This is a genomic window from Planctomycetia bacterium (assembly GCA_015075745.1).
In the GTDB taxonomy this organism is placed as follows: domain Bacteria; phylum Planctomycetota; class Phycisphaerae; order UBA1845; family UTPLA1; genus UTPLA1.
Window position 1 is genome coordinate 980,413 of record JABTTW010000001.1, and the last position, 57,671, is coordinate 1,038,083.

At 60.8% G+C, this 57,671-nt stretch carries 54 protein-coding genes (2 of these 54 only partly in view); 38 read left to right on the top strand and 16 right to left on the bottom strand.

The genetic code is table 11. The features are described from left to right. Positions 1–285, bottom strand: partial view of a flavohemoprotein gene (locus HS101_03900; protein MBE7505410.1) — the 5' portion only. It extends 150 nt beyond the left edge of the window; only the first 285 of its 435 coding nucleotides appear in the window; it begins with the start codon at positions 283–285; the stop codon falls past the left edge of the window. Between the two features lie 400 nt (positions 286–685). On the opposite strand from HS101_03900, the gene HS101_03905 reads away from it, so the two are divergent. After that, positions 686–934 carry a hypothetical protein gene (locus HS101_03905; GenBank protein ID MBE7505411.1) on the top strand — a complete coding sequence of 83 codons (249 nt, stop codon included), beginning with the start codon at positions 686–688 and terminating at the stop codon, positions 932–934. A 41-nt stretch (positions 935–975) separates the two neighbouring features. Here HS101_03905 and HS101_03910 read toward each other — a convergent pair whose 3' ends face one another. The 3 genes from HS101_03910 to HS101_03920 form a co-directional block, all read right to left on the bottom strand. Then, positions 976–1,260, bottom strand: coding sequence for a hypothetical protein (locus tag HS101_03910; protein ID MBE7505412.1), 285 nt, complete (start codon positions 1,258–1,260; stop codon positions 976–978). After that, positions 1,257–2,366, bottom strand: coding sequence for an aromatic ring-hydroxylating dioxygenase subunit alpha (locus HS101_03915; GenBank protein ID MBE7505413.1), 1,110 nt, complete (start codon positions 2,364–2,366; stop codon positions 1,257–1,259). Before HS101_03915 ends, HS101_03910 begins: the two co-directional genes overlap by 4 nt. Before the next feature lie 64 nt (positions 2,367–2,430). Beyond that, positions 2,431–3,249 (bottom strand): hypothetical protein, encoded by an 819-nt coding sequence (locus HS101_03920; protein MBE7505414.1) that lies wholly within the window; start codon positions 3,247–3,249, stop codon positions 2,431–2,433. A gap of 217 nt (positions 3,250–3,466) precedes the next feature. Here HS101_03920 and HS101_03925 point away from each other — a divergent pair, with 217 nt between their 5' ends. From HS101_03925 to HS101_03935, 3 genes are all read left to right on the top strand, one after another. Then, positions 3,467–5,554, top strand: a complete 2,088-nt coding sequence (locus tag HS101_03925) for a cation-translocating P-type ATPase (protein MBE7505415.1) — start codon at positions 3,467–3,469, stop codon at positions 5,552–5,554. 128 nt (positions 5,555–5,682) lie between these two features. Further along, positions 5,683–6,240 (top strand): NADH-quinone oxidoreductase subunit NuoB, encoded by a 558-nt coding sequence (nuoB, locus tag HS101_03930; GenBank protein MBE7505416.1) that lies wholly within the window; start codon positions 5,683–5,685, stop codon positions 6,238–6,240. A gap of 27 nt (positions 6,241–6,267) precedes the next feature. After that, positions 6,268–6,783 carry an NADH-quinone oxidoreductase subunit C gene (locus HS101_03935; protein ID MBE7505417.1) on the top strand — a complete coding sequence of 172 codons (516 nt, stop codon included), beginning with the start codon at positions 6,268–6,270 and terminating at the stop codon, positions 6,781–6,783. A 21-nt stretch (positions 6,784–6,804) separates the two neighbouring features. Here HS101_03935 and HS101_03940 read toward each other — a convergent pair whose 3' ends face one another. Beyond that, a complete protein-coding gene (locus HS101_03940; GenBank protein MBE7505418.1) occupies positions 6,805–7,539 on the bottom strand; it encodes a TerC family protein in 735 nt (244 codons plus the stop codon). 100 nt (positions 7,540–7,639) lie between these two features. Here HS101_03940 and HS101_03945 point away from each other — a divergent pair, with 100 nt between their 5' ends. Both HS101_03945 and HS101_03950 read left to right on the top strand, forming a co-directional pair. After that, on the top strand, positions 7,640–8,569 hold the full coding sequence (locus HS101_03945; GenBank protein MBE7505419.1) for a hypothetical protein: 930 nt from the start codon (positions 7,640–7,642) through the stop codon (positions 8,567–8,569). A gap of 368 nt (positions 8,570–8,937) precedes the next feature. Further along, a complete protein-coding gene (locus HS101_03950; GenBank protein ID MBE7505420.1) occupies positions 8,938–10,476 on the top strand; it encodes a hypothetical protein in 1,539 nt (512 codons plus the stop codon). Positions 10,477–10,738: 262 nt separating this feature from the next. On the opposite strand, the gene HS101_03955 is transcribed toward HS101_03950, so the two are convergent. Beyond that, complete coding sequence (locus HS101_03955) at positions 10,739–12,058, bottom strand: IS1380 family transposase (protein ID MBE7505421.1); 1,320 nt, start codon at positions 12,056–12,058, stop codon at positions 10,739–10,741. A gap of 187 nt (positions 12,059–12,245) precedes the next feature. Here HS101_03955 and HS101_03960 point away from each other — a divergent pair, with 187 nt between their 5' ends. The 7 genes from HS101_03960 (at position 12,246) to mgtE (ending at position 23,011) form a co-directional block, all read left to right on the top strand. Continuing rightward, a complete protein-coding gene (locus tag HS101_03960) occupies positions 12,246–13,286 on the top strand; it encodes a hypothetical protein (GenBank protein MBE7505422.1) in 1,041 nt (346 codons plus the stop codon). 2,167 nt (positions 13,287–15,453) lie between these two features. Beyond that, complete coding sequence (locus HS101_03965; protein MBE7505423.1) at positions 15,454–16,806, top strand: glycosyltransferase; 1,353 nt, start codon at positions 15,454–15,456, stop codon at positions 16,804–16,806. A gap of 2 nt (positions 16,807–16,808) precedes the next feature. Then, positions 16,809–18,017 carry a polysaccharide deacetylase family protein gene (locus HS101_03970; GenBank protein ID MBE7505424.1) on the top strand — a complete coding sequence of 403 codons (1,209 nt, stop codon included), beginning with the start codon at positions 16,809–16,811 and terminating at the stop codon, positions 18,015–18,017. A 29-nt stretch (positions 18,018–18,046) separates the two neighbouring features. Continuing rightward, positions 18,047–18,856, top strand: a complete 810-nt coding sequence (locus HS101_03975; GenBank protein MBE7505425.1) for a methyltransferase domain-containing protein — start codon at positions 18,047–18,049, stop codon at positions 18,854–18,856. 203 nt (positions 18,857–19,059) lie between these two features. Continuing rightward, positions 19,060–21,012, top strand: a complete 1,953-nt coding sequence (locus tag HS101_03980; protein ID MBE7505426.1) for a HEAT repeat domain-containing protein — start codon at positions 19,060–19,062, stop codon at positions 21,010–21,012. Then, positions 21,009–21,482, top strand: coding sequence for a hypothetical protein (locus HS101_03985; protein ID MBE7505427.1), 474 nt, complete (start codon positions 21,009–21,011; stop codon positions 21,480–21,482). Before HS101_03980 ends, HS101_03985 begins: the two co-directional genes overlap by 4 nt. A 137-nt stretch (positions 21,483–21,619) precedes the next feature. Further along, positions 21,620–23,011 carry a magnesium transporter gene (mgtE, locus tag HS101_03990; GenBank protein ID MBE7505428.1) on the top strand — a complete coding sequence of 464 codons (1,392 nt, stop codon included), beginning with the start codon at positions 21,620–21,622 and terminating at the stop codon, positions 23,009–23,011. Positions 23,012–23,099: 88 nt separating this feature from the next. On the opposite strand, the gene HS101_03995 is transcribed toward mgtE, so the two are convergent. Next, positions 23,100–24,311 carry a flippase-like domain-containing protein gene (locus tag HS101_03995; protein MBE7505429.1) on the bottom strand — a complete coding sequence of 404 codons (1,212 nt, stop codon included), beginning with the start codon at positions 24,309–24,311 and terminating at the stop codon, positions 23,100–23,102. A 162-nt stretch (positions 24,312–24,473) separates the two neighbouring features. On the opposite strand from HS101_03995, the gene HS101_04000 reads away from it, so the two are divergent. The 8 genes from HS101_04000 (at position 24,474) to HS101_04035 (ending at position 29,788) form a co-directional block, all read left to right on the top strand. Then, positions 24,474–24,911 carry a nucleoside deaminase gene (locus tag HS101_04000; GenBank protein MBE7505430.1) on the top strand — a complete coding sequence of 146 codons (438 nt, stop codon included), beginning with the start codon at positions 24,474–24,476 and terminating at the stop codon, positions 24,909–24,911. A gap of 281 nt (positions 24,912–25,192) precedes the next feature. Beyond that, entirely contained in the window at positions 25,193–25,645 is a 453-nt protein-coding gene (locus tag HS101_04005) for a prepilin-type N-terminal cleavage/methylation domain-containing protein (GenBank protein ID MBE7505431.1), read from the top strand. Positions 25,646–25,716: 71 nt separating this feature from the next. Beyond that, a complete protein-coding gene (locus tag HS101_04010; protein MBE7505432.1) occupies positions 25,717–26,160 on the top strand; it encodes a prepilin-type N-terminal cleavage/methylation domain-containing protein in 444 nt (147 codons plus the stop codon). Positions 26,161–26,393: 233 nt separating this feature from the next. After that, a complete protein-coding gene (locus tag HS101_04015; GenBank protein ID MBE7505433.1) occupies positions 26,394–26,924 on the top strand; it encodes a prepilin-type N-terminal cleavage/methylation domain-containing protein in 531 nt (176 codons plus the stop codon). A gap of 61 nt (positions 26,925–26,985) precedes the next feature. Then, positions 26,986–27,654 (top strand): hypothetical protein, encoded by a 669-nt coding sequence (locus tag HS101_04020; protein MBE7505434.1) that lies wholly within the window; start codon positions 26,986–26,988, stop codon positions 27,652–27,654. 55 nt (positions 27,655–27,709) lie between these two features. Continuing rightward, positions 27,710–28,900, top strand: a complete 1,191-nt coding sequence (locus HS101_04025) for a hypothetical protein (protein MBE7505435.1) — start codon at positions 27,710–27,712, stop codon at positions 28,898–28,900. A 1-nt stretch (position 28,901) separates the two neighbouring features. Then, on the top strand, positions 28,902–29,210 hold the full coding sequence (locus HS101_04030; protein ID MBE7505436.1) for a hypothetical protein: 309 nt from the start codon (positions 28,902–28,904) through the stop codon (positions 29,208–29,210). A gap of 29 nt (positions 29,211–29,239) precedes the next feature. Further along, positions 29,240–29,788 carry a prepilin-type N-terminal cleavage/methylation domain-containing protein gene (locus HS101_04035; GenBank protein ID MBE7505437.1) on the top strand — a complete coding sequence of 183 codons (549 nt, stop codon included), beginning with the start codon at positions 29,240–29,242 and terminating at the stop codon, positions 29,786–29,788. A gap of 86 nt (positions 29,789–29,874) precedes the next feature. On the opposite strand, the gene trpC is transcribed toward HS101_04035, so the two are convergent. Then, positions 29,875–30,675 carry an indole-3-glycerol phosphate synthase TrpC gene (trpC, locus tag HS101_04040; protein ID MBE7505438.1) on the bottom strand — a complete coding sequence of 267 codons (801 nt, stop codon included), beginning with the start codon at positions 30,673–30,675 and terminating at the stop codon, positions 29,875–29,877. A 54-nt stretch (positions 30,676–30,729) separates the two neighbouring features. On the opposite strand from trpC, the gene HS101_04045 reads away from it, so the two are divergent. The 3 genes from HS101_04045 to HS101_04055 all read left to right on the top strand — a co-directional run bounded on the left by HS101_04045 (position 30,730) and on the right by HS101_04055 (position 34,613). Continuing rightward, complete coding sequence (locus HS101_04045; GenBank protein ID MBE7505439.1) at positions 30,730–31,602, top strand: CPBP family intramembrane metalloprotease; 873 nt, start codon at positions 30,730–30,732, stop codon at positions 31,600–31,602. 588 nt (positions 31,603–32,190) lie between these two features. After that, positions 32,191–33,258, top strand: a complete 1,068-nt coding sequence (gene bamD, locus HS101_04050) for an outer membrane protein assembly factor BamD (GenBank protein MBE7505440.1) — start codon at positions 32,191–32,193, stop codon at positions 33,256–33,258. Between the two features lie 68 nt (positions 33,259–33,326). Then, positions 33,327–34,613, top strand: a complete 1,287-nt coding sequence (locus tag HS101_04055; protein MBE7505441.1) for a thioredoxin domain-containing protein — start codon at positions 33,327–33,329, stop codon at positions 34,611–34,613. Here HS101_04055 and HS101_04060 read toward each other — a convergent pair. After that, positions 34,610–36,271 carry an alkaline phosphatase family protein gene (locus HS101_04060; protein ID MBE7505442.1) on the bottom strand — a complete coding sequence of 554 codons (1,662 nt, stop codon included), beginning with the start codon at positions 36,269–36,271 and terminating at the stop codon, positions 34,610–34,612. The genes HS101_04055 and HS101_04060 overlap by 4 nt on opposite strands. A gap of 157 nt (positions 36,272–36,428) precedes the next feature. After that, the gene (locus tag HS101_04065) at positions 36,429–38,042 is read right to left on the bottom strand and encodes a hypothetical protein (GenBank protein MBE7505443.1); all 1,614 of its coding nucleotides are present in this window, start codon (positions 38,040–38,042) and stop codon (positions 36,429–36,431) included. 56 nt (positions 38,043–38,098) lie between these two features. On the opposite strand from HS101_04065, the gene HS101_04070 reads away from it, so the two are divergent. Beyond that, on the top strand, positions 38,099–39,100 hold the full coding sequence (locus HS101_04070) for a hypothetical protein (protein MBE7505444.1): 1,002 nt from the start codon (positions 38,099–38,101) through the stop codon (positions 39,098–39,100). A gap of 50 nt (positions 39,101–39,150) precedes the next feature. On the opposite strand, the gene HS101_04075 is transcribed toward HS101_04070, so the two are convergent. Then, positions 39,151–40,746 carry a hypothetical protein gene (locus HS101_04075; GenBank protein MBE7505445.1) on the bottom strand — a complete coding sequence of 532 codons (1,596 nt, stop codon included), beginning with the start codon at positions 40,744–40,746 and terminating at the stop codon, positions 39,151–39,153. A 78-nt stretch (positions 40,747–40,824) separates the two neighbouring features. Then, positions 40,825–41,565 carry a glycosyltransferase family 2 protein gene (locus tag HS101_04080; GenBank protein MBE7505446.1) on the bottom strand — a complete coding sequence of 247 codons (741 nt, stop codon included), beginning with the start codon at positions 41,563–41,565 and terminating at the stop codon, positions 40,825–40,827. A 259-nt stretch (positions 41,566–41,824) separates the two neighbouring features. Between HS101_04080 and HS101_04085 the strand changes: the two genes are divergently transcribed. Then, the gene (locus tag HS101_04085) at positions 41,825–42,649 is read left to right on the top strand and encodes a tetratricopeptide repeat protein (protein MBE7505447.1); all 825 of its coding nucleotides are present in this window, start codon (positions 41,825–41,827) and stop codon (positions 42,647–42,649) included. Between the two features lie 69 nt (positions 42,650–42,718). Here the strand turns inward: HS101_04085 and HS101_04090 are convergent, their stop codons facing one another. Further along, positions 42,719–43,042: a hypothetical protein gene (locus HS101_04090; GenBank protein MBE7505448.1), complete on the bottom strand. Its 324-nt coding sequence runs from the start codon at positions 43,040–43,042 to the stop codon at positions 42,719–42,721. Positions 43,043–43,107: 65 nt separating this feature from the next. After that, a complete protein-coding gene (locus HS101_04095; protein MBE7505449.1) occupies positions 43,108–46,188 on the bottom strand; it encodes a DEAD/DEAH box helicase in 3,081 nt (1,026 codons plus the stop codon). A gap of 363 nt (positions 46,189–46,551) precedes the next feature. On the opposite strand from HS101_04095, the gene HS101_04100 reads away from it, so the two are divergent. The 9 genes from HS101_04100 to HS101_04140 all read left to right on the top strand — a co-directional run bounded on the left by HS101_04100 (position 46,552) and on the right by HS101_04140 (position 53,791). After that, complete coding sequence (locus HS101_04100; protein ID MBE7505450.1) at positions 46,552–47,352, top strand: SDR family oxidoreductase; 801 nt, start codon at positions 46,552–46,554, stop codon at positions 47,350–47,352. Positions 47,353–47,368: 16 nt separating this feature from the next. Then, the gene (locus HS101_04105) at positions 47,369–47,665 is read left to right on the top strand and encodes a hypothetical protein (GenBank protein ID MBE7505451.1); all 297 of its coding nucleotides are present in this window, start codon (positions 47,369–47,371) and stop codon (positions 47,663–47,665) included. 34 nt (positions 47,666–47,699) lie between these two features. Next, positions 47,700–49,145 (top strand): aldehyde dehydrogenase, encoded by a 1,446-nt coding sequence (locus tag HS101_04110; protein MBE7505452.1) that lies wholly within the window; start codon positions 47,700–47,702, stop codon positions 49,143–49,145. A 48-nt stretch (positions 49,146–49,193) separates the two neighbouring features. Then, the gene (locus tag HS101_04115) at positions 49,194–50,216 is read left to right on the top strand and encodes a DUF4238 domain-containing protein (GenBank protein ID MBE7505453.1); all 1,023 of its coding nucleotides are present in this window, start codon (positions 49,194–49,196) and stop codon (positions 50,214–50,216) included. Beyond that, a complete protein-coding gene (locus HS101_04120) occupies positions 50,209–50,430 on the top strand; it encodes a hypothetical protein (GenBank protein MBE7505454.1) in 222 nt (73 codons plus the stop codon). Before HS101_04115 ends, HS101_04120 begins: the two co-directional genes overlap by 8 nt. 81 nt (positions 50,431–50,511) lie before the next feature. Beyond that, on the top strand, positions 50,512–51,801 hold the full coding sequence (locus HS101_04125; protein ID MBE7505455.1) for a hypothetical protein: 1,290 nt from the start codon (positions 50,512–50,514) through the stop codon (positions 51,799–51,801). A 44-nt stretch (positions 51,802–51,845) separates the two neighbouring features. Beyond that, positions 51,846–52,454 carry a four helix bundle protein gene (locus HS101_04130; protein ID MBE7505456.1) on the top strand — a complete coding sequence of 203 codons (609 nt, stop codon included), beginning with the start codon at positions 51,846–51,848 and terminating at the stop codon, positions 52,452–52,454. Between the two features lie 46 nt (positions 52,455–52,500). Further along, entirely contained in the window at positions 52,501–52,929 is a 429-nt protein-coding gene (locus HS101_04135; protein ID MBE7505457.1) for a RidA family protein, read from the top strand. 22 nt (positions 52,930–52,951) lie between these two features. Beyond that, a complete protein-coding gene (locus HS101_04140; protein ID MBE7505458.1) occupies positions 52,952–53,791 on the top strand; it encodes a hypothetical protein in 840 nt (279 codons plus the stop codon). 883 nt (positions 53,792–54,674) lie between these two features. Here the strand turns inward: HS101_04140 and HS101_04145 are convergent. Further along, on the bottom strand, positions 54,675–54,959 hold the full coding sequence (locus HS101_04145) for a hypothetical protein (protein MBE7505459.1): 285 nt from the start codon (positions 54,957–54,959) through the stop codon (positions 54,675–54,677). Positions 54,960–54,977: 18 nt separating this feature from the next. Beyond that, entirely contained in the window at positions 54,978–55,601 is a 624-nt protein-coding gene (locus HS101_04150; GenBank protein ID MBE7505460.1) for a cyclase family protein, read from the bottom strand. A gap of 94 nt (positions 55,602–55,695) precedes the next feature. Here HS101_04150 and HS101_04155 point away from each other — a divergent pair, with 94 nt between their 5' ends. The 3 genes in view from HS101_04155 to HS101_04165 are tightly spaced (at most 15 nt apart) and all read left to right on the top strand, a layout consistent with a single transcriptional unit that may run on beyond the window. After that, complete coding sequence (locus HS101_04155; GenBank protein MBE7505461.1) at positions 55,696–56,700, top strand: aspartate-semialdehyde dehydrogenase; 1,005 nt, start codon at positions 55,696–55,698, stop codon at positions 56,698–56,700. Between the two features lie 11 nt (positions 56,701–56,711). Continuing rightward, positions 56,712–57,284 carry a hypothetical protein gene (locus HS101_04160; protein ID MBE7505462.1) on the top strand — a complete coding sequence of 191 codons (573 nt, stop codon included), beginning with the start codon at positions 56,712–56,714 and terminating at the stop codon, positions 57,282–57,284. A 15-nt stretch (positions 57,285–57,299) separates the two neighbouring features. Then, positions 57,300–57,671: the 5' portion of a type II toxin-antitoxin system VapC family toxin gene (locus tag HS101_04165; protein ID MBE7505463.1), read on the top strand. 78 nt of this gene lie beyond the right edge of the window; only the first 372 of its 450 coding nucleotides appear in the window; it begins with the start codon at positions 57,300–57,302; its stop codon lies off the right edge, out of view.

Below are 57,671 nucleotides of genomic sequence, written 5' to 3' on the forward strand. Positions count from 1 at the left end.
GCGAACGATCGGGTAGTGTTCCGGCTGCGTGCCGTAATTGACGTGTCGAGCGCCCATTTCCCGAAGAGGCGCGCTGAGCTTTTCCGGCGCGCGGAGGTTTTGAGCAACCATGACGATCGACGCCAGAAACTTTTTCTTCAATCCACAAAGATCAGAAGGAAACAGACTCCGCATGTCGGGATTCTTCGCGAACAGATGGGCGAAGAAGCGGTCCGCCAGCTCCGGCCCGCGAGCAGCCAGCAGTTTGAAGCTGTTTTCAATCCGCTCGATGCGTGCATGGTCCATGTCTGTTCGCTCCTGTGCTCAAAAAAAACCGGCGACGCGCGCGAAGCGCGTCGCCGGCCCCCGACTGGCTTCTTTCCGCTCAGACGTATCAATCGATCCATAGTTTGTCGGAAATAAGTCGGAAGTTGTCGGTGGGCTACTATTCTCCAGCGGTGGAAGGATGCCGATAAAGTGCGCCCCCCGGAGTTATGCGGTCGGCTATTATTCCACTCACCGGGCGCCACGAAGCGCAGGTTGAAATGACTCGCGTCCGCGCGACCCCACCACGACGCGGACCACTGTGAATGGAGTTGAGAAAATGCCTATCCAGATCGACTGGTATTACCACCGCCCCGGCTGAGAGGGCTGCAAAAAATCGCAGGGGTTCCTTGCGAAAAAGAAAGTTGAGCCGATTGAAACGGTGAGCGCGGGCAAAACAAAGCTCGGCCGCGCCGACGCCCTCAAGCTGGCCAAGTCCGCGAGCAAAGTCATCGCCATGCGCGGGAAAAAGATCATCGAGTTCGACATGAAGAAAAGCCCGCCGAGCGAGGCGGAATTGCTCGCGGTCATCCTCGGCCCAACCGGAAACCTCCGCGCCCCGACCCTGCGAATCGGCAATACGCTGGTCGTCGGCTTCAGCAAGGAGGCGTATCGAGAAGCTATGAAGTAGAAGCGGTAAATGCGAATGACCGAGTCGATTGGCTGGTCAAACTATATGACTCTCAGCCATCGAAGAAAGCTGCCAATGAGCAATAGATAAACCAAGATGCAGGCAGGCACGACCACAACAGGGAGTTGCGATCGAGAGCGCTTCACATAAGTCCGCAGCGATGCGACACAGATCAATAGGAGGACACCCACAAATGCCGCATTGGAGATGACGTCGCCCGAGGAGTTCGCCGGTACGACGGTCACGAAGGAACACATGGCGGCAATGGCGTGAAACATGATGACGGCCAAGAGCAGAATCGACGGGCGCACTTGGATGGGCTTCACGACTCAACGGCCTTTCGCAAGTCTGAATGAAGGAGGCGATGAAACAGATGCTCCCCGCCCTCGCGGCGCGGGCTGAGCCGACCCGCGACGTAGGCCCGCGACCCCAGCCCGCGCTGCACCGCCTCGCAGATGTCGACGTCCTCCTTCTGGACGCGCTCGCCGACGGCGATGCTCGCCCGGTTCCTCGCCTCGGCGGCGCTGGTCGTGTCGTCGAAGTAGAAATCGAAGACGACCTCGCAGCGATCGACCCCCAGCGGCCGGACAAGATTGGTGTCCATCACGCCCTCATACCAATTGAGCATGAAGTTCGGATACACCCACCAGTAATACGCCGCTTCGCCCTTGCGAACCGCCGCCGTCTCGGCATCCTTGCCCACCTTCATCGGGCTCCACTGAAGGACCGTCCGCTCGAAGCAGTCGATCATGTAGTCGTTGTAGTCGATGACGGTGTTGAGGCTCTTGTGCAGATAGGGAATGTGGTAGCCGCCGTCGAGGTAGTTATCGACGTACACCTTCCAGTTGCAGTTCAGAATGTAACTTCGCCGCTCGAAGAACCGCAGCGAGTCAATATTCAGCTTCGCCACGCGCGGCACGATCTCGCCGAGAAAGTCCGCCAACGCCGCCCCGCCGGTCGAAAGATTCACAAAGACGAAGTTCTCCCACGTCTCGCATCGGACGGGCACGAGGCCGTTATTCGCTTTGTCGAAGTCATCGGCCCCGGCGAAGTCGGGCGTGGTCTTCAACGCGCCCGCAAGGTCGTAGGTCCAGCCGTGGTAGGGACATCGCAGGGCGTCGCAAGTGCCCTCCGGCGTGGTCGCCACGGCCGCGGCATGATGTCGGCAGACGTTGTAAAACGCCCGAAGCTGCCCGTCCTGCCCGCGAACCACCACGATCGGCTCGCCCGCGATCACCGTCGTCACGAAGCTGCCGGGCTCGCGGAGTTGATCCAGTCGAGCTGCGACCTGCCACGAGCCGCCGAAGACGGCACGGCTTTCAAGCTCGGCGATGCGTGCGTCGGTGTAATACGGCGCCGGGATCGTCAGCGCCCGATCGAGCGATGCGGCGGGGTCGTAAATGCGAAGGATGTCAGCGAGCGAATCGGCCATGTGATGGTTTCCCGTATGCGATACGGAAAATCATCGCGGATTCGGCATCGCGGGGCAACGTGTGCTAGGCCCGCGGCTGCTGACCGGCCATTACGAAGCGCGGGCCCGAGTCAGTCAGCAGCGGCGCGATGTAGTCGCGGACGAAGTTGGCGTTCACCGCGTCGGTGTGACCGCCGTAGTTACCGTCCTTGGCGAATTCGGGCCGCCAGTCGATGTTGGTGATCTTGCTGTAGAGCCGCCGGGTGTCGTCCCTGGCGTCCGAAGGCACGTGGAAACCCTTGAGCCCGGCAGAACAGGCCCCGCAGAACTGGCGATCGGCCGTCCCGGCAATCGACACGGCCACACCGAGGACCGCGTCCTTCTCGGAGGTGAAGACATAGAGCCGGCCGCGCACTCGGGCCAGTGCCTTGGTCATGTCGTAATGCGAGCTGAGCGATGAACCCAGCAGCACCACATTCTCCACCGGGTGATTCTCCGGCAGCGCCTCCAGCGCAAAGGCGGCAACGGCTGTCCCCGCCGAAAGTCCGACGAGATTCACCGGCTTGTCCGGATGCGAGTCCATGTACTCGCGGATTCGCTGGGCCAATTCCGCAGCCTTCTCGCGCTTGTACTCGACGCTCGCGCTTTGATCCGCCCCAACCCCCAGCCCCGTCTGCCACGGGAAGTTGGCAAAGTCGCCGCCGTAGTTGGCCAGCTTAAGCCCTTCGCGGACGCCGTTGCCCCAATTCGTCAGGACGCCCCCACCACCGGCCCCATCGAGGTAGAAGACGTAGCCGTTCTGGTCGAGGTCGTGGTTGTGCATTTCGGCCTGGCTGCAACCACTCGCGGCCGCGGCAAGGGCGAGCAAGCTAACGACGAAAGGACGCACTGGATGTGTGGTCATGCGTTGGCTCCTCATTTGGGAGCTTGGATGCAGGCAAGTCGTCAGGCGTTACCGTCGGACGGCCTCCAAACTTGGCAGGCCATGCGGGGGGGCCTATCATGCCCTGTCGGGGTACTCGAGTGGCGATTTGAACTGACGAAACGTGCGATCCGTAGACTGTTTTGGGGCCGGCCCCAGGCGCCCCTGACCGAGCGGCACCTACCAGGTATCAATCCACATGGCTCACGAATTCTTTGGCCTCAAGGACGCGGAAGATCGGCACCATGCCCACGCGCATGACCACGATCACGACCACAGTCACTTTCACGATCACGCCCAGGGCAATGCGGCCGAGGAGGCTCGCTGGGCGGGCTTCTGGCTGTTCATCACGCTCGTCGGCGGGTTGCTCGTCGTCACCAGCTACTACGTCCAGTGGTTCAGCCCCAAGGACGCCGCAACGGGTGAATACCTCTACAAGTTTCAGATGGACCTCGTCGCCGCCATTGGCGCGATCCTGCTTGCCACACGAATCCTCTGGCATGCGATCGCCAACTTGATTCGCGGCCACATGCACATGGACGAGTTGGTCGCCCTGGCCATCGTCGCGGCGTTCGGCACCGGCGACTATCGCGCGGCCGGGGTCATCGCCTTTTTCCTGCTGCTGTCGGAGTTAGTTGAGACCCGCACGGCAATCGGAGCCCGGGCAAGCATCGAGGAGCTGATCAAACTGACGCCGAAGACGGCGCGGCTGATTGAGGGCGGGAGCGAGCGAATCGTGGAAGCGGCACATTTGGCCAAGGGCCAGACGATCCGCGTTCGGCCGGGCGATAGCATTCCCGCGGACGGCAAGGTCGTCAGCGGCGACTCCACCGTGAACCAGGCAAACATCACCGGCGAATCCTTGCCCGTCGATAAGCGGGTCGGCGAACCCGTCTTTTCCGGAACGATCAATCTGACCGGGGCGATGGACATCGAGGTGACGAAGGTCGCCGGCGAGACGACGCTGGGGCAGGTTCAGAATCTGATCCTCAAGGCCGAGCGGACGCGCATACCGATCATGCGCTTGATCGATCAGTATGTCATCTGGTACACGCCGGCGGTGCTGATGCTGGCGTCGTTGGTCCTTTTCTTCAACAAGGACGACAACGGGATTCAGCGTGCCATCGCCATGTTGGTGGCGAGTTGCCCCTGCGCCCTGATCATGGCGACGCCGACGGCGATGGTGGCGGGCCTGTCCTGCGCGGCGCGGCTGGGCATCCTGATTAAAGACGTGAAGCATCTGGAGAGCGCCGGTCGCCTGACAGGCGTGGTGTTCGACAAGACCGGCACGCTGACGACGGGCATCCTTTCGGTGACACGGCTGATTCCTCGCGAAGGGGGTGACGGGGCGGAATTGCTGCGCCTGGCGGCTGCCGCAGAGCAGCTCAGCAATCACCCCGCCGCCAAGGCGCTTCAGGATGTCGCCCGCGAGGCCAACATCCAAAGCAACAAGCCGGAGAAATTTGAAGAGGTCCCGGGTAAGGGCGTCGTGGCGACGATCAGGGACGAAAAGACGGGCGACACCATTCAGGTGCTCGTCGGGCGCGAAACATTCATGCGCGAGCGAGGCGTCGACACCAAAGAGTTGGCCGAGGCGGCGGAGGCCACCGAGGGGATGAGCCAGCTTTATGTCGCGGCGAACGGACGTCTGCTGGGCTTGATCGGACTCGAGGATCGCACGAGACCGGCAGCGCGCGAGGCGGTAGAGGAACTGCGCAAGATCGGCATTCGCAGAGTGGCAATGCTCACCGGCGATCGTCAGGCGGTGGCGCGTCGCGTTGCGGCGGAGATGGGATGTACCGAGTATCGTGCCGATTGCCTCCCCCAGGAGAAGCTCGATCTGGTCAATGCCATGCGATCCCAGGGGCACCGGGTCATGGTGATCGGCGACGGCGTGAACGACGCACCGGCGCTGGCCGCCGGAGACCTGGGCGTTGCGATGGGCGCGGCCGGCAGCGACGTGGCGATCAATTCGGCCTCGATCGCCCTGCTTAATAATGACCTGACGCGCATTCCCTTTCTGATTCGACTGAGCCGGGCGACTCGCCGCGTTGTCCTGCAGAACCTGGTGTTCGGTGTCATGTTCGTCGTCACGGTCATGGCCCTGGGGGCATTTGACGTGATTGTGCCGACGGTCGCCGCGGTTCTTCACGCGCTATCCAGCTTCGTCGTCGTCTTCAATTCGGCCCGGTTGGTACGCTTCGGCGAGGATCGTGCCACGCATCAACAGATCATGGCCGCCGAGACAGACCGGAATACCGATATTCCGAGGCCCGCCCTGGCGTAGCCGGAGTTCGCTCGATACTTCGACGCCCATGCGTAATTGGGTGTCGGGCAGACCCCCAGTGGTCGATCTGTTATGATCCGGCTGCTCGGAGAAGCGTGATGGATAAATTTCAGACCGATCCGCACAACATGGGTAACGACGACTTGGTGACCACGCGTCTTGAGACGCTGGTCAACTTCTTCCGCGAGAAGGGCGTCAACTGGGCACGGAAGAACTCGCTGTGGCCGATGCCGTTTGCGACGGCGTGCTGTGGAATCGAGCTGATGGCAACCGGCGCGAGCCGCTATGACGTCGCCCGATTCGGCGCCGAGGTGATGCGCTTCAGCCCGCGTCAGAGCGACCTGCTCATCTGTGCCGGCCGCGTGGCGATCAAGATGATGCCCGTCCTCCAGCGGATTTACCTTCAGATGGCGGAACCCAAATGGGTGATTTCGATGGGAGCTTGCGCCTCGACCGGCGGCGTTTTCGATACCTACGCCGTGGTACAGGGAGTCGATCAATTCCTACCCGTTGATGTGTACGTGCCGGGCTGTCCGCCGCGGCCGGAAACGCTGATCGAGGGCATCATGGCGATTCAGCGACTGGTGGAGAAGGAAGGGATTCGTCCCAGCGCCGAGCGAGAAAAGGGAATGAGGCACGTCGTCCAGCCGACCTATCAGTTGACGATGCCGACGGCCGCTGAATAAGGATGCGTCATGGCCAAGCCAGAAGAGATGCTCGCCGCGCTGCAATCGAAATTCCCCTCGATGTCCCTTGAACTGCGCCCCCTTGTGGTGAGGACGAACAAGCCGGCCGATCAATTCTATGTGCGTGTCGAACCGGGCGCGCTGCTCGAAGTGATGCGTTTCCTGCGGGACGATGAACGCACGAAGTTCGAGCAGCTCATTGACCTGACCTGCGTGGACTATCTGAACTTCCCCGACGCCGCCGATCGGTACGGCGTGGTGTATTCGCTGCTTTCACTGACACACAACCACCGGCTGTGGATCAAGTGCTTCGTGAACGATCCCAAGCCGACGGTGCCGAGCGTTACTTCCATCTGGAAAAGCGCGGATTGGATGGAACGCGAAGTTTTCGACATGTTCGGCGTGGTGTTTGAGGGGCATCCGGATCTTCGACGCATCCTGACCTGGGACGAGTTTGAAGCCTACCCGCTGCGTAAGGACTATCCGCTGCGCGGCAAGGGCGAGCGCGAAGACTACCCGGTCATACACCGCACCGACGCATGATGGACTGACGCCATTTTCGCTTCAGCGATCGATCGGCGCCGTCTGAGCCATCTGCACCTGTCTCACGCGTTGGTTCAAGAGCTCAACGACCAGCGAGAAAGCCATCGCAAAATAGATGTACCCCCTGGGGATGTGCTGCCCGCAGCCATCGGCGACGAGCATCACGCCGATCAGCAGCAGGAAGGAAAGGGCCAGAATCTTCACGGTGGGATGACGCTCAACGAATGCGGAAATCGGCCCAGCCGCGACGAGCATGATTCCCACGGAGATCACGACTGCGGCAATCATGATGGTGATATCGCGGGCCATGCCGACGGCGGTAATGACCGAGTCGAGGGAGAATACGACATCGATCATTATGATCTGGATGATGACCGCCTTGAATGAGTCCGAGACCTTGGCCATCGACTCTTTGCCCGAGGGCCCCTCCATCTTGTGATGGATTTCAAAGGTCGCCTTGCCGATCAGGAACAGCCCGCCAACCAGCATGATGAGGTCTCGGCCGCTGAAGGGATGGCCAATGACGCTGAAGAGTTCGGCGGTCAGCCTTGTTACCCAACTGATGCCGAACAGGAGCAGGATGCGCGTGATCATCGCGAGGAGGAGCCCGGTCCGCCGAGCCCTGGGCTGCAGGGGCGCATCGAGCTTGCCGGCGAGGATGGCGATAAAGATGATGTTGTCGATGCCGAGGACGATTTCGAGCCCGGTCAAAGTCAGTAGAGCAACTCCATTCTCTACTGTCAGTAATTCTGTCATCTTGATACCCTTTTTGCGGGTCTCGGTCGGCATCGGTCTGCCGAACCTGTAACCCGCTCGATCGCCGCCTCATCCAATTCCGCATCTATGAGGCGGACTTATGAATCAAAGATTCCTTAGTAATTACTATCGGATAATCGGCTCGGCCATTCTGCTCTCCGCGGGCGGCTGCGCCAAACCCATGCTCAGCCTGAGCGATGTCGTCGTTGTAAACGGCGGGCAGACGGCCATCGACGCGCTGTCCGAGCATAGCTCGCCGCTTGGTGATGTCGACCAATTGACCGGTGTGAATGTCGAGTTTTTTGCCGGGGATCAAACGCTGGGAACGGCCCGAACTGACCAAGGCGGTTGGGCTCGTTGGCGTTGTCATCTGCCCGACGGGGCGTCATCGGTGCGAGCAAGGGCCGTCGTCGACGGACAGACGGTCGAGGCCGAGGGCGGCGTGTTCGCGTGGGATCCGAAGCGCACCATCATCGTGTGCGACATCGACGAGACGGTGTCAGCGACGAGCTACACAGCCTTATTGGCCAAGGGGGAGGATGATCTTGGCTCGCAGCCGCTGCCGGGCGCGGTGAAGGCCATGACGGATTTGAGTAAACGGTTTAACTTGATCTATATCACGGGCCGACCGAGATTCCTGCTCAACAAGAGCCGACGCTGGCTGAAGACCAACGGCTTTCCCGCGGCCCCGGTGGTTACTGCGCCGACGCTTAAAGAGGCCATCCGGGTGCAGAAGTTCAAAGGCGGTCAGATTGCCGACTTGCAGTGCCTGTCCTCAAATCTGCTCATCGGGATCGGTAACGCCATGACCGACTCAGAGGCCTACGCCGCCAACGGACTGGTTACACTCATCATAGATGAGGGCGATTCCAACCGATTTCGTTCTCACGCGATTGTCGTACGCGACTGGGAGATGATCGGCCGATTTTTCGAGGCTAACCGCGAGGTGCTTGAGGATCCGGCGAGACTGTCATCGCTCATCCAACGTGAAGGAATGCTCTATCGTCCGGTCCGGCGATACATGCCCTGACACCTGCACGCATCGCCAAATTGCTGAGCCGATCCTGTCGCGCACGCCCCGGGGCGGGAGGTGTGCACTTCTCTAAGGCTTGATGACCGGTTCTCATCATTTCCCAGTCGGACGCTCCGCGATAGACTGGGCGCGGAAGTCTTACGGAAAGAAATTCTCAGATTTTCGTGAGAAGCGCCGGGACTGTCATCGAATAATTATTGACCTGAATGTTTGGGTTGCCTTGTCGGTCTTACTGGAGCTCTTATATGGGAATTGGCAGATCGTGTGCCTGCGGTCGTGGACTGATTGGCGTGGTTTTCCGATGCGCCCTTGTTGCCGGAGTTTCGCTGAATCTTGCTTCGATTTCGAGACTGCGGGCGGACTCAGTGAATTCGCCCAACATCACCATGAACGCAGACACCAACCGGGCTTCTGCCACCGGCGCGGGAGCGGGCAACGTCTCGGTGGTCATCAATACGATTACCGTGGCCGAGACCATCGTGACTGAGTATTCATCCGGAGCGGGAAAGGGGATTACCCTCACGGTTCGTCCGGGCTTTCAGTTCGACCCCGCCTCCAATTTGACGGCCCAAAGCAGCACGATTGGAATCAACGGCGGCGGAAACAATGTCGTCGCCACCGTCACGCCGGCCGGCACGGCCAATGAAGTGATCACGTTTAATTTCACGAGTGGGACCAGCGGCGGACAGGACATCATTCGCATCAATGGCATCCGGATCAGGATTCTCAGCGCGGCCGGTGCAGCAGGGCCTGCGCAAACCACGATAAATATCACCACTACCGCTGCAGGCGGCGCCTTTACCAATCAGGGAATCGTTGCAGCGACGATCAACAAGGGCTCACCTGATCATCTGCTCTTTTCAACACAGCCGGGCAACACGCAAGCGGGCGTCGATACCCTTCCGTCAGTCGCCATCGTGGACTTCGGCAACAATATCGTGACGAACGATCCGCGCACGATCACAATGGCGATCCAGAATAATCCTGGAGCCGCCACGCTTTCCGGGGCTACGCAGCGATCGACCGTTAACGGCATCGCGGCATGGGTTGCGGCTGACGATCTTCAGATTACAACCGCCTCAACGGGGTACACAATCAGGGCGACACACAGTGGCGAATCGTTCAACGCCAGCGACATGGTGGACAGCGCCGCATTTGACATCACCGCGGGCAATCCAGGCGGACTCACGATCACACGGCAGCCCGTCACGACCGCGGCGGGTGACGATATCCTGATTGATGTGACGGCGGTGGACGAATTCGGCAATGCACTGACCGGGACGCCGCTCAACGTCACGCTGGATTCCGCGGTAAATCCAGGTGGCTGGCCGCTTCTTTCGACGACGGGCCTGACCAAGCCAACTGTCAACGGTGTGGCATCCTGGAGCGCGGCGGACGATTTGCGAATAAATGTCAAGACGACAGGCTACGTGCTGGCGGCATCGGGCCTGGGGGCCCCGGTATTATCCGATTCATTCGACATAACGCCGAATACCCCTCGTCTGCTCAGGTTTGTCCAGCAACCCACCAACACGACTCAAAACGCTGCGATGAATCCACCCGTAACCGTGGAAATCATCGACCTGTTCGGCAATCGAACAACCAGCAACGCCGGTGTGCTGCTGACATTGCAGACGGCGCCGTGCGGCGGAAATCTGGCCGGTGCGGTCGCCAATGCCACCGACGGCCTGGCAACCTTTGCGGCGCTTACGCTCGACCGGGCATGCGACGGCGATGTATTGAATGCGTCATCCGGCAGCCTGGTCACTGAGGATTCTCAGCCGTTCAATGTGACAGGCGGGACCTGTGGAACCTGCGGCCAGGGCGTGGCGGTCTCTGTCGTTCCTCTGCCGGCTATTTGGATCGTCGCGCGCAATCGCCTCAAGCGATCTCGGCGGCGTTAGAAAAGTCGCCTGTTATTCTAAAGCGGCTCCTGGATGATTGGACGATGCTCCGCGAGCGATGCTTTTCGGCCCGCTTCCTTACGGGCGCGGCTCTGATCGTTCGCTAACGCGGCAACCGCCATAACCCGCATATTTCATCAGTGATCTTCGAATGGTGATGGACGGAGTTTTTCGGCTTTGTGCGTGAGCGGAGGGACGAAGGTGGAGGTTGGAGCGCGCAGGGCCCCCTTACCCCCAAGCGGTGATCAGGTTGTTTTTCGGGTCATGATGGGGCGGGCGGGATCAGGCGGAGTCGTGGAACCAGGGATCGCCACAGGTCCTGCAGGGGGCAGCTGCTCGACAGTCGCAGTACGACGCGGCGCACGGAGACGACCACCCGCGCGGCGACCTTGAAGAGTTTCAGGCGAATGGTGTTCACCTGGGCCTCGGCCAGTTCGGTGCCGGCCAGGGCCGTGCGGCGCAGCGTTTCCACCAGGACGTAGGCCGCCGAGGACAACAGCAGCCGGAACTGATTGGCCAGGAAGGCGTGGCAACTGGTGCGATCGGCGAAGAGCCCGAGCTGCTGCTCCTTGATGCGGTTCTCCATGTCGCCGCGGGCCGTGTACAGACCGTCGTAGATATCGTTCGGCGTGCGGTCGGTCAGGTTGGTCACCACGAATCGAACGTTGGGCCCCTGAACCAGCCGCTCGGCCTTGACGATCACGCGGCGCGGGCGATCCCAGGTCTGCGCCGCGTACTCGATCTCGTGGAAGTTCCGCACCTTCTGCTGCGTGGTGGCGAACTGGGCCTCGGCCGCCTGCATGAAGGACTCGGCCGCTTTCTCCAGGACGGTGTTGCGGGCCAGGCCCAGCACGTACTTGACGCCGTGCCGGTCGCACCATTTCATCATTCGCCGGCGGCAGAAGCCGGAATCCCCGCGGACGATGATCCGCACCCCGGGCCACGCCTGTCGCAAGCGCTGCACCAGCAGCTTCAGGATGGGCCAGGCGTGATGGGCCCCGTCGATGTTGCTGGGCCGCAGGTAGGAGACCAGCAGCCGCGAGCCGCAGAACACATACAGCGGTAGGAAGCAGTGGTGGTCGTAATAGCCGTGGAAGAAGCGGCCTTCCTGGTTGCCGTGGATCGGATCGTCGGTCGCGTCGAAGTCGAGGATCAATTCCTCCGGCGGCGATTCATAGGACGCGATGAACTGCTCCACCAGCACACGCGACATTCGTGCCAGGTCGCCGCGCGTGACGCGGTTCTCCAGCCGGCACAAGGTCGGACTGCTGGCCAGCGGCTCATCCGCGCTCGGCGGCCGCCCGGTCAGGACCGCCAGCACGGGATCGCTCCGCAGGGCTTGATGGTCGTTGAGATCTTCGTAGCCCATCGCAATGGCAAAGATGCGCTGGGCCAGCATGACCCGCTGGTCATGTTGAATTCGGGCCGGATCACGCGGGTCGTTGATGACCCCGGCCAGTTGATCGACCAGGCCCAGACGCCGCTCGACCTCCCGAAGCAGCAGACCCCCGGCGTCTGAGGTGAGCGTTCCGCCTGTGAAATCGGCCACGATTTTCTTGCGGCCGAGACTGGAAAAGAACATCGGTTTGCTGTTACAGTCTGTCACGAAAAAGCCTCCCTGCCTATGGACCGGAATGTTCTTACGAAACCCCAGTCTACAAGGCTTCGAGGCTTTTTCTATTCCTATTCAACGCCGACCTGATGAAATATTCGGGATAAGCGGGTCCGCACTGGCGAAAAGGCAGGTGGGCGGGTACGTTCTGGCCTTCATGGCCATATCACTTAAGGAAGCGTTCAAGGCGTTCGGCTTTACGCTTAGTCTGCCGGAGCGCCTGGTACGGTCCGCGGCTGTGGCGATTGGCGGAACGTCGAAGCTGCTCACCGACACGCTGATCCCCGAGCCTCTGCGAAAGACGACGGCTTACATCGCCATGGTCGGCAACAGCCAGCGATTCTTCATCGAAAAGATCGCCGAGGTGCAGGGCGCCTACGAGGTCTCACCGGATGGTGCGGGTTCTTTGCCGGAAAACTACATTCCACGGGCCATGGCGGGAAACGTCATCAATGCGGCCGGACTCTTCGCCGTTCACCTCTCGCCGTTGTGGGTCTTCGCGTTTGTGAGCGACATCGCCCACGGATCGAAGGCCTACCTCAATAAGCTCGTCGCCGAGTTGAAAGAGAACGGTGTTATCGACAAGGATGCACACATCAAGGAAGTGGACGAGCTTCTTGAGGCGCTCGGCAAGGCCGGCAAGGACACGGCGCAGGTGTTCGACCTGCCGCCGGTCGACGTCGCCTCGCTGGCGAAGTTGCGCGACGACCTGACGCGCGGATATTCCGGCGTCTTCAAGGAGGCCACCGACCTTCTGCCGCGCATCGATAATCTCTGGGCCAGGATGCAGTCGCTCGCCAGCCGGGACGGCGTGGCGATGGAGTCTGTCGTCGGGCTCATGACACTCGACCTGGAAGCCACCGCGGGCAAGGCGGTCGGCGCGGCCTTCGCGGTGGGCAACGCAACGGCGGATGTCCTCTCCGAGACGATCTTCCAGTCTTACGGCGAGACGATCTATCGCATTCAGGAGCGCGGCGCGGTGACGTGTCTTGAGGAGGCGGGCAAGCCGTTCTTCGACGCGATCACGGCGCACTTGTCTTCGAACAAGCAGAGTTGGACCGAATGGGCACTGGGGAAGATCATGAGCCCGTTCGTGGGCGATGAGGCCTCGGCACTTCCAACCTGTTCACCATCGCTTGCGACGCCCACGGAAGCGCCGAAGCCGAATGATCCTCCAGCAACCCCACCCATAAAGTGAGCGGAACACTTCGCTAATCTGAGGATCGACGCAGCTTTACATCATTTTCTACTATTCGATGGCTCGCGTAAGGTACAAATTGAAAATCGTCATTGACACAGCGGGGGGGGGATACAATACCTGCAAATTGTACGTTTGCTGTCGCTTGGAAGCGAGTACAATCGGGCAGTTCATTTTCTATTAGAGAGGACATCATGAAACGCTGTTTGTCGGGCCTAATTCTTTTACTATCAGTTAGTGCTGGTGGTATGGCGCAGCCCGTGTACGCTGAACCAGAATCGACGGTCCTGATCTATTTGGATCAAAGCCCAGGAGCAGTTCCTTGGGCACATCTCTGGCAATCAATCGCTGCAAGGGAGCAAAGAAGTGTGGTCTACGCCACAAACTCAGCCAGCTTCTCGCTTCGCTTAGCAGAAGGGACTTGGGCACGCGTCATAGTGTTGTCAAGGTATGTTTCGGGCGAACCGGCGTACGCCGGACCTCTTCGAGAGTACGCGCAGTTGCATCCTCAGGATGAGGTTCAGATTTTTACTTGGCACGACCACGGTGAAACAACAACTCCGGGAACCGCGGTTGTCGGCACAACTGCGATAACTGGGTGGCGAGGAAACTCAACGACTACACTTTACGCACTAACATCCAGTACACCGTTTCAAACGCCACGCCCTGCCACTGAATCTGGTCTAGTTCTTCCGACGTTTTCTGGCATTCAGGTTCGTTCGCTAGCAACTGTCGGTCCATACTCGGAGACAATGGATTCGGGAAATCTACGGGCCATCGGGATTCAAATAGAACCGTGTGAAGACAATTGTTTCAATACATGGGTTAGTAAGACGCTGGCGTGCTTAACAGAACGCACCACCCAAGAACAACACTGTAACGTCGCACATGGTCCTACCTCGCCCAATCCGGATCAACAGCGGTGGACGACATGCATGCAGGAGGCGGCTGAAGATTATTCGAATTGCATTGGCGCTGCATTCCACCAATATAAAAGATGTATTGATTTTTGCAAAGCCCTGACGGTGCCGGCGACTACGCAGCCCGCCCCGGATCCAGGCGGCTGATCCGACTTCGCTGACTTCAGAGAGTTGGCTTGCCATGATCCGATTAGTGCTGTTGATCTGTGCGTTTGCATTCTCTGATGTAGGTCCGGAGGAAGTCAAACTGACTCCGCCAAGGCTCTGATCCTCTGCGACGGTTCCGCTGGGTCGGTCGAGGATGCTGAAGTCTGGACGCAGGTGCTGGCGGCGGAAAATCCGCGCGTCGTAACTCTCTCCGGCGAAACGGACTTGAGAGCCTTCGATCTGCCCGACGGCGAGTGGCCGGTCGTGTTTCTGTTTGCTGAGCATCGCGGGGAAGGAACGGTTTGGCTCCAGGCGCTGCGGTCCTTTGCTCGAACGCATCCCACTTCCCGCGTTCATCTTTTCCTCTGGAAGGCGACCGGATACCTCGGTGAGGACAGGTCATCGGTCATTGCATCGACCATCATTGCAGCCTGGCGAAACGGAAAGAAAGGGAGGAAAAGATAGTGCCAAAAGGGTCAAGTCGAAAGAAAACCCCCTTAACTGACTGCAAGACCAAGTACGTGGTTAAGTATCGCGACCGGAGTCTACGCTGTGTCAAGGAAAACAAGGAGCGTCAACAAGACTGCATCGAACTCTACGCTCCACAGGGAAACGATCCCGGAGACTTCGATGCTCTCGGTCGATGTATCCAAGATGCAGTGGAGGACCTGACCAACAGCTTAGCCGCTGCCGGGAGAGATTCACGTCGAGGCATGGCACTTTGTGAGAAGCGCCATGGAGGCGCTCCCGCCCCAATCGATCCGAGCCCAAAATAACCTCACCCCTCGCAATTCTTCCCCAATCGTGAAGATTTCGCATTTTCGTTGACAGAACGAGGGTCGCTCCCCATACTTGCCGGGCTTCAGGCAGGCCCCGGCCGCTCTCGCTTTTCGCCGAAGTTCATGGCGGCGCCTGGGCGGGAAAGCACCGCGCGCCCGCGGCCCAAGACGCCCCGGTACTTTTCTACCTGAGAACCGCGAATCATTCGCGGCGCGTTGAGGTCTGCCCCGCTGCGAGGGCGGTGCGATGCGCGCTATGCTCCTCTCAAGAAAGACGGCCTGCGGCGAGTTCAACACGGCCGCTCGTCAAGCTGGAGAACGATGAACGTCTTCATGTTAGGTTGGGAGTTTCCGCCGTTTATCTCCGGCGGCCTGGGCACGGCCTGTTACGGTCTGACCAAGGCGATGTCGGAGCTCGGCCACCACGTCATTTTCGTTTTGCCACAGCCGATCGCCGGAACTTTCTCGACACATGTGACCCTGAAGACACCCTCAGTCGAATTGGCCGAGGCGGCCTATCGCGCCTACACGCTGCGCGAGTTCGACAATGTCGAGTTTCGCGCCATTCCGTCCACGCTTCAGCCCTATACGTCGCCGGAAACCCGCTTTGACGAGATTCACAACACCACTCAATCCATCACCTCACAGGACGTGGTGGCGGGCGGCGGGGCAAAATCGATCGCCAATACTCCGACTTCCATCCTTGGGATGCGCAGCAGCAGTGCCGCGGCCGGCCATTACGGCGGAGACATGTTCGCCGAGACACAGCGATTCGCCGAGATCGCCGTGATACTGGCGCGGACCGAGCAGTTCGACGTGGTTCATGCCCACGACTGGATGACCTACCCGGCGGGGATCGCGGTGGCCCGGGCGATGGGCAAGCCGCTCGTTGTGCACGTTCACTCGACCGAGTTCGATCGCAGCGGCGAACACGTCAACCAGCGGATATACGACATCGAGCGCGAAGGTGTCCACGTGGCCGACAAGGCGATTGCCGTCAGCCATTTCACGCGAAACCTTTTGCTCTCCCGATATGCGGCGCCGGCCGACCGCGTTGAAGTGGTCTATAACGCGATTGACAACAACGGCAGCGATTACGAATTGCCGCCGGCCATTGGCAATGAGGAGAAGCTCGTTCTCTTCCTCGGTCGCATCACCATGCAAAAAGGCCCTGAGTATTTTCTCGGGGCGGCCAAGAAGGTGCTGGAGTTCGAGAAAAATGTGCGCTTCGTCATGGCTGGAACCGGCGACATGACCAAGCGGATGATCGAGCTGGCCGCGGAACTGGGCATCGGGCACAAGGTGGTGTTCACGGGTTTTCTGCGCGGCAACGACGTTGCGCGCATCTTCAAAATGGCGGACCTATACGTTATGCCGTCGGTGAGCGAGCCGTTCGGCATCGCCCCATTGGAGGCGTTGTCGCACGACGTGCCGGTGTTGATTTCCAAGCAGTCCGGCGTCTCGGAAATCCTGAGCCACGTCTTAAAGGTGGACTTCTGGGATGTCGACGAGATGGCGAACAAGATCGTCGCCGTGTTGCGGCACCCGCCGCTGCAAGCTACTCTGCGAGAGCACGGCAACTTTGAGATCCAGAAACTCACCTGGCGTGACTCGGCCGAGGCCTGCGTGGGGGTTTATGGTCAGGCGATTGCCGCTCGGCGGAAGGCAAGGTAGCCATGGCTTCGGTTTGCTTTTATTTTCAGGTTCACCAGCCTTTCCGACTGCGTCGTTACTCGATTTTCGACGCCGATCATAATTATTTCGACGATTACAAGAACGCGGAAATCTGTCGCAAGGTGGCGACGAAATGCTACCTGCCCGCGAATCAGTGCATCCTCGACATGATTCGTGTCCATGAGGGGCGCTTTCGCTGTTCGTATTCGCTGACCGGCGTCGTGCTGGACCAATTCGAGGCGTACTGCCCGGAAGTCATCGAGAGCTTCAAACGCCTGGCCGATACGGGCTGCGTCGAGTTTCTGGCAGAGACGTATTACCACAGCCTCGCGTTCCTGTTTTCTCGCGCCGAGTTCGAGGAACAAGTCGCCTTGCAGCAGGAGCGGATCGGCCGGCTTTTTGGCCAGAAGAGCACCGTATTTCGTAACACCGAACTCATCTACAACAACGATGTCGCCGCCGCGGCCCACAAGTTGGGCTACAAGGCGATCATCGCGGAAGGCGCCGATCACCTGCTGGGATACCGCTCGCCGAATTTTGTCTATAAGGCTCCTTCCGCGCCGATCACGGTACTGCTGAAGAACTATCGCCTGTCCGACGACATAGCATTTCGCTTTGGCAACAGAAGCTGGGCCGAGTGGCCGCTGACGGCGGAGAAGTTCGCTAAATGGGTCAACCAGGTCAACGGCAATGGATACGCGGTCAACCTGTTCATGGATTACGAAACTTTCGGCGAGCATCAGTGGACCGAGACGGGCATATTTGAGTTCCTGTACCACATGCCCGGCGAGGTCATGAAGATCAGCGGGGACAACAATTTCATGAAGCCGTCGGAAATCGTGAGCGCGTATGAACCGTCCGGTGAGTACGACTGCCCTCATTTGATCAGTTGGGCCGATACCGAGCGCGACCTGTCGGCCTGGCTGGGCAACGCGATGCAGTCAAACGCCTTGCAGGAGGCGTTCGCGTTGGAGGGTGCGGTCAAGGCGAAGGGCGATGCGGAGTTGCTTTCGGATTGGCGCCGGCTGCTGACCTCCGACCACTTTTATTACATGTGTACCAAATACTTCGCCGACGGCGACGTTCACAAGTATTTCAATCCCTATGAGTCGCCGTACGACAGCTACATCAACTATATGAACGTTCTCGACAACGTCGCAGCCCGGTCCAGACAATCTCTCACGGCGCCGCTTAATCGGCCTGCCAGGTAGTCGACCCCGCAAACCCGAGGCCCTTCCTCATGTCGCATCAAACGATGGAGGCCCACTATCAGCCGAACTGGAACCTGACGCAGGCGCACGGGCTGCTGGGTTACAACTGCGGCTATGCAGAGTCATCGGGCTGCGCTTCTTTCGATCAGCATCAGCAGGCACTCGTCTGGCGGCTACTGGGTGACACGGTGATCGGTAGCGATTCAACCGTGCTGGACGTCGGATGTGGAATCGGCGGGCCGTCAACGTGGATCGCCCGACGGTTTTCACCAAAGCAAATTCTCAGCATCGAATACTGCTGGTCGAGCGTCTTGGCGGCCGGTCGAAGACCGAGCAATGATTCGGTGCGCCCCCGATTTCTCCAGGGAGACGCCCACAGTTTGCCGGTGGCGGACAAGACGATTGACGTCATCTTCAATCTCGAATCGGCGCTTCATTATTCTGACAAGCGGCGATTCATTGCGGAGTGCCATCGTGCATTGCGGCCGGGCGGCACACTGTGCCTCGGCGACATCACCACGACACACAAGCTGCTGTTCGCCCCCGTGTCGCTCTTGAACAGCTTGCCGAGCCAATTCAATTCCAACGTCACGCTCTGGTCGGCCGACGACTACCAAGCCGCCTTCGAAGGAGCCGGTCTCGAACTTCGGCACCATGAGGAAGCGTCTCAGGGCGTCGCGAGCTCACTTCGTGACGGGCTTTCCGAGGTGAGAAAACGCGGCTGGTCGGGTTCCCGCGGCTTTCGCGGACGGATCCTCTTTCTGGCTGCTTTGGAAAGATTGTTCCGTGCCGGCCTCCTTCGGTACGACCTCTTTCGCGTGACTCGAAAAGCCGCCTAGCAGCAAGTTGCGGCGTCCATGCCGCCTGCCCGTCGATCACACGACGACTTATCGGGGCATTGCCAAGTGGGCCGAATCCTACGATGAAAATCAATACCGGTCTTAATCCTTGCCGGGGCCGTGGGTCAATCGCATCTTAAGGAGGGTCCCTCTCGGGACCGATTTCCAAAGGGGGGTATGCCCCAGAACCAGGGCAAAAAGGCATGACTGCGCGCATCAAGCTCATCGACTTTTTTCGTAATGCGGATGACTCCGCCGCAGACGATGCGCTCCTCAAGGCCCTGGATCATGTTCCGCCCGACGCACACCTGTATCTCATAGATCTCATCCTGGATCGCGACTCACCCACGGGCCTGACGGGTATCGTGGAGCAATTCGATCAACTGGAATCCTCGGCGCGCTCGCGCATCGTGGCCGCTACATCGAAGCTCTTCTCCGCGCTTCGCACGAGTTTTCGAAGCTCGCGGAGCCAGACTCGGCTTAATGCATTGCAGATCATTCGCCGAAGTGAAAACCCCCGGCTTGCTTACCTGGCGGCGCTGGCCATCCACGACGGCGCCGTGCAGATTCGCGCGGAAGCCGCCGTCACACTTCGAGAGATGAGCCTAAGACACCTGTCGAATCTTGCGTCGACGACCGCCATTTTGCGCGATGCCGAGGACGACGGCGGCACACTGGCCGCGACCATCGTCGCAACCGTTCGCATGATCATTGAAGAGCAGCAGTTCCTCCTGAGCGCGATGGAGGATGCCCTGGCGAGCTTCGAAAGCCACCACCGGGCAGAAGTCCTTGAGGCGGCGATGCTGTTCGCCGCCCAAATCGAGGGCCAGCTCTTCACCAAGAACACAATCACGCGCGGCAAGCTGACGCAGGCAATGCTCGAAATCATCGGCGAAAACCTTTCAAAGCGATTCGTCCCGTTCCTTTACGTCTCATTGAAATACCCGGAACTTCGCAGGCAGATTTGCGAATTGCTCGCCGCCTGCAAGGATACGGATTTTTTCGCCGAGTTCATTCGGGAGCACTGGCTGACGCGCGATCCGGAAATCCGAAAGGGCATGCTCCAGATTCGTTCGCTTGAGTGGCTGGGAGACGGGTTTGAACCTTCCTTCACCTTGCCCGCCGATGTCGCTGCGGCCACGCCCAATTGGGTGCTGGCTTTGGGGATTCCGCTCGAACAGAAGGTCGCCGTGCTGCTCAACTTTCTGCTCATCGACAATACCGAGGCAAACAGGGCCGCGGTATGGGCCCTGTGCCAGCTCGATTCCGCAAGGGCGACGCTTGCGTTGCAGGGCGCGATCGACCACGAAGACACGGTGGTTCGAGAAATCGCCGCCCAGGAGATTCAGTTTCGAAAGGAACGAGAAGGCGCCGTCCGGCAGCAGGTCATGGGAAATCGCCCGACCGAGTGGTCCTCCCTGCTGGAGTCGGCGGGTATTAGCGAAGAGTTTGACGACCTGTGGCGCAATTTCGAAAAGGTCTCGCCGTCGATGGCCCGCGCAGCCGGAAAAAGGGCCCTCGACTACGTGCCAGGCCTGTCCGTGCAACTGCAGAATAAGCTCACGGGGAATCAGGCGATCGACCGGATTCGGGCTCTTCGACTTATTCTGGCGCTGGAGTTGGCGGAGCACTTTAAGCGCGAGATATTCAGCATTACCAACGACCCGACCCCGGAAGTGCGCGCGACCGCGATCCGGGCCCTGGGCAGAATTGGAGACCTGACGAGTCATCGCATCCTGGAGCGAGCTCTGGCCCAGGACACGCCGCTTGTTCAGACTCAAGCCCTCGAAGCCCTTGAACAGATGGGCGGCATCAAGGAAACCAGCCTTTTCATTCCGCTGCTGAAGAGCCCCGACGCCAATGTCCGCGCCGCGGCAGTGCGCATTCTACTGAAGATGCGGGTTCCCGAGGCCGCCTCCTCGCTGGTTGCGATGATGCAAGACGCACGCATCGAGCATCGCTGTATGGCCCTATGGGTCGTCGACCAGTATCGGCTGGCCGCGATTGCGCCCCGCTTGCGCGATATGGTCAAGAATGATCCCGATCCCAGAATCGCACGAACCGCCCAGCAAGTCCTCAGGCGGATCGAACGAGGAAACGTCGAAGTCTCATCGGCCTCGGGCATCCATTCGCAGGCAAGAGGGGTCGAATCATGATGCTTAACATTCTCCTGGCACAAAACCCTACGGCCGAGAGGTTCAAGAGCATTCGCGGCGGCTTCAATTCCCGCGAGACTATTGGGGCCGATCTGAGCTTCTTCCTTTGGCTCATGGTCTTGGCGGCGGCATTCATCGCATTCCTATTTATCGTCGCTCGGCAGCGGCAAAAGCGAGGCCTGAATCTCAGCACCGCCCATCCCAGCCGATTCTTCGGGCGGGCAATTCGACATCTCGGAGTTGGCTTCGTGGATCAAAAGGTCATCGAGTATCTGGCCCGACGGGCAGGCATCGTTCATCCGGCGGCCATGCTGATTCACCATGATGTGTTCAAGGCGTACGCCGGTCGAATTTCTGGATCCATTCATATGCAACCGCTGCGGAGGTATGCGAACGGTCGCCTGGCAATGATTCATGCCCGCCTGTTCGAAGAAGATTCCGGCGCACAGAGTTCCGACAGCCAGCCATAACCTCTCTCGATTTTTTTGAAATTCTTCGTTCTTACTGCTCTCGCCACGGCCCCATTCGGGGATACAATTCGACCGATGCCCGGGGACGGCGCGGCCCGGTCCCACTTATGATGCCCTTTTCTTGTCACGGGTGATGCGTGCTCGGAGAATTGCTGCTTCCTGAGCTTGAAGAACTGATCGACGCGCGAAATTTCGGCGCGCTGCGCGAGGCTTTGTCTGAGCTGCCGGCCGCCGAGGTAGCGGACGTATTTTCCGACCTTCCACCAGAGCGCGTAGCGATCATCTTCCGGATTCTTCCGCGTGAGAAGGCGACGGACGTTTTTGAGTATCTCCCTGTCGAATTGCAGGAACAAGTGCTCCGTGCCCTCGGGCAAGAGCAAGTCGCCGGCGTCCTGAATGAAATGGACCCCGACGACCGCACGGCCCTCCTTGAGGAAATGCCGAGCGAAGCTGCGCAGCGGCTGATCGGCCTGCTCTCCCCCGAGGAGCGACGAATCGCGGTCAGGCTTCTCGGCTATCCGGAAGAGTCCATCGGCCGGCGGATGACGCCGGACTACGTGTCGATTCGCAAGGATTGGACCATCTCTCACGTATTCTCGCACCTCCGCCAGGTCGGCGGAAACAAGGAGACGTTGAACATCGTTTTTGTCACCGATGAGAAGGGCCATCTGATCGACGACCTGCGACTGAAGGACATTGTTCTGGCCGATCCAAACGATACCGTCGCCGACATCATGGACGGTCACTATGCCTTCCTCAATGCCCACGACGACCAGGAAGAGGCCGTTCGCGCGTTTAAGAAATATGACCGCACTGCCCTGCCGGTCGTGGATTCAAGCAACGTGCTGGTCGGCATCGTCACGGTGGACGACGTCCTGGACGTGGCTGAAAAAGAGGAAACCGAGGACGTGCATAAAATGGCGGCCGTCCGGGTTTTAGACGAGCCGTACCTCGAAGCGACCGCGATGACGATGGTGCGCAAGCGTGCGCCCTGGCTTTTTCTGCTGTTCTGCGGAGAAATGCTGACGGTCACGGCGATGCAGAGATTTGAATCGACCCTGCAGAGGGTCGTCATCCTGGCGGCGTTCATTCCTCTTATCATCAGCACCGGCGGAAACTCTGGATCGCAGGCCGCTACTCTGGTCATCCGCGCCCTGGCAATTAGCGAGCTATCGCTTTCCGACTGGTGGCGGGTCATGCGGCGGGAGCTGATTTCGGGGCTGATGTTCGGCTCCATCCTCGGCGTATCCGCCTTTGTGGTCGCCTACATCTATGGTACCTACCAGGCGTCACATGGCGCCATGAACAAAGTACATGTCAGCGCCGTGGCCTTCGTCGTCGGAACGGCCCTCGTCGGGGTCGTCATGTTCGGTACCCTGACAGGCTCCATGTTGCCGCTGATTCTCAAACGACTCGGGTTCGATCCGGCCGTTTCATCGACACCTTTCGTCGCTACGCTGGTGGACGTAACCGGAATTCTCATTTACTTCACGACCGCCGTGATCTTGTTGCGTGGAACCATGCTCTAAGGCTGTTTCGAGTTCTTGCACGACGCCAGAGGACGTGTGCTCACCTGGTCGGCAACGGCCGGCAGGACTCACCCGTTTGCGAGTCGATCTATATCGCTGCCTCGGCGGAAATCGACGAATCGGGCGCATCAACATCTTCCCGCGGCCTGGCGAAGCCCAGCCAGGGCACGACCACGCCCGGCAGCGACCAGATGATTTGCACCAGCCGAAGTCCCAGCGTCAGCGCCAGCATTTGCGAAGACGTGGACCAGCCCCCCTCGACCAGCACCTTGAAGAAGACCGCCTCCATCAATCCGAAGCCCTGGATGCTGATTGGAATCGCGGCCAGCAGAAATCCCACGACCGATGCCAGCAGGATGGCCCAATACAGGTTTATATCCGCGTGGTAGGCGGACGTGTGAATCCCCAGGGCCAGCGCCGTGAAGTAAATCGAGGTGATAATGAGAAAGTGGCTCACGATCGTACTGACAAGCGAAGAAGTCGCCTGCTTCGGGTGGTACCGAAATCGAAATGCCGTCTCATCCACGCGCTTGAGCTTGTCCGCCAGCGGCAGGCGCTTGAGCAGCGACTCGTATCCGATAAGCCGCCGCATCCGACGTGAAAAGAACAGGCCGCTCAAGACGAAGAACCCAACCGTCAAATACCCGACCCATCGTCCGTAGAATCCGATCATGTCGGTCCGCCAGAACGCCAGGATCGTGATCGCCGCGATCAGCAGGAAACTGACCAACCCCATCACCCGGTCAAGGATGATGACCGTGATGCCCTCGGTCCGCCGATCCGTCATCCGCGCAACGTGGTACGCTTTGTAAAGGTCTCCGCCCGTCGTGCCCGGCATCGAAAAGTTGAAGAAGTTGCCGGCCAGTGTAAGCAGCAATGAGTTTCTGAAGCTGACCTTGATATCCTGCATGGCCAGCAGACATTGAAGCCGCCAAGCCAGGATAAAGACCACCGGGCCATAGGCGATAAACGCCCACGAGGCCCATCGCCAGTCGGCGTGAGTTGCGATGGACTTCAGGCCATATTCGATTGGCCGCTGCCCCTTCCTAAGCTGGTCCGGTGAGGCCAGCTCACCTCGCGAAATCGAGCGCGTCGTGTTTTGCCCGGGATCGAACACCCGTAGCGTCTCGCCCTCCTCGGCCAATAACCGAAGCCGATGCGAAGGGTTTTCGCTGAGACGAACCGAGTCGTTTAGTGCGACCTTGTCGCTCAAGTATGCCAGCGCACCGCCGCAAACCGCGAGCTTTAAGATCAGCGAGAGGAGTCTTCGCAGGCGGTTTGGTTTGTAGGTTGATTCCATAGCTCAACGGGCCGCTAGCCTAGCACAGATATCCGGCGCGGTCGAAAGCGCGCCCGGCAAGAGTCCTGGAAATCCCCGCTACTGCTTTTTTTTGCCGCCGCGGTAAAATTCGGCTCGCTTTGCTCTGGATACGATGAGGCGCATCACACCGGAGGATCGGCCATGGATGAGTTTCTGAAGGCGGCCATTGACGAAGCCCGCAAAGGGCTCGACGAAGGCGGAATACCGATTGGTTCCGTACTGGTCCTCGACGGCAAGATCATCGGCCGAGGCCATAATCGTCGCGTCCAGAGGGGCAGCGCCATTCTCCATGCCGAAATGGACGCCCTGGAAAACGCCGGACGACGCACCGCCCGAGATTATCAACGTGCCGTTCTTTATTCCACCCTCTCGCCCTGCGACATGTGCAGCGGAACGGCCCTGCTCTACAAGATTCCGAAGATCGTCATCGGTGAGAATCAGACCTTCCGGGGCCCTGAGGACTACGTGCGATCCCGAGGCGTCACCCTGGAAATCGTGCACAACGAAGAATGCGTAAAACTGATGAACGACTTCATTGCCGCGCACCCCGACTTGTGGAACGAAGACATCGGAACCTGAGGGCCATCATCGCACGGCTTTCCTTACTGACGGCTTGTGCCTCAGGTTATCGCCACGTCCAGAGAATTATCGCCCCCATATTGCGCCTCTTGCCTGCCAGGAACTCGTTTACACCGACTCTGTGCCTAAAGAAGCCCCCCCGGTCATCCGATAGGGCATGTGCCATTTCTCGCGGATCGCCTCTAGGTCGGCACGCGCGATAATGGCCATTCGTCTCTCGGCCGCCGCGACGAGTCAAAATGAACTCGCGTCTGCCAAGACGACCATCCAGGGGATGCATTATGAAAGTCATGCGAACAGGGCGAGCATTTACACTCGTCGAACTCCTCATCGTGGTCATCATCCTTGGCATCCTTGCCGCCGTCGTGATCCCCCAGTTCAACGACACCACGACGGAAGCTCGGGTGAATTCTTTGATGACCAATCTGGCAACCATTCGCGGCCAGATCGACCTTTATAAACTGCAGCACAACGGCAACTATCCCGGTCAGGCGACCTTCAGCAGCCAGATGACCCAGAAGACCGATGCATCCGGAACCGTCAGCCCTACCGGCAAATACGGTCCTTACCTTCAGAGAATTCCGACCAATCCGTTTACCGTCGGCGGCACCGGCAACGACGTTACGAACACGGCTGCGGCCGCTTCCAAGGCGTGGTTCTATGAGGCCACGACCGGCGAGTTCAAGGCCAATGACGGCGGTACGACCAATGGTATCGCGCACGATGCACTGTAATTGAGCAGAGGGGGCAACGGCGCCCTTAGAGTGAATTTCGACCACCCATTTTTATTGACAAGGGGACAACGATGAAGGCCAAACGCGGGTTTACGCTGGTTGAACTTTTGATCGTCGTGATCATTCTCGGCATTCTTGCCGCCGTAGTCATTCCGCAGTTTACGGACGCGAGCACCGACGCCCGATCGAGCTCGCTCACCTTTAACCTGCGCGAGGTGCGAAAGCAGATCGACCTTTATAAGCACCAGCACAACGGCAACCCGCCGCCGCTTGCGGACTTCGTTAACCAGATGACAAAGAAGACCGATGCCGCCGGCACCGTCAGCCCCACCGGCAAGTTCGGCCCTTACCTCCAGCGAATCCCGACCAATCCGTTCACCGTCGGCGGCACCGGCAATGATGTCACCAACACCGCCGCCGCGGCCGCGAAGGCTTGGTACTATGATGACACCACCGTAACCTTCAAGGCGAACGATGGCGGCACGACCAACGGCGTCGCCCACGATACGCTCTAAGCGAGTCGACTCGTGGCTTGGCCGCGCGAGCCTCGCCCGTCGGCAAGCGCGCCGAGCGACTGATAACACCAAGCTACGGGACCGGAGCGTTCGGCGACACCGCCGAACGTTTCCGGTCCCTTCGGTTTTGATTTGGCAGTGTTTGCGTCCGATACCGGCGGGCAATCTTGCGATGGCGGTTGATTGAATCGTATGGTTCTAGCACCCAGCCCGAATCGTCAAGGAGGCAGGTGATGTCCGAATCAAACACGAATGGGTTTCTTTGCCGCGCTCGATGCTCGGCCGGCGGTTTTACACTCGCCGAGGCCCTGTTGGCCGCCACCGTTCTGGCCATCGTTGCCGCTTCAGCCACGCTGCCGTTCAGCGCAGGCGTTCAGCAGGTCAATGAGGCCGGAAAGCTCGATGAGGCCGCCGCGCTGGGCGAGGCCATGATGGAGGAAATCCTCGCACGTCCGTTCTTCGACCCGGCGGACCGAACTGCGTCACCGGGACCGGAGGGCGGACTCACGCGCGCCACTTATGATAACGTCGACGACTTCCACGGCTACAGCGAGTCCGCCGGGAATCTCAAGGACTTCAAGAATCAGAACAAGACCGCGGGAACGAGCAGCAGCCTGTGGCGAAGCGCCACCGTCGAGTACATCACTTTTCCCGGCCAGCAGGCGAACGATACCAACAGCTTTGTCCGCGTGACCGTGAACGTTTATGACGGCGCGACCGCGAAGGTGGCCCGATTCGTCCGCATCGTCGCGAGGGAGGATTGACATGCGTCGCCGACACGCGATTTCAATTTGTGCCTCGAACAAATGTCGATCCCCCCGCCGCTTGCCGGCTTTCACGCTTGTCGAGCTTCTGCTCGCCGCCGTGACCGCCGCCATGGTGACGGGCGCTGCGGCGGCGCTGACGTCGGCCGTTGCCAACGCGGCGAGCCAGACGCGCGACATCCGCAAGACGAAGACGGCCGGCTACTATGCGCTCAATCGCATCGGCCAGGCCATCCGCGAGGCACGCTGCATCGGTCAGGTCACGGTCAGCGCCGTCTCCTTGTGGGTCGAAGACTACAACGGCGACGAAGATGTCAATCTCTACGAGACCGGTGTCATTCGTTACGATGCCGCCAAGAAGCAGATTATTTACGAGTATCCCGAGTCTTCCGGCGCCATGCCGGGGACGACGGTGACGACCACCAATTTCAAGAACTCGGCGACCCTGCTTTCCCTTTACCCATCGTCCGATCTGAAGTCGATCGTATGGGCCGAAGGGGTGGAGAGCTTTGGCTTCGTTGGGTACCCCGACTACACCGATACGAAGGTGGTCGAGGCGAATTTCGTTCTGGGCACGGACGGCGACGCGGTTGGATTCACCACCTGTGCGAGCCCGCGGGCATCCGCCGATTACCTTTTCGTGCCCGCAGCCAACGGTCCGCCGTTGCCGGGCTCGAACAAGAAGCAACGAAAAAAGGTCTCCAAGTGGACGGGCGTGGCAACCAGCTAAGCCGCCCATGCGAGTGACGCCGCGGTGAAGACACATTGATTCAAAAGGCTCCATGATGCATCGACGCAAAGGCTACATCCTCCTTGCCGTGCTCGGCATCGCGGTCATTGTGACGGCGCTGGGTCTCTCATTTGTCGAGAGCCACTCCACCGCCATGCCCGAGTCGGTCAATCGATACGGCGCGATGCGGGCGCTGTACCTGGCTGAGTCCGGCGTCGCCATCGGCACTCACTTCCTCATGTATCCGCCGACGACCGTGGCCTACGGCTCCTACTACACTGGCGCGAGCAACGTCGCTGTCGACGCGACCAGCGATTACACGAACATTTCGGTCCTTCGATCGGACGCCTGGACGCCTGCGAAGACCGATCTGAACCTTTATCGCATCACGGCGACGGGCGTCGCTCTCGACCCTGACGGAAGCGTTCGCGGCAAGCGGCAGGTCACGGCCGAGGTAATCGTGCCCGAAGCCAACAAGTGGGTGGTTCCGTATGCGCTATTCGATACGACGTCGTCAACGATTCCGCTTGGAGTGAGTATCTTCGGCGATTTTCACGCCAATGGAGACATCACCGGTAATTTGTTCTCCTTTTGCAATGGAACGATATCCGCCACCGGCGACATCGATTGGCGCGGTATCCGAACCAAGCCGCTGCCCCCGTCATCCGAACCTTATGTCGGTCCGACTGCGGCGACGAACAAGTACGAGTCATACACGATCCGCGGACAGACCTACACCGCACTTGTGATCACTGACAACAATATTTCATCCGCCGACGCGGCCGCCCTCAATGCCACCACGCTGACTGCCGCCAACCCCGGACGCATCATGGTGTACAAAGGCGGCAATTTAATAATCAACTCGAACGCAAACCTACTCGGAACGCTTGTCGTCACCGCGGGAAATCTGGAGTTTGAAAACGGAGGTCCCATTCAGATTACAGCCGTTGAGGGGTTCCCTGCAGCCGTGGTCGCGGGCGCCACAAACTTCGTCATGGTGCGTTCACACGACACTGATGTGACGATCAACGGTTCGATCATCAGCGCCGGCGGATGGGACATAAAGAACAAGAAAAATTCAACGATCAGGGTAGTCGGTTCAGTTATCAAGTCGAAACCGATCACGGGACTTGGCTCCGGTACGTCCGTACGCTTCACCTGGGATTCAACTCGATCATGGTTCTGGGATGTTGAGAACGCTCCGCCTTCCCAGCCCTATACGCTGCTGAACTGGAAAGAGGATTAAGATGTCCGAGCAGACAACGACCACGATCACCCTTGACCGATTTACACGGGGCATTCTTTGCGCGCTGACGGTCCTGCTGACCATCATCGCCATCGAGCTATGGGTCGGCCGGCCGGACGGCGTTCCGACCGCGCGGGCGCAGATCCCGGACACGGCCTTGCAACGACGCGAGATCGTCGAAGAAACTCGCCGCACGAATGTGCTGCTGGGGCAGATACTCGAACACCTGAAGACCAAGCCGGTGCAGGTCACGATCAAGGCCGACGAACGAAAGCCCGCTACCAGGCCGGGGCCGCGCGTCGGCAAGTGAGATAGCTCGTTAAGCATGGGGGAAGAAACATGCATCGAAACGCATACACGATCGTGGAACTGCTTATCGTGGTCGTCGTCGTGGGCATCGTCGCCGCCGTGGCCTGGCCCGACGCCGAGGCCGGGCTGCGCGAGCAGGCGCGACTTGCGGCCGAGCGCTTCGAGAATGACGTTGAATACGCGAAGAGTCTTTCGCTGCGCGATCCGGCCGATCCTGCGGCGATCAAGATCGAGCCGGATAACAACCGCTACTTCATCTCGAAGAAATCGGCCCCCGATACGCCGATTACTCATCCCGTGACGAAGAAGCCGTACATCGTTCAGTACGGACCCGGAGGCACTCCGGGGCTCGATCAGGTGAAGATCGACGGCGCTGAACTCGGGGGCGATGCCGTGGTGGTCCTCGAATCGACGGGCAATCTCGACCAATCGACGTCCGCCGTCCTGCAACTCAGTGCGGCGGGTGCGGAGGCCGAAGTGATCGTCGCGCCGGCCGGCGGCGGTACGAAGGTGGGCGGCACGTTTACCAAGACGGTCTCGCTGAAGCCCACGGTGATTGAGGACGAGGACGAGGGTTGAGGCAAAGTGGTTGTCGGGGGAATGGGCAAGTAGCGATCGATGCGCGGCGTGATTGCGCGCGGCCCCCCCACTTTTGAAGTACAAGACTAAGCCCCTCCCAATAGCTCGCGCACCATTGCGCCGATGTCGTCGGCGCGCATGAGCGTCTCACCGACGAGGATCGCGCAGGCCCCCGCCACTGAAAGGGCCTGAACGTCTGCACGCGATTGAATACCGCTTTCCGCCACGAATCGGACGCCTTGCGGCAATTGCCTCGCCAGCGAAAACGAGGTCATCAAGGTTGTCCGCTGGGCGTGCAGGTCGCGATTGTTGATGCCCAGGAGCGCACGATCCTGCGGGGAAATCAACGGCAGGACGCGCGGGAGATTCGCCGGGTCGTGCAGCTCGATCAGGGTCGCCATGCCCAGTTGTCGCGACAATTCGGCGAGGGATCGCAGCCTGTCGCTGCTCAGGATCTCGGCGATGAGCAGGATTGCATCGGCCCCGGCCGCGCGGCTCTCGAACACCTGATACTCTTCAAGAATGAAATCCTTTCGCAGGACCGGCAACGACGACTTTCGTTTGACGGCCTCGATGAAGCTGAGATCGCCGGCGAAGTAAGAGCGATCGGTCAGGACGCTCAGGGCCGCCGCGCCGTTTGTTTCATAGATCTGTGCGATGGCGACGGGGTCGAAGGGCTCGCGGATGAGTCCGGCCGAGGGGGACTTCTTTTTTATCTCCGCAATCAACGCGGTCCTGCCGGGAAGCGTCACTGAATCGTAGAAATTCCGGGCGGGCTCCGCCTTACCGGCCGCGGTCTCCTGAGAGGCGAACGAGACCGAGGCCTTCGCCGCCGCGATTTCGCGTCGTTTGGTCTCGACTATCTGTTCCAATATAGTGCCCGTCATGCGTCGCTCCCGTGTGCCACTTTAGAATTGCCCCCGCCAGGATGCAACCACACGATGCCGTCGAACTGGACCCGGCTGGAAGTTGCTGAACTGATCGTCTTGTGCTGCGGCGCGGGGCTGCTTGTCGTTGGAGCCGTATGGTTGACGGTGCGCAAGCGTTGGGCCGATGTCCTGCGGCTTCCGGAGTTGCCGCGAAACGACGTTGAGCCGATTGATCTGCTTATCGCATTGGCGGCGATGTGGCTGCTGCCGGGCATCTTTGGAATCCTCCTTGCGGGCCCGACGAACGGGGATACGACGACGCAGCCGACGACTGCCCCAGCGGTTGCGTCCACGACGACCGCCGTGGCCGTGATTGTGGCCCAGCTCCTGACGGTCATTATTCTTCTGCTGATCGGGCGAGCCAGGACACGGGGGGGGCTTGTCGATTGGGGGCTGGGCTTTCGCCGTGTGGGGACTCGCGTTTTGCAGGCGGCGGTCGCCTATGTCGCGGTCTGGCCGCTTTGCACGATCGCCTTGCATCTGACTGTGTTCGGGATCGAACTGGTTTGGCCTGATTACAAGCCGGTCGAGCACAATACAATCAAGACGCTGCTTTCCGGAGAGGCGGACCGGCTCACGATTGTGCTGACGGTGGCGGGGGCGACCTTGATGGCCCCGATGGTTGAGGAGATGTTTTTTCGCGGGTTGTTTCTGCCGCTGATTGCCAGGGCGGCGCGAAGCCGATGGGCGGCGGTGCTTTTGTCGGGGATGGCGTTCGGGCTGTTTCACGTTCCTCTTTACCATGCGATCCCTGCGCTGGCGGTGTTCGGCATCTTGCTCGGGTATCTCTACGTTCGCACGGGATCGCTGACGCTGGTGATTTTTGTTCACGGTATTTTTAATGGTAAGACCCTCCTTTGGGTGGCGCTGGGGGCGACGCCGTAGCGGCTCGAAATCCAAGGTGACACATGGCGATGTCGGGGGTTGCTGGTCAGCCGTCGCCAAACGGCAAGCCGCTTCGTTGGTCGCGCGCAAGTCGAGCAAAATCGAAGGTGACATAAGGTGACACAGCCGAATTTTCTCGATTGCAACTCTTGTGGCGGGCGTGTGTTGGGGCGATGCGCTTTTTGGGTGGTTTTTTGTGAAGAACGGCAAAGTGAAGCAGGACCAGTGTATGCCCGAACAGGCGCGGAAAACCTCGGGAAAGTTCGTTTGTAAGTCTTTGAAAAACGAGTCGGGAAAGTGAAACATAGGGGACGAGGATCCGAGGGTTGGGTTGACGTGCGCTTTGTTCATCGCGTGCATCTTTGTTGAGCGTTTGGGCGTTGGGGCTCTATTTGTGAATACTTGCTCCAAGTGCGCGCGGAAATGGGAAATGAGGCAGTGTTGGTGGGTGGAGAGAAGCCGCCGGCTTTTGGCCCGGGGGCGATATGCGAGGATGTTTGCGATTGGGGCGGGGATGTTTAGAATCCGCGCAGCGGCCGCATTGGCGCGGCGAGAGATCGAGACTGATACATCATCGAGGCCAGAACCATGAAGCGATCCGCCCTGCCGGCCTGCCTCCTCTTGTTCGCCGTTGTCACTTTCGCGACGGCTGCCGATCCGCCGGAGACATTTCAGGAGCGGCTGGAGTACGACGCCGAAAGCGGGGAGTGGATTGAGACGGCTGCGCCGATTCCCGGCACGGAGGAAGGCGACCTGGCACTGGCGCGATCTCTTGTGGCGCGGGAGGAATTCAAGGCTGCGCGGAAGGCGATGGCGGCGTGGTTCAAGACGTGGCCGGAGTCGGCTCACTGGCCGGAGGCGCTTTTTTATGCGGCGGAGAATGAGGTGTCGGCGGAGGATGCGAAGCCGAAGTCGGGCGATTTGATCAAGGCTTATGGATGGCTGGAGGAATTGCTGGACGGGTGGCCGGGGACGGAGTTGTCTGACCGGGCGATCCGGAAGGAACTGATCATCGCGGAGATGCTGCTTTTCAAGGAGCGGAAGCAGAAGGTGTGGAAGGGCGTGCTGTGGCTTTCGGGCGAGGAGGAGGCGCTGACGATGCTCGACCGGATCATTGACGATCGGGCGCGCGACACGCCGGTGGCGGAGCAGGCACTTAGGCTGAAGGCGGACTATCACTATGTGAACGGCGACTTTGAGGAGGCGGAGGAGGCGTATGCGAGATTGATGCGCGACTTTGCGCGGGGGCGGTATTCGAAGTTTGCGCTGCTGCGGGCGGGCGAGTCTGCCCTGGCGCGGTTTCCTGGGGTGGATTTTGACGATGCGGATCTTCTGGAGGCGGAGGTCTATCTGAAGGACTACCGGCAGAAGTATCCGGAGGAGGCGGGCGAATATATGGTGCCGCAGCTTCTTTCGCGGATTGAGGAGAGCCGGGCGGAGAAAGACTTTCGCGTCGCGCAGTATTATCGACGGGTGGGTCAGATTGACGCGGCGGTCTATTACTATCGAATGATCGAGCGGGACTGGTCGGCGACGACGTGGGGCGGACTGGCGCATCAGCAGTTGATCGAATTGGGGGCGATCGAGCCGGAGGTTTCTGCTGACGCAGTTTCAGTGGTTGACGAGGCGCCGGCGGCGGAGTCGCAGGACGACTAGAGCGCGAAGGTGCGGCGAGCATTCTGCCATCAGGCCACGGCAGTCATGAGAGACAGCGCAGCAGCCAAATGAGATCAAACCAATCGCTTGGACGATGGGCGGTCGTCGCGCTGGCCGCGGTGGGCTGCTATATCTGCGTGACGCTCGTGAACATGAGCGTGGGAGATTCGACGACGGGGGCGTCGGGACTGGGGGCTTCGCTTTGCACACCGAGCGAGGCGGTGAACTGCGACTATGTGCTGGCCAGTAAGTGGGCGAAGATCGGGCCGGCGCCGGTGGCGGCGCTGGGGGTGATGTACTTTGCGGTCATTGGGGCGTGGTTTGTTGCGGTCGGGATTCCCAACATGGCGGGTCGGCGGTGGCACGGCGTGCCGGCGGGATTGTGCGCGGCCGGACTGATCGGCTCGGCTTTTTTTGTTTATGTGATGGCGGCGAGGCTGCCGGTCTGGTGCACGTGGTGCGTGGCGGCGCATGGGGTGAACCTTGTTGTCGCGATGATCGTTTTTCTGACTTGGCCGCGAAGGCGGGCGACGGAAGAGACGTCGCCGGCTTATCCATCGATGGGCAGGGCGCTGGGCACGATCATCGGATGCGGCGGCGCGATGGTGATTATCTTTTTGGCTGTGTTCGCGTATCAGCTTCAGATTGCCACGCGGCGGATGCAGTTGGAACTGATGGCGGCGACTAATAACGCGGCGTATGTCTCGTGGAAGCTGGGGGCGCAGGCGCCGCGGGCGATGCGGATTCGGCAGGGGGCGGCGTCGATTGGGCCGGAAGGCGCGGCGCACACGCTGGTGGCGTTCACGGATTTTGAGTGCCGGCACTGCGCGTGGTTTCACGATTATGCGGATCGGCTGGGGCAGCTTTTTCCGAAGGAGCTGCGGATTGTCTTTTTGCATGCGCCGATGTGCCGGGCGTGTAATCCGTCGGTGACGAAGACGTTTCACTACTTTGCGTGCGAGGCTGCGCGTGCGGCGGAGGCGGCGCAGCTTTCGACGACGGCGGAGAAGGCGAAGGCGTACCGGACGCTGTTGTATCGAAGCGCGGACGACTTTGCCTCGCGGCCTTATGCGGCGCTGGCGCGGACGGCGGGGATCGACGCGGGTGAGTTTCAGAAGATGTTTGAGAGTGAGGCGAGCGAGGCAGGCGTTAAGGCGGATGTGGCGCTGGCGAACGAACTGGGTGTGGAGGGGACGCCTTCGATCTGGCTGGATGGGCGCAAGCTGCCTACGTGGCATATTCTGAGCGATGAGCCGAATCCGAAGATCAGCGTGGCGAAGACTGATGCAATGTGGGGGGAACTGCTGCGCGCTGATGCGGCGAGGCGCGGGGCGGCGCAAGAAACGGGCGATTAGTCGAGGTAGCCGAGGGCACCGAGGCGGTCGGCAACCTCTTCCATCTGGCGCTGGGTCATTGCGGCCGTGTCGTGCTCGTCGATCTTGCGCTCGACCGGCGGCTCGTAATGGACTTCGACGGGCTCGTCGAAGATGGCGCTGAGGACGTTTCCGTCCATGTCCTTGGGGACGCGCTCGCCGAGACCGGCGAGGACGGTCGGGGCGATGTCTTCGATGTGGGCATGAATCTTCTTGCCGGCGGCGATGCCGGGACCCTGGGCGATAAAGATGCCTTCGAGGCGATGGGTGCCTTCGAGGCGATCGAGAGGGACCCAGCGGACGGGGGAGCTGCCGCGAATTTTCTTGACGACGGCGAGGCCATCGGCGGGAGCCAACAACAGATCGGGCATCCAGGGGTAGTCCTTGCGGCGGCAGCCGTAGAGGTCTTCGGTGTTGTAGACCTCAGGGAAGATTTTCATCTCGTTGCCGTCGCGATCTCGACAGGTGGCGGCGAGAAGGCGCTTGCGAATCTCATCGCGCAGGGAGTCGTAGCGCGACTCGTCGACGATGCCGTGCTTTTGGCGACCTTTCAGGTTGATGTAGAGGTAGCCGTAGATGCCAGCGTGGAGGACGCAGGCCTGGGTCTTGCTCCAGTCGAAGGCGAGATCGTGATCGAGCTCGCCGACGGAGGCGGCGGGCTGGCCATTCTTGGAGCGCGTCAAGCGGCGCCACCAGACGGCGCCGCGGGTCTGGGCGCGGGCGAGGTTGCTGCGAAGGCTGAGGTAGCCCCAATTGGCCAGGAGGAGATTGGGCTGGGCCTTGGCGTCGAGGCTACCGTGGCCGTGATCGGACATGATGAGGATGGTTGCCTTATTGTCCTCGGCGAGGGCACGGAGCCTGCCGATGGCGCCGTCGAGGCGGGCGAAGCATTCGACGGTCATGCGGTGTCGATCGGGGTCCATGTCGCGGGTGCGCGGGTCGAGGTATCGCCAGGCTTTGTGCTGGAGGTTGTCGACAAGCTTGAAGAGGACCATCATGACATCCCAGCCGTATTTTTCGCCGCAGAAGTTGGCGAGCTCGACACCGCGGTCGAAGCTCTGGCTGATGTAGCGGAGGTTGTCGGCGAAGAGCTTGTCGCCACCGAGGGCCTTGCGCTCCCACTTTTTCTCGTGGGTGTAGTCGGGGTAGCGCGAGAGGATTTCCGACTGGAGCTCCTTGGGCCAGGTGAAGTCCTTGCCGGTGGGCGTGTCGAAGCCGCTGATCATGAAGCCGTTGACCTGCTCGGGGGGGTAGGTCATAGGGACATTGATCGAGCCGACGCGGTAACGCTTCTCGCTGAGGATCTGCCAGATGGTCGGGGTTTTCTGGTTGATCTTTTGATTGTTGTTGAAGACGAGGCGGTTGCTTTCCGGGTCGTAGCGGAGAAAGTCAATGATGCCGTGCTTGCCGGGCCCCTTGCCGGTCATGAAGGTGGTCCAGGCGGCGGGAGTGATGGGGGGACGGGTGGACTCGAGAACGCCGGAGGTGCCGTCCTCAGTTAAGGCGGCGAGGTTGGGCATGAGGCCCTGCTGCATGAGGGGGCGGAGGACGTCGAAGGTCGCGCCGTCGAGGCCGATCATCAGCACGCGAGAGAAGCGTGCTTCCAATCCGTCGGGCTTCTTACCGAATCGCGATGTCACAAAAGATCCTCAAGGCCGGGACTCGCACGGCCGCGCACCGATCAGCGAATCCGACATCACCCACGTGAGATCGGGAATCATACTGTTCTCGTGACGTGGTGGCAAGCAGATGTAGCCATGGCTACATTTGAATCCGGGGTGGTCCTGAATGGGCGGATCAGGGGCCGGGGGCGGGCTGCTTCAGGAAGACGTGCATGTAGGGAAAACGGTCACTGGGGAGCGGGGGTGATTCCAGGATCAGCCGCCATCGCGGATCGGCGGCAAACTCGGCCAGCGGCAGATTGTGGTCGGCAGACTCGGCGAACTGGCGCTCCCAGGCGAAGAGCGTGCCTGGCGGCGCGGCATCCAGTTCCTGCCGGAGGGTTGGGCGCCAGGGTGGGAAGCTGCGGACGGTGACGTAATCCATCCAGACGCAGGCGGAGATGATGGGCTGGTCGGCATGACCCATGGAGCGAAGCTGGCGGCGAACGTCGGCGATGATCGCGGCCTCGGGCGGCGGGCGCAACGGGCCGCACAGTACCGATGCCGCGAGGGCCATCATGATTGCGAGGGTGGTGGGAATCGCCGCTACTGAGAATCGCCCGGCACCAGACGATCGCTCCTTCAGGATGACGGAAAGTGTCACCAGTATGACAGCGATGGTGGCGCAACGAATCGCCTTTACGGCTACGTCGACTCTCGGCAGCTCCGCCGTAACCACATCGGTTGCGCCATGGAGGATGAGTTGCCGCTCCATCGAAAGCCAGAGGAGTGCCATGGCGATGGCGACGAGGATGGCGCTTCTTCGGCGGGCCTGAGGCTCGCTTTCAAACAGGCGGTTCCAACCTGCGAGGGCTGAGATGGCGATGAGTGGACTGATGCCGACGAGGAAACGGGCGTAGCCGCCGGTGTCGTAGAGGCCCAACGCGCGGACGGCCGTTTGGGCGATGAAATAGATGGCGATAGACGCGGCGACCAGGCCGCCGCCGATGCGGGTTAGGGGCGCGATACCGATCATTGCCAGGATGCCGATTCCCGGGCCGAAGGCTTCCATGCTTCGGCTGAAAAACGTCAGCCATCCGCCGCTACCGTATTGTCCTGTGCCGGTGGGATTGAGGAATTGTTCGATAGCGGGCTTGGAGCCGGCGGCCCAGGCGAGCAGATTCACGGCGAGCGGGGCCCAGAGGAGCGGCCAGAGTTTGCGAATGGCGCGTTTTTCCTGGGCGGCACAGTAGAGCCAGATCGGGAGGAATACGATGGCTTCATGCCGGGTGACGAGGGCCAGCGAGAGAACGACGGAAGAGATTGTCCATTGCTTCGACAGGGCGCATCGCGTCGCGAGGATCAGGTAAAAGGCCAGGGCGGTTTCGGTGAGGGTGGTCTGCGAGAGCTGGAAGAAGAGGGGCTGGGCGAACGCGAAAATGACTGCGCCCCAAGCGCTTCGCATCCTGAGTCGGGCTGAGATGCTCCATGCCAAGTAGGCAGACGCGGCGGTCAAGGCAGCGGAGAAGATTCGACAGGCCCCCCAGCCAAGCGAGGCGGGCAAGGCGTAGAGCGCGGTGAAACCGGGTCGGCCCCAGTCGTTGACGAGGTAGGCGGGCCAGGTCCATGCCCATTTGGCGTAGAGGAAATGGGTCAGGTCGTCGAAGTGGAGGATGCCGCCTTTGTGGATCATGCCGCAGGCGGCGCTGATGACGAAGCCGGCCATGCAGAGAACGATTGCGGCGCGGCGGTCGAGCGGCGCAGGAAAGATCGGCGGAGAGGTCGCAATCGTGTGGGGACCGAATAGCATGTCGGGCATCATCGCCGCACGGTGCGGTGTCGCAAGCCTGACGAGAATGTTCGCCGATGACGCCCCACTGCCCCATCGTGACCGTTGATATCGGATCGGCCTTTGTGTCGTTGTGCCGATTCGACGGGAGGACTTTGCATGTTGAGCGGCAGGCGATTGGGTTGCCGGGCGAGGAGTGGCCGAGGTGGATGGGCCTTGTCGCGCCGGCGGGAACGTATCAGGTGATTTGCCGATTGGGCGGCGAGGCGGAGGCGAATCGGCGAGAGATTGAGACGGCGGCGATCGGGCATGGGGCGAAGTTGATTCGATTTGTATCCGACGAGCCGGCGTGCGATCCGGCGATGGCGATTGTCCGGCAGTTGGGCAATCGACTGGGCGAGCGGAACGTTTGTTTTTTGGAGGTCGGGGCGTCGCGATGGCACTGCGGGGTTGTCGATCCGAGCGGGAGAGTTGCGGGGCGAGCGGACGGGCGGATCGAGTCGGGCTCGGCGATTGTGGGCACGATCGCGGCAGCATTGGGCGAGCAGATCCGATCGGCGGCGGCGGAGGCTGCGCTATTGATTGCTTACGGGGGCGCGGGGCCATTACATGCCGAGGCGATTGCGGCGGAGTGCGGGCTGGCGCGGGTGTTGATTCCGCCGCATGCCGCGGCCCTACCGGCGATTGGGATGCTGATTGCCGACATCGTGCTGGACTATCGGCAGGTGATTGAACCGGGGCCGATTGATGTTTCGTTGCTGCGGCGGACCTTTGCGAGGCTGATGGATGAGGCGAATGACGCGGTGACGCGCGAGGGGTACGACGTGGACAACACGATCTGCACGCGGTGTGCGGAGATGGGATTTGCGGGCGATGCGGAGACGGTCGTGGTGAGCTGCGAATTCATGGGTGATGCGGCGGGACTGGCGGACGCGTTTCGGAGGGAGATTGCGAAGACGCCGGGCAGGATTGGGTCAGATGCGCCGATTGAGGTTCGGGCGGCGTGTATTCGGGTGATCATTGATACGCCGAAGATTGAACTGCCGCTGGGGCCGATTCGGGCAGTTGAAGTGTCATAGGTCAGAATCAGTCACGGATGAGGCGCAGCGAAGAGATGCCGGGGGCAGGGCTAACTGGGAACGATGTTAGAGAATTGGGCGGAGACGCGGTCGCGGAGGGCGCGGAGGCGGGGGATGGGATGGAGGGCGTAGAACCACTCACGCCCACCGGCGATGCGGTCGTGCTCAAGGCGACGGATCAGCGCTTGAGCGGATTCTTTTGAGGCGAGATACAGGTCGCCTTGCGTGTGAAGGATATCGTGATTGGCCTGGCGGATGCGGCGCCAGGCGTCGCGGCGCGCGGGACGGTCGCCGGGAGACTCCGTGCGGAGGCGGACTGAGTCTTCGATGGCGGCGGTTCGGCGGGCGGCGAGCTGGGCGAGCGGGTCTTCGGGGTTTTCGACGGTGACGTAGCGCTGGGGATTGAACATGACATCGCGGGCCTGCCGGGCGTGGGCGCGGACGTCTTCGGGACTGACGCCGTAGAGATCGAGCGGCAGACGGAGGGTCGCGGAGACGCAGGCGAAGGCGGGCGGGTCGATGTTGTAGAAGCGCTGGATAAGATCGTCGGTGATCTGATCGTATTTTGCGCCGCCGACGCCGTGGATGAAGAGGTCGCAGCAAACGAGGCGGACAAAGAGGGTCTGGGCCAGGGCGCGAGGGCGCAGGCCGAGCGGAGCAATGACGGCGGGCAGCGACGCGGCGGGGTCCAGCCGGAGGGATGCAGCTTCGATCTCGCCGATTTGGTCGGTTTCCGAGAAGAGAACCACCGAGCGATCCTGGGCCTCGACGAAGAGGCGGCGGCGCGGGCGATCGGGATGGACGACCCAGAAGGGAAGCTCGACGCGGGGGCCGTGCACTTCAAGATCGGGGATGGGGTGGCGCGTGCCGCGAATGTCGCGGCGGTCGCGGTAAGCCTGGAGGGCGGCGTTGTAGGCGGCGGCAGATTCGCGGGCGGCGAGGATGATCGCGGCGGTGAAGGTCATGGCGGCGGCACCGCTGTCAGGCCCCCTGCCGGAGAAGACATCGCTGATACGAAGGAAACTCGGCGTCGATACTCCGATTTCCCTGTCGAGTTCGCTGACGGCGGCGCACCAGCGGTCGACGTAGCCTGCGGCGTGGCCGTCGACCTGAGTGGGAACACTTTGGAAGCCGGTCTGGAAGGCGGCGAGGCCTGAATCGGGATCGGTGGGAATGGCGGCGAAGGCGTCGTTCCAGTCGTCAGGTGAGCTTGAAGCGAGGTGCTCGTAGGCGCGACCGGCGGCGGCGCGCGGGGCGGGGGCGTAGGCGCGGCGCATGGGGTCGGCGGAGCGATCGGGATAAGGAATGTTGAGGCCGGCGGGGACGTCGCTGTCGACGATGAGGAAGACCGCCCTACCGCCGAGCCGCGCGGCGAGTTCGGCGGCGGCGACGTTCTTGATCCAGACGCCGGGGTGCATCCACTCGGGCTGGTGGCCGGTCATGACGACGGGACTATCGCCCACCCAGGCGTCGCGCAAAGACTTGAGGGGACGGTCGAGGATGCGGAGCGGAGAGGCGGAGAGTGCCGCGCGGTTTGCACGGGTCCATGCGGCGAAGGCAGCGGGGTCAGGATGAATGAGGCAGTCGCCGTCGTCGCCGGGCGCGGCGAGGCGATCGATGTCGGTTTGGGAAGCGAGCCGGCTCATTGATTCGGTATGTTAGGCGCAGATCGCGGGCGCGGCAGGGGCGCGGCGGGGATCAGGGCGACGCGGGGGACTTGTGAGTTACTTGCAGGTCGTGCCGCAGCGCTGGACGGCGGAGCGAGACTTGGCGGGCTGGTTGAATTCGGCATGGAAGACGTCCATGTAGTGATCGAGCCGGGAGTTGGGATCGTCGAGGATGCCGCCGAAGTGGCGAGTGGGGTCGTTGTAAATCAGGGGGACGGGCAGCTCGACGATGCGAAGGCAATGCCGGACGGCCTGCACCCAGAACTGCATGGGGAAGGCGTAGCCGGGGACGGTGAGGGGCAACTCGGCGACGCTGGAGACGCGGTAGGCCTTAAAACCGCAGAAGGCATCGGTGAGGGAGAGGCCGAGCTTCTCATTGAGGAAGCGGGTGATTCGCATGTTGATGCGGCGACGGTCTTCGGGGGCCTGGGTACTGACGGGGAAGTCGAGGAGGTAACGCGAACCGGAGATGATGTCGGCGTCGTCCTCGGCGGCGCGGGCGATGAACTCGGGGATGCGGTCGGGTTCGTGCTGGTCGTCGCAGTCGAGGGTGATGATCCAGTCGTAGCCGCCGCGCTTGGCGAAGGCGAAAGCATCGATGAGGCTCTGACCGTAGCCGCGATTCTCGGGGTGGGTGATGAGGTGGATATTGCCGATGTCGCGCAGAATTCGCGGGGTGTCGTCGGTGGAGCCGTCATCAATGATGAGCACGTCGGAGAGACACTCTTTAACGTCGGAGACAACGCGTGCGACGTAGCGGGCCTCGTTGAAAACGGGGATGGCGGCGAGAGTTCTCATGGGGGGCATCCGTTATTCGAAGGATTCTGTCGGTCGCGGCCATCCCTGCCGGCCGGTCGCCTGCTTTGAATATGATAAGTGCGCGGGGGGCAAAGTCAAAGCATTGGCAGCGTAAGTTCGGGTATGGGTTGTACTTGCGAAGGCGCTGGATGAGGCTGGCCGATATAAGAGTTGGGCAGTCGGATGAAGGGCCGCGGTGGTAGGGATGCCAACTCGCAAAAAGCCATGCGCATCAGGAAACGGGCGGAAGATTCGCGCGATGACAATGATGCTTGTCGTGGGCGCGGTGGGATGCCGGCATGGGGCATCGGGGCCGTTTGACGCGGCGTATGAACAACTTGCGGCGCGGGCGACGACAGAGGGGAACGAACTCGCCGCGGCGGAGGACTTCGCGGGCGCAGCACAGGCATACGACAAGGCGCTTCGATATTGGCCGGGCTGCGCGACGGCGCACATGGGGGCGGGCCGGGCGGCCGAGGCGCTGGGGGACGCGGACAAGGCAATCGGACATTATGGCGAGGCGGTGAAGCATGCGCCGTCGGAAAGTGTCTATGCTGTGGCACTTGGGGACGCGCTGCGGCGGAAGGCGGTCACGTCGATGGACCGTGAGGCGCTGGTGGACGCGGCGCTTCGGGCTTATCGGCATGCGCTTTCGATCGACTCAAAGAGTCGGCGAGCGGCGCAGGGGATCGGGCTTTGTCACCGCATCAACGGGCGAACGGATCAGGCGATCGAGGCGTTTTGTCATGCGGCGCGGATGGACGACGGATCGGCGGAGCCCTTTTTACTTTTGGCGGGATTGTACGAATCTCTATCGCGGTATTCCGAATCCATGCGGGCGTATCGCACGGCGCTGAAGCTGGCGCCGGAGGACGCGCGGATCCACAATGCCTGCGCGGCGATGAACGCACGGCTGTCGGACGTGGGCGGACCGAGCCGGCGGTTGGCGCGGCAGCGGGCGATTGCGCACTATCGGCGGTCGCTGGAGATACTGCCGGATCAGCCGAAGATCGTCGCGGAGATGGAAAGACTGGGCCGGACCGCGCCGAGGTGGCTCGCCGGGGGCGTTGACACCGGCGAGTAGCATGGGCGAACGCTCAGGCGAGTCGGCGGCGCATCACCATCGCAAAAAGGTATCGGGGAGACGGCGGGACTATTCCTGTTGCTGCCTGGAATTGTCATCATTGCCAAGCCACTGGGCGGCGTGGGTGGAGACGTGATCGTAGAGGGTCGCGAGGAAACCGACGATCGGGAAGTTGCCGCGCGGGAAGGGCAAGGGGCCGAGCTTTTTGAGGACGGGGGTTGCGTCGGACTGCGGGAATGGCGGGAATTCGGCGAGGTCGGTTTTGCCGTTCCAGAATGTCGTGGGATCGGGGGGGAGGTTGTGCGATGGCGTTGGGGGATCAGTTTGCGGGCCGATGCGAGGGGATGCGTTTAGAGCGGGCCGGGGCGGTTGTTTCTTTGAGTTCTGCGGCATAGGAGAGGTGTGATCTTACCACGGATCGCCGTGCATGTGGAGGGGTCGGCACCGGGCCTGGCTGATCAGGATTCGGAGACGGCTTCGTTGGACAGGGCGAGGTAGTCGCGGAGTTCGACGGTGGACATACCGGTGAGCCACTCATCACCACTGCCGACGATTCGATCGGCGAGGGCGGCTTTTTCGGCGAGGAGGCGGTCGATGCGCTCTTCGACGGTTCCGATGCAGACGAACTTGTGAATCTGGACGCGGCGGAGCTGGCCGATGCGATGGACGCGGTCGGCGGCCTGTTCCTCGACGGCGGGATTCCACCAGCGGTCGAAATGGAATACGTGATTGGCCTTGGTCAGGTTGAGGCCGAATCCGCCGGCCTTGAGGGATAAGAGGAATACGCGCCATTTGCCGCCCTCTTGCTGAAAGGCTTCGACCATGTCGCGGCGCTTCTTCATGGGGGTGCCGCCATGCAGGAAGGGGACTTCGATCTTCAGGCGATCCTGCATGAGCCGCTGCAGCAACGTGCCCATCTGCTTGAACTGGGTGAAGACGAGGGCTTCGTCCCCTTCGTCGAGGACTTCCTCGAGCATTTCGATGAGCCGTTCGCACTTGCCGCTTCGATCGTCCAGGGCCGACTGATCGGCGAGGAAGTGGGCGGGATGGTTGCATATCTGTTTGAGCTTGGTGAGGGTGGCGAGGATGAGGCCGCGACGGCGGATGCCGGTGGCGGTTTCGATTTCGCCGAGGGTCTGGGTGACGGTGCGTTCGTAGAGGGCGGCCTGCTCGGGGGTGAGATTGCAGAAGACGCGCATCTCCATTTTTTCGGGGAGGTCGCGGGAGATGATGGGGTCGGACTTCAGACGGCGCAGGACGAAGGGACGAATGAGTCGGCGAAGCTGATCGGAGCGATTCTGGTCGCCCATCTTTTCGATGGGCAGTGCGAAACGGGCGCGGAAGGCGGTGGCAGAGCCGAGAAGACCGGGGTTGAGCACTTCCATGATCGACCAGAGCTCGGAGAGGTGGTTTTCGATGGGCGTGCCGGTGAGGGCGATGCGGTGCGCGGCGATCAGGGTGCGCAGGGCGACGGTCTGGCGCGCGGTGGGGTTTTTGATCTTCTGGGCTTCGTCCATGGCGATGCGATGCCACTGGACGCGGGAGAAGCCGGGGGCTTCGCGGTCGGCGAGGCCGTAGGTGGTGAGGATGACATCGTGCTGCTCTGCGGCTTCGACGAAGGCGTCGCCCGAGAGGCGCAGCGGGCCGTGGTGGACGAGGACGCGAAGGGTCGGCGCGAAGCGCTGGATTTCGCGTTCCCAGTTTCCGACGACGGACATGGGAGAGAACAGGAGGGTCGGTCCGACTTTTTTTCCGTCGCGGCGCTCGTGGAGCAGGAGGGCGATGAGCTGGATGGTCTTGCCAAGGCCCATGTCGTCGGCGAGGCATGCGCCGATTCCGATTTGATCGAGGAAGGACAGCCAGTGGAGGCCGCGGAGTTGATAGGGGCGAAGCTCGCCGTGAAACTCGCTCGGGGGATCGAAGGCCTCGATTTTCAGTTCGGGTGTCTGGCTGAGAAAGCCTTCGATCCAATCGGCGCCGGACAGGCCGAGGATGGGGAGACCGCTGTCGATTTCTTCCGCCCCACCGGCGAGGCGCACGGCCTGCATGAGTGTGATCGGCCCCTTTGGGCGGCTTTCGAGGAAGGCGAGTGCACGGGCGGCGGTTTCGTGGTCGATGCCGATCCACTTTCCGCGCAGCCTGACGAGCGGGGCCTTCTGGGCGGCGATCTTTTGAAACTCGTCCATGGTGAGTTGCTCGCCGCCGATGGCGACGCGCCAGTTGAAGTCCAGCAGGGACGAGAGGCCCAAGGGGCTTAGGCCGAAATCGCGATCGCCTGTGCCGTGTGTGGCGCGCGGCTCGACGACGAGCTCGAGGCCGAGCTGCTGGTCGGAGATGGCGGCCCACTCGGGAAGGACGATTTCGTAGCCGTCGGCGGCGAGGAGCGGTGCGCGTTCGCGCAGGAAGGCGTGGGCCTCGGCCGTGGTCAATCGGACGGCGCTACCGCGAGCGCGGGAGAGTGCCCTGCGAAGTTCCGGGCAGACTTCGGCGGCGCGCGTCAACTGCGAGACGAGTTGCACGCGACGCGAGAGCAAATGTGATCCGAGGACGGTCGGGGCGTCGTTTCGCTCGGCCCAGACCTGGGTGAGGTCGAGGGGCTCGCCGGTTTCCGGTAGGCGCATTTCGAAGGCGAGACGCCAGGCTGCCTCGGAGGGCTTGGCGCCTTCGGCCGGCTCCACAAGGATGAAGCGAAGCTTGGGCGATGGGCCGGTGTCTTCCTCGGCCTGGCCGATCCAGTTGCGAATGTTGACCGCGCCGGCGTCGTTGTCATCGGCTTCGGCGTGGACGCGTGTGTCGGCTGCGACGAGGGAGGCGAGCCACTTGAGTTCCCAGGCGGAGGACTCGCGCGCTTTGCGGGTGATCTGCTGGAAGAAGTCGTCGCCGGCGAGGACGCGGCGGATGACGGCGTCGGTGGTGAGCGAGAGAAAACCTTCGACGGCGTCATTGGCGTCAAGCGGCTCGTCGGTGACGGCGGCGCGGCACACCGGCGGCATGACGGCGACGTAACGCTCGAGCCAGAGCAGCTCGGCGGGATCATGGGTCAGGAGCCGCCATCGGCCGAGCAACTCGCCGGGACCGGCCTCGATGACGTCGGGGCAGAACTTTCGACGGGCGATGAGCGAGACGGCGAATCGCGCGAGGGTCGCCCAGTAGCGGAGCGAGCGGCCGTGGGCCTGAAGCGCCGAATCATCGAGCCCCATGAGGAGGTCCATGACGTCGGCGGGCCCGAAGCGGAGGGCGGGGAGCTTGTAGGCGGAGAGGTCTGCCGGGCGCTCGGGCGGATCGGAATTGGCGATTTCCTGGTGGGGAACCGGAGACTCACCGCGAACGGGGAGCCAGACGCGGACGGCGTCTTCGGCGGCGGAGGAGGCCAAGAGGCCGTCGGGGGTGATTTTTCCAAGTGCCTCGTGGAGCGCGGCGGCGGTCATGGCCCATGCGGGCGGGCGGCCGTTTCGGCTGGTCGACGACGCGACGGCGGCGATCGGCGCGGCGGATTCACCGAAGACGCAAAGGGCGTCGCCGGTCCATACGGCGTGCATGATTGAGGCGATTGCGGGTGACTCGGTCGGCGCTGTCGACATCCCCGTAAGGATAGCAGGTTTTTGAGGAGGATGCCTTCCCTGTGAGCGGGAGATCATGGTCAGCACGATCGGAGGCGTCTACAATGAATGCCAGGCGGTGAATGGCCATCCAAGGAGCGTTTGCCGATTCGCGGGCGATTCTTGAGGATTGTCGCCCAGCGGGGCGTCGGGCAAACAGGTTCGTTTCTGCCGGTTCCGCGAACCCGCCCGGGCCAGAGGCAGGAATTCCCTGGCCGGCCGGGGTTCACCGGCGCAACGGACGGATTTGTTTCTACACAGATACTTAATCGCGTTGACGCAGTTTCGCGGGAGTAACAGGCGATGGACGTACAAAAACTTTACGGATTGGCCGGGAGGCGGGCGATTGCCTGCGGCAGCACGCAGGGAATCGGCAGGGCATGTGCGATGCAGTTTGCCCGACTGGGGGCGGAGGTGACGCTGATCGCGCGGGATGAGGGGTCGCTGGAGCGTGTGCGAAAGGAACTGCCGACCGGCGAGGGCCAGCAGCACCGGTATGTATGTGTTGATTTCGATGATGCGGACGCCTTGAAGGAACGGGTGGGACGATGGCTGGCGGACAGCGGACCGATTCATATTCTTCTTAACAACAGCGGAGGTCCGCCGCACGGACCGATCACCGAGGCGAAACCGGAAGAGTTCGCGAAGGCGATTGCGCGGCATGTGTTGTGCAATCAGATTCTTGTGCAGGCGGTGTTGCCGGGGATGAAGTCGGAGGCGTACGGCCGAATCATCAACATCATTTCGACGAGCGTGAAGGAGCCGATCCCGGGGCTGGGTGTTTCGAACACGACGCGGTGGGCGGTGGCGGCTTGGGCGAAGACGACGGCGGGCGAACTGGCGAAGTTCGGGATCACGGTGAACAACATTCTGCCGGGGTACACGGATACGGCGCGGCTGGGGGAATTGATCCAGGCCAAGGCGAAGGCGGGCGGGACGAGTGAAGACGCGGTGAAGGCTGAGATCGTCGGGCGTATTCCGATGGGCCGCATGGCTGATCCAGAGGAGATCGCGGCGGCGGCGGGGTTTCTGGCGTCGGCGGCGGCGAGTTATGTGACGGGGATTAATCTGCCGGTGGACGGCGGGCGGACGGGGAGTCTGTGAGCTGAAATCAGATCATTTGCGTGCATCCGAATACCTCTCGAACCTGGAAACTAGTATTGGCGGAGGAAAGAGAATCAATAAGTGCGAGAGACTCAAGAGAGAAATAGCTGAAGCACTCAATCAACTCGATGAGAAGGGACTTTCACGCGCCTTGGAAATTGTGTGCTCGTTGAGCGGAGGGTTGCCGAAGGGCATGTCCGGCAAAGACTTTGTAAAGATCGCCGGTTCGATTCCTCCCGAAGATATTGAGGAAATGGCAAAGGCGATTGAGGAAGCATTCAAATGCCCTCCACTGCATGAGGATTTGAAATGAAGTCCTTGTTTACTTTGATTGGAGATCGATCAACGTGGTAAGCATTCGGCACTACATCAACGGCGAACTGGTGGAGCCGATTTCCGGCTCGTATCTCGATAACTACGAACCGGCGACGGGCAAGGTTTATTCGCAGGTGGCGGATGGGGATGAGCGCGATGTTGCCAAGGCCGTCGCGGCGGCGGAGGCGGCCTTTCCGATCTGGTCGAAGACGCCGGCGGCCCAGCGATGCCGGGTGATGATGAAGATCGCCGATCTGATCGAGGCGCGGAGCGAGGAACTTGCCAGGGCGGAGGCGATTGACAACGGCAAGCCGCTAACGGTGGCGCGGACGGTGGATATTCCCCGGGCTTCGTCGAGTATCCGGCACTTCGCGACGGCGATCCTGCACGCCCACAGCGAATCGCACGTGACCGACGGCGTGGCACTGAACTACACCTTGCGCCAGCCGCGCGGCATCTGCGGACTGATTTCGCCGTGGAACCTGCCGCTGTATCTGCTGACGTGGAAGGTCGCGCCGTGCATCGCGGTGGGGAATACGGCGGTGGCCAAGCCGTCGGAGATCACGCCGATGACGGCGTATCTGTTCTCGCAGATTTGCATGGAGGCGGGGCTGCCGCCGGGGGTGCTGAACATCGTGCACGGGCTGGGTGCGAAGGTCGGCAGCGCGATCACGGCGCATCCGAAGATCGGGACGATCTCATTTACCGGCGGGACGGTGACGGGCCGCGAGGTGGCGAAGACGTGCGCCCCCATGTTCAAGAAGGTGTCGCTGGAACTGGGCGGGAAGAATCCGACGATCGTGTTCGCCGACGCGGACATGGAGCAGACGGTGCCTGGGGCGGTGCGGGCGGCGTATGCCAACCAGGGGCAGGTGTGTCTGTGCGGCTCGCGCATCTTTGTGGAGCAATCGGCCTATGAGCCGTTCGTGGCGAAGTTTGTCGAGGCGACCCGGAAGCTGCGCGTCGGGGATCCGCTGGAGGCGACGAGCGATCAAGGAGCGATGGTGTCGAAGGCGCAGCTCGAGAAGTCGATGTTTTATGTCGATCTGGCGAAGCAGGAAGGCGGCAAGATTTTGTGCGGCGGCGAGCGGCCGAAGGACCTCGGGGAGCGCTGCCGCGAGGGGTACTTTTTCCAGCCGACGGTGATTACTGGGCTCGGTGTCGGGTGCCGGGTGAATCGCGAGGAGATCTTCGGGCCGGTGGCGGCGATTATTCCGTTCAAGGATGAGTCGGAGGTTGTCGAGTATGCGAACAGCACGGACTACGGGCTGGCATCGAGCGTGTGGACGCAGAATATCTCGCGCGCGCACCGGCTGGCGGAGAAGATCAACAGCGGGACGGTGTGGGTGAACTGCTGGATGGTGCGCGACCTGCGGGTGCCGTTCGGGGGGATGAAGCAGAGCGGGGTCGGGCGCGAGGGCGGCGAGGAGGCGCTGCGGTTTTTTACGGAGCCGAAGAATGTTTGTATCAAAACATAGGCCGCTCGACACGGGGAGTGTCAGGTGGAAGGGAGCCGCGCCGAGTACGTGAGCAAGCCGAAACAACACCATACTGTACCTGCCAGTTTCTTGAGAGCGTTTACCGCAGAAGACGCGAAAGACGGAACCCTATACGTCTGGGAACTTCAGAAAGAACGAAGCTTCACAACATCTCCGAGCAAAGCGGCTCGTCAGAGGGACTTTTACAGAATTGACGATGCTGCGGATGAAGACGAAGCACTGATTATCGAGGAACGGTTTCTAGCTAATCTCGAGGGAGAGTTCGTCTCGGCGCGACGCCGAGTGATCGATGAGCCAACGATCTTGATTCGGAATGCCGACATTGAGGCAATATTTCAATTCATCGCGTTGCAATATGTACGGACTCAGCGATTACGAAGTACTGTCGAAGCCTTTGATCGGGAGATCAGGCGATTGATGCTTGCCGAGTACACTGCGACTAAGGATCGTTTTGAAGTCCTGAGAAGCCATGCTGCTAAAGCGGGATTGGTGAACATGCCGTCGCTCGAAGAGTTCCAAGAGTTCGCTCGCACTGGATATGTTTCCTCTGGCATGTCTCAGAACATGAAGCTCGTCGTTATGCTCGATGCTTTCGAGACTGCCCTGATTCTCTTGCGGCATCGGCTCTGGTGCTTGGTCAAGACTGTCAGTTCACCGGATCGCTTCATCGTATCGGACAATCCAGTTAACTTTGCTTGGAGGGAAACTCAAATGGGCGGTTTATTTAGCCCCGGATTTGGAACTCCGAATTCTCAACTGATTTTCCCGATGGCGCCCCAATTGGCTTGGGTGTCGATTCATGAAGACGAGGTCACAAATGGGATGGCGTCGAGTGTCATTGATGCAAAGTGGCGCACGGTCGCGCAACATAATGGCGTGCAGCTTCGTTCGGCCGACCGATTTGTTTATTCATCAACCCCGGAGTTCGACTGGATGGATGACGACGGTACAATCCTAGGATCGGATGTGCTTTTTGAAAATCGTGGCATCCTGTGTTCCCGGAAACAGGCGGGCGACCCGAAAAGCTCCTGGAGCTGGACCGATGATTAGAGATGCCCGTGAGAATGAGGCGAGACTCGGTGAGTCGGTCGTTGACGAAGTCCGCGAGATTCGAGAGACGATTGATCGAGAGGTCGATCACGATGTGCGCCGGCTTGCGCAAACGGCTCGCGAGGTGAGTGCCCAAGTCTCGGCGCAATTCGGCCTCAGGCAGGCCCTCCCGTCTGACGCGATTTCTCAGCGGGCGGATCACCGCACCCCATAGCCGCCGCCAATTCACATCTCGCAAATACATCGAAGCGCATGTCACGGCTGACGGTACAGTCTGCGATCAACGGCGGGACCGATGGTTGAGTTTCTTCGATTCCTGATCGGCCTGTCTTTGTTCGCCGCCTTTGTGGAGACGGCGCTCTATCTTGCATTCAGCCGCTGGTATTACGCGCATGGGCCGAGGCTGCGGCGCGAGGAGTGGCAGAGCACGGCGAGCGTCGCGGACGCGCAGGCGTTTGTCGAGCAGGCGGCGTGGGAGGGGTCGCTGGCCGGGCGACTTCGGGGCGATCTTGTTTGTCTGCGACTGCGCGAGTGGGCGTGGGGGCTGCTGCCGCGCGTCAGTCTGCGCTTTGAGCCGAGCGATAATGGGGCTGTCTTCATCTGCGAGACGCGGCCGTTTCTTGGAGTGATCTGGCTGTTTGCGGCGGCGGTGAGCATCATCGCCGCGGACATTCATCTCATCGTCGGCGGCGTGGTGCTTGTTGGGCTGGGCATTTATTCCCACGCACTTTGGAAGAGCGAGGCCCGGCGCGTCTCGCGGCTTGCCCCGCTTCGCGGCGCGCTGGCGGATATCGGCGTCAGGATTTGTCTTAACTGCGGGTATGACCTGCACGGGCTGAGTGGGCATCGGCCGTGCCCCGAGTGCGGGCACGCGGCGGGGCATGGCATCGGTCCGATCGGGATGGAGACGATTCTCCGACGACTTGATGAGCGTGCGGAGTTGCGGCGGCGGACGGATGCGATGCAGATGGTGCTTGGCGTTCCGCTTTGCTTTGTCGGGCCGGTGGTGATTGGGACGATGCTTTGGGCGGCGGGCTCGATGCTGCTTTATTCGTGGCTGCCGTGGTGGTTGTTTGTCGCATTGCTTTCGATCGTGATGATTCCACTGCTGATTCGACTTGAGCGTCAGACAGGCGGGCAGTACCTCAGCGAGTCGGTTCAGACAATCGGCGAGCGTTTTCCGGATGCACGACCATTGATTTTCGGCGGCCATGTCGGCGCGGGGGGAATGACAGGCCGGGCACTGGCGATGGTGCTGATGAACCCCGAGGGCATCGCGTCGATGTTTGTGGAGGTGTTTCTCACGGGACCGCGCATGGTGCTGCGGAGCCGATCACACCGAAAGCTGGCGACGGCACTGGAGCGCGTGGACCGAGCGCGGACGGCGGAGGTGGTTTCGAAGATGCTGTCGCGCGTCGGCGGGATGCCGCCGGGGGAATTGCTGAAGGACGGCGAGCCGATGAGCAACGTGCTGCCGAGCGTGACGTGGCTGAGTTTTTACGGATGGATCGGGGTGACGGCGAAGGTTGATCGGGTGTTTTTGTTTACGGAGTCGCGCGAGGCGCTGCGGGCAGAAGACGATTGAAACCGCTTGCGAGCTGGGTGGACGACGCAGAGAATCATGAAATCGTGAAATACGAACGATTTGAGGACTTGCCGGTCTGGAAGGCGGCCATCGAGTTGGCGATTGCGACATATGCGCTGACGGAGAATCGGGCGTTGGCCGGTCCGGGCGACCTTCGGGATCAACTTCGACGATCGGCACTTTCGGTGTCGAACAATATCGCGGAGGGATTCGAGCGGGGTTCGACGGCTGAGCTGCTTATGTTCCTGTATATCGCACGCGGGTCGGCAGGGGAAGTACGGTCCATGCTGCATTTTTGCGAGCGATGGTTGCAGACGCGTTCTGTAGGGCCACAAGATTCGGCGGAGCGATCGGAAACGTCGAATCTCAAATCTCAAATCTCAAATTTGAAATCTCAGATAACCAACATCAGGACGCTTGCTGAATCGTGCTCGCGGCAGATTCGAGGCTGGGCGGACTCGCTTCAGAATTCGGATATTTCCGGACAACGGCACTTAAATGAGAAATCTCGCAGGGTGTACGATCAACAGCGCCGCAGTTCGGCGTTTATGAATCAGATCGAGGAGACCGTGCGAAAACAGGTGGAGGCCTGGTCGCGGGCGAATGCAGAGAGCTGCGAGATGAGGGAAGCGGCGGACGGCGCATCGGAATGAAGTAACAGAGACTTCGGCGATTATTATTCGCGCAAGGAGCGTCATCATGAGTCACGACATTGAAAGTTCGCGGGCGCCGGAGCCGGTGGGGGCTTATCCGCATGCGAAGCGCGTGGGGAATCTGCTTTTTGTTTCCGGGATGGGGCCGCGGAGGCGCGGGAGCAAGGAGATACCCGGGGTGACGCTGGACGCGGCGGGGAATGTCGCGGCGTATGACATTGAGGCGCAGTGCCGGAGCGTGTTTGAGAATATTCGCGTGGTGCTTGAGGACGCGGGGTCGGGCTGGGAGCGGATCGTTGACGTGAGCGTGTTTCTGACGGACATGGGGCGGGACTTTGCGACGTTTAACCGATTGTATGCGGAGCACTTCGCGGGGCCGGGGAAGCCGAACCCGACGCGGACGACGGTGGAGGTGACGGCGCTGCCGACGCCGATCGCGGTGGAGCTCAAGGTGATTGCGACGGTGGGGTCGTAAGTCCGACGCGGGAAGCAGGGCCATGAAGACGGACGGGCCGGAGCGTGAATCGCACAAGCGCGGGGCGTATTTTGTCCGGTTTCGGCCGGCGGATGGGCGCGTGGGGTTGGTGCCCGTCTCAGAGGATGCGCCGGATGAGGTGCTACTCGGTTTGAAATGGATTGCGCGCGACTGGAATGCCAAAAAACTTGGCGATAGTACGTTTGATCGATTGTGCCGACGTATCAGGGAGGGGAAACCGGCGACGGTGATCACGATTGAGCCGTACGAGAGCAAGAAGCTGCCGGTGGTGAGGCCGCTGGAGGTGGCGTTCGAGCCGGTTGTGCTCGATGAGACGAGTCCGACCTTGGCGGAACTGTCACGGGAGGCCGCAAGGGAACTTCCCAAATCCGAGACGAATGAATCGTCAAGTGACGTATCAGCAATTCGCAGATTCATGCTGCGTTCCGGAATCAGGATTTTCTGGGGAGGCTACAGTTTGATACAAACATATCATGCTGCCGCCGTCTTTGGCATATTCTCGATTCCAACGATGATGTGGTTTGCGCTCCTGCTGTTTAGTCTACTGCTGCCGCTGACATGGCAGTTCGTCAGCAACTATAGCTGGTTCATCGTGCCGGGCGGGGTTCTTGTCAGGGGTTGGCAATGGAACAAGTGGACCATTCAGACGAATCGATACACACCCAGCGAGACGGTGCTCGTGATTGAGCCTGTGGGCCCGGGCCACAAGGCGAGCCTCATTCGTGAGAAAAAAATCGTCGCACAAAAAACACTGACAACCATTGAGAGCATTGCGCTGCTTGGTGCGTGGCAGAGTTCGATTGCGCCGCCGGAGTTGGAGCGGTTGGTGGATTTGCGGTGAGGATTCCGGGCAAGGGCGCCGCTGCGTTAGTTGTGAGGCCGAGATGACAGATTCAGCAGCTTCGCAGTCATCGGTCCGATCGCCGGGCGCTTACTTTGTTCGATTTCGGCCGAGGAGCGGTCGGATGGGACTCTTCCCCACCTCGGACGATGCGCCGGCTGAATTGCTTGAGCGACTTGAGGATGTTGGGCGATTTTGGAAGGGTGACCGCGAGAGCAATCGGGTACTGTTCCGGCAGATCGGGCTTCAGGACAAGAGTATTGTTGTTTCGGTCGAGCATCGAAAACGATTTCAATGTCCGAGGGCAAGGCCCATCGAAGTAGCATTCGAGCCCGTCCAGCTAGATGAATCGAGCTCGACGCTGCGGGAACTGGCGGCGCTTGCGACAGAATCGGAATGCACTGAATCGGGCACACCTCGCCCGATGCACGGGGTCATCCGGCATTGGCTTCGCCTTGGCGTCCCGGCCGGCGGCTTCATGCTATTATTGGTTCATACGCTCCGAGTCATGGTTCAAAACGGCCCGACTTCTACAACCGCACTGATCCTTCTCGCATCTACGCTGATTTCTTTCGGCCTCCTGGCTGCGATCCCGTGGATCAGGAATTGCAACTGGTTCGTTGTGCCGGGCGGCATCGTGTTGTGCAGGCGGTCGTTGTTAAAGCGTGAGGGATCGGTGGCGCTCTTACGCCGAGGGAAACGCTGCTGATTCTCCGGCCCCAGGCAATCGCAATTCATGCCAGTCTAATTCAGGGAGAAGAGATCGTTGAGTCAACTCGGTTAACGAAGGCTGAGTGCGTGGCGCTTCTCGGCGCGTGGCAGAGTTCGAAGGCACCGCCGGAGTTGGACTGGTTGGTGGATTTGCGGTGATGATTGGCGGTTCCTACGAGTTTTTTCCTCTTCGCAAATGGCCCGTCAATAGAGCAAGGAATACCACGACACACGTGGCCTTCCATGCGAGGAGCCACCAGGGCCGCCACCAGGCGCCGGTGGTTGTTTCGACGATGTCGGAGGCGCCGAAGACGATGAACGTGGCACCCGCGAGTAGTGATGTACGACGCTTCTGACCGACGGCCAGCAATGCATGAAGGAGGAGGCCGAGACCGATGCAGGCCCAGAGCGCGGCTTCGATGTAGTTCGACGTCGTGAAGAAGCTGTCGTCGTGCATGGGATCGGCCCCGTTTGCCTACACTTCGCGAAGGACGGCGCGGACGGGGCTGGCGTCGAAGTTGACGAGGGGGAGCGGGAGGGCGATGAGTTCGTAGCGGCCTTCGGGGACGTTTTTGAGCACGAGGCCTTCGAGGATGGCCATGTCGTGTTTGAGAATCGCGTGGTGGGACGGGAGGTCTTTGGAGGAGAACAAGTCAACACTGGGGGTGTCGATGCCGACGGTGATGACGCCTTTGGCTGCGAGCATGTCGATGAGCTGCGGGGATAGGGCGGCGAAGTCTTCGTTCCAAATGGTCGGGTCGGGATAGGCGCCGGTGGCGAAGAGGATGCGCGGGGCGGCGATTTTCGCCTTCACCTGATCGGGCATGATGCGCGTGCCGCGCGGGACATCGACGCGGATGAGCTGACAGGGGCCGAGGTAGTAGTCCAACGAGCGCTCGTGGATGGCGGGGGCATTCTTGCCGTAGTGATTCGGGCCGTCGGCGTGGGCGCCGAGATGGACGGTGGCGCGGAGTGTGGAGAGGGTGATGTTGTGGCCGCGGTCGATGTCGAGGAGGACTTCTCGCGAGGGCGGTGTGTCGCCAGGCCAGACGGCGAGGTTCGGCGTGATGGGCGGAGTGATGTCGTAGAGCTTTGACATTGAGTGGACCTGTATAAAAGGTTCGGCGTTTGGCCGATATTTTCGAGGCGACTATACTCGCAGCGAACAACAGGGGCCATGAGAAAGTGAGACGATGAAACCCAACATTGCCATACTCGGGGCGACCGGGGCGGTCGGTCAGGAATTTCTGCAAATCCTCGGTGAGCGCGACTTTCCCGTTGGGACGCTGCGGCTGTTGGCCTCGTCTCGGTCGGCGGGGACGAAGGTGCCTTTTCGCGGGCAGACGCTGACGGTCGAGGAGGTCGGGCCGAAGAGCTTCGACGGGATCGACATTGCGCTTTTCTCGGCCGGGGCATCATCGAGTCGCGAGTGGGCGCCGGTTGCGACGAAGGCCGGGGCGCGGGTGGTGGATAACAGCTCGGCGTTTCGGATGGACGCGGGGGTGCCGCTGGTCGTGCCGGAGGTGAACCCGACGGCGATCGGGGATGCGAAGGTGATCGCCAACCCGAATTGCTCGACGATCATCATGAACGTGGCGGTGTGGCCGCTGCACCAGACGAATAAGGTGAAGCGAGCTGTGATCGCGACTTATCAGGCGGCGAGCGGGGCGGGCTATCAGGCGATGATGGAACTCGAGAACCAGTCGCGGGACATCCTCGCGGGCAAGCCGGCGCAGCCGAAGGTGCTGCCGCATCAGGTGGCGTTCAACGTGTTTTCGCACAACAGCGCCGTGGGCGAGGATGGCTACAACATTGAAGAGACGAAGATGATCCACGAGACGCATAAGATTTTCGGCGACTCGTCCATCGCGATCACGGTGACTTGTGTGCGCGTGCCGGTAATGCGGGCGCACAGCGAGGCGATCAATCTGACGTTTGAGCGGCCGATGAAGGCTGACGAGGTGCGACGGATTCTATCGGGCGCGCCGGGGGTGAAGATCGTCGATGACCGGGAGAAGAATTATTTCCCGATGCCGATTGACGCGTCCGGTAAGGATGACGTGCTGGTGGGCCGGATTCGGCAGGACGTGAGCCAGCCGGACGGCCGGGGGATTGAGCTGTTCGTGAGCGGGGATCAGCTTCGCAAGGGGGCGGCGCTGAACGCGGTGCAGATTGCGGAACTATTGGTAAGAAACTAGAATGTACACAAATGGTATTGGCACTCGACAACTTCTCAACGTGGCTTGATGCGGATAATCCAGCTGCATTCAGGTTGCGCGCTGAGGAATTTGCGCGTCCTGGGAATGGCCACGCCCCAGAGGAGGCAGCCTGTCTTGGAGATGCGGTATCGACCATTCGCACTGCGTTAAGAGAATACGCAGATATTCTCCGCATTGCGGGTGAGTTTCGAGAAAAGAATAAGAGTGACCCTGTCCTCACCGGATTTGACTCGCTCTCCGACAAACAGCTCCTTACTCAGATGGATAAGCTTGCTGCCGTCTCGCTTATTCACTCGGCGCACCTGAGCGACATCTCTGCAGGCATGGAATTCCTCATGGATTGGCGTCGCGACTTTAAGACATGGACCGATGATTCTGAGTCGTTGTTGAGGGAGCTGCGTCAACACGAAGAGAATCTGAAGTGGGTTACTGAAGTCACGCTTCAGTGGTCCGAGGACTTGGGAAGTGAGTACGATCGGCGACACCCGGACGTGGCAGATCTTCCCATTACTCTCGTTGATCTTGGGCCATCCAATAGCGCAAATCTTCCGTCAGTGCTATGAGGATCGAGGGCGCTCGTGATTCTCATAGACACGTCAGCCTTGTATGCAATCATAAATCCGCGGGATCAGTTTCATAAACGTGCAAGCCGACATTTGCGCGAACTTAGGAACAACGAGGATGTCTCGATTCCGCAGGTCGCGATGTTCGAGATGATGGGGCATCTGACACGACTTCAAGGAAACCGAGAGCATTGTCATCGTCAGCGTCTAGCCGGCCTGAAATCCCTTTATGAATTTGGCTGGCCTGTTACTTTCCATGAGCAAATTGACTATGAGAACGCCGAACGGTGGTGGCAGGAGTATGCAGACTGGCCCATTGATTTTCCAGACGCGATTATCGTAGCAAGTGCGCGTCGAGTCGGGGCGTCCCGCATTTGGACTCACGAC

Excerpts from the sequence above, each read along its gene's own strand:
- HS101_03915 (MBE7505413.1), bottom strand. The coding sequence starts at position 2,366 with ATGGCCGATTCGCTCGCTGACATCCTTCGCATTTACGACCCCGCCGCA.
- HS101_03955 (MBE7505421.1), bottom strand. The coding sequence starts at position 12,058 with ATGTTCTTTTCCAGTCTCGGCCGCAAGAAAATCGTGGCCGATTTCACA.
- HS101_04045 (MBE7505439.1), top strand. The coding sequence starts at position 30,730 with ATGCCGTCGAACTGGACCCGGCTGGAAGTTGCTGAACTGATCGTCTTG.
- HS101_04085 (MBE7505447.1), top strand. The coding sequence starts at position 41,825 with ATGACAATGATGCTTGTCGTGGGCGCGGTGGGATGCCGGCATGGGGCA.
- HS101_04055 (MBE7505441.1), top strand. The coding sequence starts at position 33,327 with ATGAGATCAAACCAATCGCTTGGACGATGGGCGGTCGTCGCGCTGGCC.
- HS101_04135 (MBE7505457.1), top strand. The coding sequence starts at position 52,501 with ATGAGTCACGACATTGAAAGTTCGCGGGCGCCGGAGCCGGTGGGGGCT.
- HS101_04005 (MBE7505431.1), top strand. The coding sequence starts at position 25,193 with ATGAAAGTCATGCGAACAGGGCGAGCATTTACACTCGTCGAACTCCTC.
- HS101_04155 (MBE7505461.1), top strand. The coding sequence starts at position 55,696 with ATGAAACCCAACATTGCCATACTCGGGGCGACCGGGGCGGTCGGTCAG.
- HS101_03940 (MBE7505418.1), bottom strand. The coding sequence starts at position 7,539 with ATGACAGAATTACTGACAGTAGAGAATGGAGTTGCTCTACTGACTTTG.
- HS101_03945 (MBE7505419.1), top strand. The coding sequence starts at position 7,640 with ATGAATCAAAGATTCCTTAGTAATTACTATCGGATAATCGGCTCGGCC.
- HS101_04145 (MBE7505459.1), bottom strand. The coding sequence starts at position 54,959 with ATGCACGACGACAGCTTCTTCACGACGTCGAACTACATCGAAGCCGCG.
- HS101_04010 (MBE7505432.1), top strand. The coding sequence starts at position 25,717 with ATGAAGGCCAAACGCGGGTTTACGCTGGTTGAACTTTTGATCGTCGTG.
- trpC (MBE7505438.1), bottom strand. The coding sequence starts at position 30,675 with ATGACGGGCACTATATTGGAACAGATAGTCGAGACCAAACGACGCGAA.
- HS101_03920 (MBE7505414.1), bottom strand. The coding sequence starts at position 3,249 with ATGACCACACATCCAGTGCGTCCTTTCGTCGTTAGCTTGCTCGCCCTT.
- HS101_04080 (MBE7505446.1), bottom strand. The coding sequence starts at position 41,565 with ATGAGAACTCTCGCCGCCATCCCCGTTTTCAACGAGGCCCGCTACGTC.
- HS101_04075 (MBE7505445.1), bottom strand. The coding sequence starts at position 40,746 with ATGAGCCGGCTCGCTTCCCAAACCGACATCGATCGCCTCGCCGCGCCC.
- HS101_04015 (MBE7505433.1), top strand. The coding sequence starts at position 26,394 with ATGTCCGAATCAAACACGAATGGGTTTCTTTGCCGCGCTCGATGCTCG.
- HS101_03985 (MBE7505427.1), top strand. The coding sequence starts at position 21,009 with ATGATGCTTAACATTCTCCTGGCACAAAACCCTACGGCCGAGAGGTTC.
- HS101_03995 (MBE7505429.1), bottom strand. The coding sequence starts at position 24,311 with ATGGAATCAACCTACAAACCAAACCGCCTGCGAAGACTCCTCTCGCTG.
- HS101_04125 (MBE7505455.1), top strand. The coding sequence starts at position 50,512 with ATGGTTGAGTTTCTTCGATTCCTGATCGGCCTGTCTTTGTTCGCCGCC.
- HS101_04030 (MBE7505436.1), top strand. The coding sequence starts at position 28,902 with ATGTCCGAGCAGACAACGACCACGATCACCCTTGACCGATTTACACGG.
- HS101_04150 (MBE7505460.1), bottom strand. The coding sequence starts at position 55,601 with ATGTCAAAGCTCTACGACATCACTCCGCCCATCACGCCGAACCTCGCC.
- nuoB (MBE7505416.1), top strand. The coding sequence starts at position 5,683 with ATGGGTAACGACGACTTGGTGACCACGCGTCTTGAGACGCTGGTCAAC.
- HS101_04160 (MBE7505462.1), top strand. The coding sequence starts at position 56,712 with ATGGTATTGGCACTCGACAACTTCTCAACGTGGCTTGATGCGGATAAT.
- HS101_03980 (MBE7505426.1), top strand. The coding sequence starts at position 19,060 with ATGACTGCGCGCATCAAGCTCATCGACTTTTTTCGTAATGCGGATGAC.
- HS101_03975 (MBE7505425.1), top strand. The coding sequence starts at position 18,047 with ATGTCGCATCAAACGATGGAGGCCCACTATCAGCCGAACTGGAACCTG.
- HS101_04090 (MBE7505448.1), bottom strand. The coding sequence starts at position 43,042 with ATGCCGCAGAACTCAAAGAAACAACCGCCCCGGCCCGCTCTAAACGCA.
- HS101_04140 (MBE7505458.1), top strand. The coding sequence starts at position 52,952 with ATGAAGACGGACGGGCCGGAGCGTGAATCGCACAAGCGCGGGGCGTAT.
- HS101_04000 (MBE7505430.1), top strand. The coding sequence starts at position 24,474 with ATGGATGAGTTTCTGAAGGCGGCCATTGACGAAGCCCGCAAAGGGCTC.
- HS101_04070 (MBE7505444.1), top strand. The coding sequence starts at position 38,099 with ATGACGCCCCACTGCCCCATCGTGACCGTTGATATCGGATCGGCCTTT.
- HS101_04095 (MBE7505449.1), bottom strand. The coding sequence starts at position 46,188 with ATGCACGCCGTATGGACCGGCGACGCCCTTTGCGTCTTCGGTGAATCC.
- HS101_04120 (MBE7505454.1), top strand. The coding sequence starts at position 50,209 with ATGATTAGAGATGCCCGTGAGAATGAGGCGAGACTCGGTGAGTCGGTC.
- HS101_03925 (MBE7505415.1), top strand. The coding sequence starts at position 3,467 with ATGGCTCACGAATTCTTTGGCCTCAAGGACGCGGAAGATCGGCACCAT.
- bamD (MBE7505440.1), top strand. The coding sequence starts at position 32,191 with ATGAAGCGATCCGCCCTGCCGGCCTGCCTCCTCTTGTTCGCCGTTGTC.
- HS101_03960 (MBE7505422.1), top strand. The coding sequence starts at position 12,246 with ATGGCCATATCACTTAAGGAAGCGTTCAAGGCGTTCGGCTTTACGCTT.
- HS101_03965 (MBE7505423.1), top strand. The coding sequence starts at position 15,454 with ATGAACGTCTTCATGTTAGGTTGGGAGTTTCCGCCGTTTATCTCCGGC.
- HS101_04035 (MBE7505437.1), top strand. The coding sequence starts at position 29,240 with ATGCATCGAAACGCATACACGATCGTGGAACTGCTTATCGTGGTCGTC.
- HS101_04100 (MBE7505450.1), top strand. The coding sequence starts at position 46,552 with ATGGACGTACAAAAACTTTACGGATTGGCCGGGAGGCGGGCGATTGCC.
- HS101_04025 (MBE7505435.1), top strand. The coding sequence starts at position 27,710 with ATGCATCGACGCAAAGGCTACATCCTCCTTGCCGTGCTCGGCATCGCG.
- HS101_03935 (MBE7505417.1), top strand. The coding sequence starts at position 6,268 with ATGCTCGCCGCGCTGCAATCGAAATTCCCCTCGATGTCCCTTGAACTG.
- HS101_04065 (MBE7505443.1), bottom strand. The coding sequence starts at position 38,042 with ATGCTATTCGGTCCCCACACGATTGCGACCTCTCCGCCGATCTTTCCT.
- HS101_03970 (MBE7505424.1), top strand. The coding sequence starts at position 16,809 with ATGGCTTCGGTTTGCTTTTATTTTCAGGTTCACCAGCCTTTCCGACTG.